Below are 56,311 nucleotides of genomic sequence, written 5' to 3' on the forward strand. Positions count from 1 at the left end.
TGCAGTCCTCGATGGCCTCGGCGGACGCCGACCGGGTGGAGGCGTCCAGCAGGGACACCTCGCCGAGTACGTCCGGCGGGCGGATGACGTTGAGCACCGCGCGCTCGCCGGTCGGGGCGGTGCGGAACACCGCGACCGCTCCCCGGCGCAGGACGATCAGGGACTCGCCGGGATCGTTCTCGACGAAGAGCAGCTGCCCCTTGCGGTAGGTGCGCGGCACCGCCGCGGCGATCACCCGTTGACGCACCTCTGGCTCAAGGCCGGCGAACATGTCGACGCCGGTGAGGGCGTCGCCCGGCTCAGGCAGGCGAACCTCCACGGCTCAACCCCTCCCCGGTAAATAACCCAGTTCTGCTCTCGGGCGACCCGCAACCGACCGAAGAAGCAAGGTGAAACTGATACCGGTAGGGTCCGGTAGCGGTACACATCAGATCATGACGGTCGTGTCGCTTGCTGTACACCCCTGAAATCACTTCTGTGACAGTTCTGCCGCTGACCAGGGGGCATTCTGACATCAGATCCGCCACTGGGTGGGGACCGTACGGGGGCGTGGCGGATACGTGGGGGCGCGGGGAGCCGCGACCGGCCGGAGGGTGAGCCAAGTCCCGCTGGCCGGCCGCGGCGGACCCGGGTACGACCGGCGTGGGGGCGCCGGCCGGACCGAGAGGGAAGGCGTGGTGATCCGGCGGTACTCGCCGATCACCACGCCGACCGCCCCGAGTCGTACCCCGAGCGGGTAGTCCGGCGCCGAATGGTGGAATTTCCACCCCCGATTCCCGTACGGCGGGATGGATGGGCGAGGATGGCGGCGATGGTCTACCGCTATTTCTACGACTGCGAGTTCATCGAGGACGGCCGGCTCGTCGACCTCGTCTCAATCGGTGTCGTCGACGAGTACGGTCGCGAGTTCTACGCGGTCTCCACCGAGTTCGACGACTCCCGGGCCGTGCCGTGGGTACGCCGGCACGTGCTGGACAAGCTGCCCTCGCCGGGCGACGGGGCGTGGCGCTCCCGCGAGCGGATCCGGGACGATCTCTACGAGTTCCTGATGGAGCCGGTCCGGGACCGCCCGGGGGAGAAGCTGGAGCTCTGGGCCTGGTACGCGGCGTACGACCACGTGGCGCTCGCCCAGCTCTGGGGGGCCATGCCGGCGCTGCCCCGGGAGATCCCCCGGTTCACCAAGGAGCTGCGCCAGCGCTGGGAGGACCGGGGCAGCCCGCCGCTGCCGGACGCCGCCTCGGACCGGCACGACGCCCTGGTCGACGCCCGGCACAATCTTGCCCGCTGGCAGGCGATGCACGCCCGGCCGGGGCGTTCCTGAGCGCGGCTCGTGACCGTTTCGACCCGTACCGCCCCGGGCCTGCCCCGGTGACCGGTTCGGCCTCTGGACGGTGTCCGGGGCGCGGTGGTCCGCCCCCGAGCGGGCGACTACAGTGCGCAATGACGGCCCGCCCCGGGCCGGCAACGACGCCGACGGTCTCACCCGACTTTCACCCTGGGGCTTGACGGGCTCATTCGAAGCTCCTGGAGGAGAAGCAGATCATGCGTATCGGCGTGCTCACCGGTGGTGGTGACTGCCCGGGTCTGAACGCGGTGATCCGAGCGGTGGTGCGTAAGGGCGTCGCCAGCTACGACCACGAATTCGTCGGGTTCCGGGACGGCTGGCGCGGCCCGCTGGAGGGGCTGACCAAGCCGCTCGGCATCGCGGAGGTGCGGGGCATCCTGCCGCGCGGTGGCACCATCCTCGGCTCCTCCCGGACCAACCCGTTCAAGATCGAGGGCGGGGTCGAGCAGATCAAGACCAACCTCGCGCAGCAGGGCGTGGACGCCCTGGTGGCGATCGGCGGCGAGGACACCCTCGGCGTCGCCACCAAGCTGCACGAGCTGGGCGTCCAGGTCGTCGGCGTGCCGAAGACGATCGACAACGACCTCGGCGCCACCGACTACACCTTCGGCTTCGACACCGCGGTCAACATCGCGATGGAGGCGATCGACCGGCTGCACACCACCGCCGAGAGCCACCACCGCACCCTGGTCGTCGAGGTGATGGGCCGGCACGCCGGCTGGATCGCCCTGCACGCCGGCCTGGCCGGCGGGGCGAACGTGATCCTGCTGCCCGAGCGGCAGTTCGACGTCGACCAGGTCGCGACCTACGTCGAGAAGCGCTTCCAGAAGCAGTACGCCCCGATCGTGGTGGTCGCCGAGGGCGCCCAGCCGCTCGACGGCCAGATGGTGCTGCACAACCAGGAACTGGACGCCTTCGGGCACGTCCGGCTGGGCGGCATCGGGCAGTGGCTCGCCGGGCAGTTGGAGGCGAAGACCGGCAAGGAGGCCCGGACCGTCGTACTCGGGCACATCCAGCGCGGCGGCACCCCGACCGCGTTCGACCGGGTGCTCGCCACCCGGCTCGGCCTGCAGGCGATCGACGCGGTCCACGAGGGCGACTGGGGCAAGATGGTCGCCATGCAGGGCACGGACATCGTCCGGGTACCGCTGGCCGAGGCGACCCGCGAGCTGAAGACGGTGCCGCTGGACCGCTACACCGAGGCCGAGGTCTTCTTCGGCAGCTGACGACCTGCGGTGCCGGGTGTGACCCGCCGCACCGGCTCGGAGAGGTCGGAACCGACCCTCCGCCGGCTGCGGCGGCCACCCGGGACCCGGGCGGTCACCCCGTCAGCGACGGCTTGACGGCTTCCACCCGAGGAGGAGCGATGGCGCCGGGAGCGCACACCGTTGCCGTGATCGGCACCGGCAAGATCGGTGAACTGATGCTCTCCGGGCTGCTCCGCGCGGGCTGGCCGGTGGACCGGCTGCTGGCGACCACCCGGCGGCAGGGGCGCGCCGAGGAGATCGCCACCCGGTACGGCGTACGGGTGGTGGACAACCTGACCGCGGTCGCCGAGGCGGACGTCCTCGCGGTGTCGGTCAAGCCGCAGGACGCCGACGCGCTGCTCGACGAGATCGGCCCGAAGGTACCCGCCGACAAGCTGGTGATCTCGCTCTGCGCGGGGTTGCCGACGAACTTCTTCGCCCGGCGGCTGTCGGAGGGCACCCCGGTGATCCGGGTGATGACCAACACACCGGCCCTGGTCGACCAGGCGATGACCGCGATCTCCGCCGGGGTGCACGCCACCGCCGGGCACCTGGAACTCGCCGAGGAGATGTTCCGGCCGCTGGGGGCGACCATCCGGGTGCCGGAGTCGCAGCAGGACGCGGTGACCGCGCTCTCCGGTTCCGGCCCCGCCTACTTCTACCTGCTGGTCGAGGCGATGGTCGACGCCGGCATCCTGCTCGGGCTGCCCCGCCAGGTGGCGCACGAGCTGATCGTGCAGACCGCCATCGGCTCGGCGGTGATGCTGCGCGACTCCGGCGAACACCCGGTGAAGCTGCGCGAGGCGGTCACCTCGCCCGCCGGTACCACCATCTCGGCCATCCGCGAGCTGGAGAACCACGGCGTACGCGCGGCGCTGCTGGCCGCGCTGGAGGCGGCCCGGGACCGGGCGCGGGAGATCGCCGCGCAGAACGACTGACCGGGGCGTCCGGTCCGGTCGGGCCCCGGGTGGCCCATACTGTGCCCGTGTTCACCCTTGCCCAGGCACGTCACCTGATCGTGACGCTGCGCCCCCGGATCGACGAGTTGATCGTGCTCCGCGCCGACCTGGCCGAGCTGCGGGCCGACCTGACCGACCGGGGAGCGAGCCCGCTCGGTGGGCTGGCCGAGGTGAAGGGCCTGGAGGCGCGGATCTTCGGCATCCTGGAGGAGCTGACCGGGCACGACATCCAGGTCAAGGGCTTCGCTCCGGTGTTGCTCGACTTCCCCGGCGAGCGGGACGGCCGGCCGGTGCTCTGGTGCTGGCTGGAGGGGGACAGCGACCTGCGGTGGTACCACCGGGTGGAGTGCGGCTTCTCAGGCCGGCGCCCCGTCTGAGCCGACCGGCCCGGCCCGGACGCCGGGGTTCCGGCCGGCGGCGGGGACCGGGATCACCGCCGGCCGGTCGGCGACGGCGTAGACGACCAGGTTGTCCCGGTAGTGCCGGGTGGACCGGTCGAAGGCCCCGGCACAGGTGATCAGCCGCAGTTCCGGGCCGGGGGTGGGACGGTAGACGGCGTCGGTCGGAAAGGCGTCCTTGGCGTGCCGGCCGGCCCCGCTCACCCGGAACCCGAGCCACCGGCCGCCGCGACGTACCTCGATCCGGTCGCCCGGGCGCAGTTCCGACAGCCGGGCGAAGACCGCCGGGCCGGTGGCCGAGTCGACGTGCCCGGCGAGTACCGCCGGCCCGACGTCCCCGGGCGCGGTGCCGCCGGCGTACCAGCCGGCCTCGGCGAAGTCGCGGGGGGCGCCGAGCCGGCCGGACCGGTCCAGCCGGAGCCGGGTCAGGGCCGCGTCGACCCGGATCCGCGGGATGCGTACCCGGGTCGGCGCGCCGCCGGTGGCCCGGTCGGTGGCGCCGGCCGGGTTGTCGGGGCAGCCTTCCGGGCACGTTGTCGATGCGACGGGCGGCGGCGCGACCGGTCCCGGCGGCGGGACGAGGACCGGTGCCGGGACCGGGTTTGCGACCGGGACCGGTGCCGGTGCCGGTGCCGCGTCGCCGGCCGCCGCGATGCCGAGGCTCACCCCGAGGATCCCGCAGAGCAGCAGGTCGACGGCGCCCGGCGCGTTCCGGCCGGCCGTCACGGGTGCCGGCGGCGCCGGGCGGCGGACCTCGCAACCGCCACCACGACGACCGCACCGAGCGCGCCGACCGAAGCCAGCCCCAGCCGGTACGCCGGCCCGCCCGGCCCGGCCGTCCCACCGGCCCCGGCGTCCACCCCGCCGTCCGGCACCACCACCCCGCCCCGCGCGTCGACGCGCAGCTCGGTGGTCAACCCGCCCGCCTCCGCGTCGAGCACCAGCAGCGAGTAGACCGTCCCGTTCCGCAGCGACACGTCGGCCGTGGTCGCCTTCGCCCCGGTCGCCGACACCCGCAGCTTCGACCGCCCCGGCTCGACCTGGTGGTACGGCGTGGTGGTGGCGAAGGGTACGGCGTCGGCGATGCTCGGCCCGGCGGCCACCGTGACGTCGACCACCGGTGCCCGTACCGACGCCTGCACCACGCGAACCTTCGCCCGGCCGTCGGCGGGTGCGCTCAGGTCGTCGTCGAGCACCTTCAGCCCCAGCTCGGCGTAGCGGCCGACACCGGCGACCGTGTACGCCCCGCCGGGCTTCACCGACACGCCCGTGGTGAGTACCGGCGGGTCGCCACTCGGCGCGCCGGCCCGACGCATCGCCACGGCGTACGGGCCGGTCGGCAGCGGCAGGTACGGCGACAGCACGCCGTACCCGACCGCCTTGAAAACCTGCGGTTCGGTCGTGCCGTCGGCCGGTCCGAGGTAGACGTCGACGGCCGGGGTGTCCGGCGACAGGTGGGCCAGCCGGACGTATCCGACCGGTGCCGTGGCACCGGCCGGGCCGGCGACCACAGTGGACACGCCGAGGCCGAGGCCGAGGGCGGCGGCCGCGGCGGCGATGCGCCATCCGGGCCGGACAGGACGTTCGAGGTGCTCCATTTCTCGCCTCCCTGGGATGTGCCGGCACGGTATCGGCGCCACCACCCGGAATGTCGCACCCACGGTCCGTCACACGCGGTCCGTCGCCCACGGTCCGTCCCACCCCCGGTCCGTTCGATCGGGAGGGTGGGTCGCGGGCGGGCGTCTCAGCTCAACCCGTCACCCGCCAGGCGCGGACGATGGTCTGTTCGACCCGGTTGCCGTCCCGGTCGACGGCGCTCACCCGGACGGTGCCGAACCGCGCCCCGGCGGGGGCGGCCGGCAGCGTCGCCACCACCTCCCGGCCGCCCCGGGCGGGCGCGTCCCGCCAGTGCGCCCCGTCGTCGTAGGAGACCGCGACCCGGACCGTGAACCGGCCCGGTCCGGTCGCACCGGGCTGGTAGCCGGGGCGCAGCACCAGCCGGTACGGCCGGTGGGCCCGGACGGTGTTGGTCAGGTCGGTCCCGATGTCGTAGCCGAGCTGCGGCAGCGGCAGCACCGCCGGCCGGGAGCCGCGCGGCCGCCCGGAACGGAACGTCCAGGTCGTCGACGTGGCGGTGGAGGTGGTCCACCAGGGACGTTCCGGGAACGAGTCCCGGGCGACGTCGAGGCGGAGCTGGTACCGCCCGGTGCCGGCCGGCACGGTGAACTGGGCGGAGGAGGTACTGCTGCGGCCGACGACCTTGCCGTCCCGGGTCAGGGTCAGCTCGCTGCGGTCGGAGCGGCCGTCGACCCAGCCGTACGCGGTTGCCGTGCCGTCCGCGTACTGCGGGACCGCGACCCGGATGGCGTCGTACGCCCGGTTCACCGGCAGCCCGTACGCGTGGTCCGGGGTCACCGTCGCCGGCACGGCGGGCCGGGTCAGGGCCGGGAACCACACCTGCTGGACCCGTTCGCCGGCCCGGTACGTCCGCAGCGGCCCCCAGAGCTGCCCCTGCGGGTTGCCGACCTGGTACGCCTCCAGGATTCCGCTGCTCCGCCACGCGACGCCCCGGGTGCTGACGTGGTCGGTACGCCGGTGTGCGGCGGTGACGGTCCGGCTGAATCCGAAGCCGGTCGACACCCCGTCCGGATAGCCGGCCCGGGTCTCCCGGGCCAGCATCTCGGGTGCGTGCTGGTGGAACTCGGACTCCACCGTGGCCAGTGCGAGATCGCCGGCCCGGTAGTGCAGGTCCGCCGGCACCCGCCCCCGTTCCGGCAGCAGCAGGTCGTAGCGGTACGGCGACCGGGCGACGGCGTCCAGCGCGAGCGTCGCCGGCCCGGAGGCCAGCCGTGCCCGGAGCCGCTGCGCCACGTCCGCGTCCACCCGGTACGCCGGCACCGGCGAGCCGTACCCGTTGGCCTCGTGGTAGCCCGGCGTCGGCCCGGCCAGCAGGACGGCCCGTGCACCGGCCGCGCCGGCCGCCCGCAGTTGTGCGACGCCGGGATCCTCCGCGTCGCCCCGGTCGAGCCGGACGAGTACCACCGCGTCCCGGGCTCCGGCCCGAGCCAGCTCGGCGGGGGTGCCGTCGCCGCCGTCGACCAGCCGGGCGCTGCTGCGGCCGTCCAGCAGGGGTGCGCCGTCGACCGGCCGGGGTTCCGGCACCGGGAAGCCGTCCGGGCCGCTCACCGTGGCGGTGAGCGCCGGTGCGGCCAGGTCCCACCGGCTGAAGAACTGGAAGGTACCGGTGGAGACCGGCCGGGTCGGTGCCGCGTACATCCGGCGGATGGTGTTCAGGTTGAACGACTCGCCGGAGAGGAGCGAGGCGGCGGACGTACCGCGCTGCCAGACCAGCGCGGCCTGTGCGGCGGTGGTCCGGTCCGGGGTGTCGACGCGGATCTCCCGGCCGCTGCGGGCGTCCTGGCGCAGGGTCCGGTCCGCCTCGACGGTCAGTTCCGGCTCGGCGAGCAGCGTGGCGTCCTTCGGGAAGCCGGACGCCGCCATGGTGAAGACCCAGGTCGCCACGGCGTAGCGGCCGGCCGGCAGCTCGACGGTGGCGGGTTGCCCGCCGCCGAAGTGGGCCCAGTGTTCCTCGCCGGTGTCCAGATCGAACAGTTGGGAGCGGGTGAAGAAGTCGGTGGGGGCCCGGCCGTCCCGGTCCACCGCGTGGATCGTCAGCCGGCGGGTCGGCGGGACGACGTGGAACCCGACCGGGGTACGCAGTTCGCTGCCGCCGCCCCGGGCGGTCAGCACTCCGGCGTACCGGTTCGGGGCGGTACGGGTCGGGTCGAGCCGGACGACCGCGCTGGCCCGCCCGCCGGCCGGCACGGTGAGCCGGGCCGGCGAGATGCCGAGTACCGCCCGCCGCTGGTCGGCTCCGAGGTCGTGGGCCTCGACGTCCAGGGTGAGGGTCACCGGCCGGCGACCGGAGTTCGTGAAGCCGACGGTGGCGCTCCGGGCCGGCGTACCGGCCGGGACCCGGCCGAGGGCGAGCGTCGCGGCGTCGACGGTGACCGGCTGTGCCAGGGCTTCGGCGACGTCGACCCGGCCGGCGCCCTGGGCCCAGACCGGGGTGTCCCGGGTCTCGGTGGCGCTGCCGACCAGGGCCGCCTTGAGCCGGTCGGCCCGCCAGTCCGGGTGCCGCTGGGCGAGCAGCGCCGCCGCACCGGCGACGTGCGGGGCGGCCATCGAGGTGCCGGACATCGAGGTGTGGCCGGCGTCGACCACCTCGCCGAGGCTGGTGCCGGCGGCGCGGGCCGCGACGATACCGACCCCGGGGGCGGTGATCTCCGGCTTGATCGCGCCGTCGCCGAGTCGTGGGCCCCGGCTGGAGAAGTCCGCGATCCGGTCCCGGTCGTCGACCGCGCCGACCGTCAGCGCCCGGTCGGCGGTGCCCGGGGTGGTGACCGTCTGCCGGCCGGGTCCGGCGTTGCCGGCGCTGACCACGAAGAGCGCGCCGGAGCTGGCCGAGAGCGCGTCGAGCGCCTCGGTGACCGGGTCCGGCCCCTCGCCGGCCGGGCCGCCGAGGCTGAGGTTGACCACCCGGGCGCCCTGGCGGACCGCCCACTCCATGCCGGCGATCACCCAGGAGAGGTCCCCGGACCCGTGGTCGTCGAGCACCTTGCCGATCAGCAGTCGGGCGCCGGGTGCGACTCCCTTGCCGCCCGGCCCGGTGTCGTCGCGACCCGGGCCGCCGGGGCGCCGGTCGCCGGTACGACCGGTGGTGGTGCCGGCGCCGGCGATGGTGGCGGCGACGTGGGTGCCGTGCCCGACCCGGTCGGTGGGGTCGGGGGTACCGGTGAAGCTGGCCGCCGCGCTGACCCGGCCGGCGAGGTCGGGATGGGTCGGGTCGTAGCCGCTGTCCAGGACGGCGACCTTCACGCCCCGGCCGTCGTACCCGGACTGCCAGGCCCGGGGCGCACCGATCTGCGGCACGCTCTCGGCCAGGTCGGCCCGGACCCGTCGGTCGAGCCAGAGCTTGCCGAACCCGCTCGCCAGCGCGCTGGCCGTCGCCGGGCCGGCCTTCGCCCGGTCGCCGGGCCGGGTGTGCTGGCCGGTGACGGCCGACCAGAAGTCGGCGGCCCGGGACTTCTCCGCGCCCACCGCGATCGCCCCGATGCTGGGCAGTTCGCGGTGCCGGGTCGCGCCGGCCGGGGTCGCCGGGGCGGCGGCCCGCAGCCCCGGGGCGGCGGGTGCACCGGTGAGCAGCAGCGGCAGGCGGGACCGGGCCGCGTCGGAGTAGCCCTCGGCCACCAGGTCGGTGACGTTGAACAGGGCCGGGTCGACCCGTCCGGCGGTGACCAGCGGGAGCGCCTCGTACGGCGTGACGTGCAGGTCTCCGTCCCGTTCGGAGAGTTGGAAGCCGAGCCCCGGTGGGCTGCCCCGGTCGTCGACCTCGGCGAACTGGCGACCGTCCGCGAAGGTGTGCAGCCGGACGACGTCCCCGGTGACCAGCGTGACGGTGTGCACCGCCGCCGGTCCGGAGGGGACCGCTGGCGCGACTGCGCCACCGTGCGGCGCGGCGGCGGCCGGCGGGGCCACGGCGGCCAGGATGGCGACGGTGACCGCGAGCGCGACAACCGTACGTGCTGGCTTGACCACGAAAGCTCCCTTGACGTGCTGCTAGATCATCGGGCAGCGTCACACTTCGTCACCATGCCGGTAAAGGATCCGCAGCGAGCGCAACTGCGCCATGACCTAGATGCGCCAGGAGGTTCGGCCGTGCTGAGGTTCGCCGGGCTGACCGCGGTGGAGGAGTCGGCCTATCTGGCGCTGATCCGGCAGGGCGGCGCCCGGCTGGTCGACCTCGCGGACCGGCTCGGCCTGTCGGAGACGCGGGTACGCCGGGCGGTCGGCGTACTCGAACGGGAGGGTTTCGTGCACCGCACCCCGCCGCCCGCCGAACGGGTCGTACCGGTGCCGCCCGATCTCGCCGTCGAGCAGCTGATCCGGCGCCGGTACGCGGAACTGGAACTCACCCGGGAGGCGGCGCACCGGCTCGCCGCCGAGGCGCGGGGGCGGGCGAGCAACCGGCGTACCGAGGAGCTGATCGAGATCGTCTCGGGGCGGGCCGCGGTCGGTCGGGCCTTCGAGCGGGTGCAGCGCAGTGCGCGGCAGGAGATGCGGGTGCTGGTGGCACCCCCGTACGCGATTCCGACCTCGGTGAACACCACCCAGCTCGACCGGGAGGCCGCCGGGGTGAGCTACCGGGCGGTGTACGACAGCAGCGCCCTGGACGACCCCGAGTTCGCGGCCAGCGTCGCCGCGCACATCCGCGCGGGTGAGCTGGCCCGGCTCGCCGTCGGGCTCCCCACCAAGCTGGCGGTCGCGGACCGCACCCTGGCGCTGCTGCCGTTGGCCTGGACCGCGTCGGCGCACGACGCGGCGCTGCTGGTGCACCCGTGCGGCCTGCTGGACGCCCTGGTGGCGCTCTTCGAGACGCTCTGGACCCAGGCGACACCGCTGTCGGCGGCCGGCCCTGAGCAGGTGCCGACGGCGGTCGGCATCTCCGCCGAGGACCGGCACCTGCTCTCGCTGCTGGTGGCGGGGCTGACCGACGAGGCGGCCGGCGCCCGGCTCGGGCTCAGTCGCCGGACCGTGGTACGCCGGGTGCAGGTGCTGATGCGGCGCACCAACTCCCGCTCCCGGCTACAGCTCGGCTGGCAGGCCCACGAGCACGGCTGGCTCTGACGCCCGGCGCCGCGACTGTTACCTCGGCAGGATCCGCTCGATGGCGGCGATGATCTCCGGCGACTCCGGTTCGACCTGGGGCGCGAACCGGGCGACCACGCTGCCGTCCGGGCCGACCAGGAACTTCTCGAAGTTCCACCGGATGTCGCCGGAGTGTCCCTCCGGGTCTGCGGCGTCGACCAGTGCGGCGTAGAGCGGGTGCCGGCCGGGTCCGTTCACGTCGATCTTCTCGGTCATCGGGAAGGTGGCCCCGAAGGTCGACCGGGCGAACTCCGCGATCTCGGCGGGGGTGCCCGGCTCCTGGTCGGCGAACTGGTTGCTGGGTACGCCGAGCACGGTGAGGCCACGGTCGGCGTACCTCCGGTGCAGGGTCTGGAGCCCGGCGTACTGCGGGGTCAGCCCGCACTTGGAGGCAAGGTTGACCACCAGCACGGCGTTGCCCCGGAACTGCTCCAGGCCGACGAACCCGTCGCCGGTCAGCGCTCCGATCTGGACGTCGAAGACGCTCACCGGATGCCTCCGCCACCGTGCGCCGTCCGACCAGTTCGCCGGTGGTCGCCGGGTTCCGGCCGCCGTGTCCGACTGACATCCACTTTCCGCTCGGTCATGGCCCAGAGGCTACCGGGCGGCGCTCTCGTCAGGATCGGCTTCCCCGCCACCGACCCGGCACCGCCCGCCGGGGCGGCGGGTAGATGGCGGCGCCGGTCGTGGCGCCGGTCGTGGCGGTGAAATCGAAACATGGACATCTTGACGAAGCGGTGAACTGCTGAGTAGCGTCGCCTCACTATCTGGAAAGTTTCCTATCAATAAGGGAGACGCCACCATGAGGAGATCCATCCGCCGGGCGTTGTGGGCCGGCGTCGCGGCTGCGGTGGCCGTCGCCGTGGTCCCGATCACCGCGGCCCTCGGCGCCGGCAGCCTGACCACCACCTTCGCCTCCACCTCCGACTGGGGCTCCGGCCACGAGGTCAGGGTCACCGTCACCAACGGCACCGACGCACCGGTCGCCGCCTGGCGGATCGAGTTCGACCTGCCGGCCGGGACCACCATCGGCAGCTTCTGGGACGCCGACGTCACCCGCAGCGGCAACCGCTACGTCGCGGTGCAGAAGAGCTGGGCCGGCGCGCTCGCCCCGGGCGCCTCGGCGACCTGGGGCTACGTCGGCACCGGCGGCTACCGGGCCCCGGCGAACTGCACCGTCAACGGCGGTGCCTGCGGCGGTGGACCGACCCCCACCGCCACGCCGACGACGGTACGACCGACGACCCCGCCGCCGACCATGCCGCCGCCGACGACCCCGCCGCCGACCGACCCGGGCGCGCAGAAGGTGGTCGGCTACTTCGCCCAGTGGGGCGTCTACCAGCGGGCGTACCACGTCAAGAACATCCACACCAGCGGCTCGGCCGCCAAGCTGACCCACATCCTGTACGCCTTCGGCAACACCACCGGCGGCCGGTGCACCATCGGCGACAGTTACGCCGACTACGACCGGGCGTACTCGGCGGCGGAGAGTGTGGACGGGGTCGCCGACACCTGGGACGCCGGTGCGCTGCGCGGCAGCTTCAACCAGCTCCGCAAGCTCAAGCGGATGTACCCGCACCTGAAGGTGATCTGGTCGTTCGGCGGCTGGACCTGGTCCGGCGGCTTCACCCAGGCCGCGCAGAACCCGGCCGCGTTCGCCGAGTCCTGCTACAACCTGGTCGAGGACCCCCGCTGGGCGGACGTCTTCGACGGCATCGACATCGACTGGGAGTACCCGAACGCCTGCGGGCTGACCTGCGACGCCAGCGGCCCGAACGCGTTCAAGAACCTGATCTCCGCGCTGCGTGGCCGGTTCGGCTCGTCGAACCTGGTCACCGCCGCGATCACCGCGGACGGCAGCAACGGCGGCAAGATCGACGCGGCCGACTACGCCGGTGCGATCAACAACCTCAACTGGCTGATGCCGATGACGTACGACTACTTCGGCGCCTTTGCCGCGCAGGGTCCCACGGCCCCGCACTCGCCGCTGACCTCGTACGCCGGGATTCCGCAGCAGGGCTTCTGGTCCGACGCGGCGATCCAGAAGCTGCAGAGCAAGGGCATCCCGGCCAGCAAGCTGCTGCTCGGCATCGGCTTCTACGGCCGGGGCTGGACCGGGGTCACCCAGGCCACCCCGGGCGGTACGGCCACCGGGGCGGCGCCGGGCACCTACGAGGCGGGCATCGAGGACTACAAGGTGCTCAAGAACACCTGCCCGGCCACCGGCACCATCGCCGGCACGGCGTACGCGAAGTGCGGCAGCAACTGGTGGAGCTACGACACCCCGGCCACCATCGGCGGCAAGATGTCGTACGCCAAGAGCCAGGGGCTGGGTGGCGCGTTCTTCTGGGAACTCTCCGGCGACACCGGCAACGGCGAGCTGATCACGGCGGTCGCCAACGGGCTGCGATAGCCGGGAACCCGCCGGAGGACGTTTCCGGGGGCGGGTAGCGGGGGCCGACTCCGGCGGGACGCGGAGCCGGCCCCCGCTCGCTTCGAGGACGACCCGCGGCCGGAACGGCTCGTTCGCGGGAACGGCGGTGCCGTCAGGGCCGAATCCTTTTCACATGCTGCCAAGGGGGTCGGGCGGCCGGTTCCCCCGGGGTCCCGCCGGGCACGGTGGTCCCGCGCGACACCGCGCGAGGGGCGGAGGGGCGATGCCGACCGGGCCGAGCAGCGGCGAGTGGGGAAAGTCGGGGCCCACGGGTTGGGTGACCCGCTGGGTGCTGGGGACCGCGGTCGGGCAGGTCGTCTTCACCGGGACCGTGCGCCTCGTGCTGGCGGTGCTGATGGGTGCCGCGCTCGGCGGCCTGGTGGTCTGGCTCGTCCTGCGCCGTCGGCCGGCACCGCGGCCGGGCGTCGAACGCGTACGGCCGCGTTTCTCGCCCCGGGCCGACCGGTCCGGAAACAGGTACGGGCGGGCCCGGCCCCACCCCTAGGGTGGTCGGGTGGTCGCCGCCCTGGAGTTGTATCTCGACACCGACGCCACCCGACGGATCCGGGTGCTCTGGGACGCCCTGGAGTCCGAGGGTGTGCAGAGTCTCCGTTCGTTGCTCGGCCAGCGGCACCGGCCGCACATCTCCCTCGCGGTCGCTCCCCGGCTCGATCCGGAGCAGGTCGCCGAGGCCCTGGCCGGTACGGTGGTGGCCGCTCCGCTGCGACTGACCTTCCAGTACGCCGGCCAGTTCGTCGGCCGGGTGCTCTGGCTCGGCCCGACCCCGACTCCGGAACTGCTGGCCCACCAGGCGATGGTGCACGAGCGGCTGACCTGGGCCGACGTGCCGGTCAGCGAGCTGTACCGCCCCGGCCGCTGGGTGCCGCACTGCACCCTGTCGATGCGGGTGCCGAACACCCTGATGGCGGCGGCGGTGCGGCGCTGCCTGGAGATGCTGCCGCTCGAGGCGACCGTGGTCGGCGCGGCGGTGGTCGACCACGCCCGGGATCTCGTCCACCCGCTCGGCCCGTAGACAATGTCTACGGAGTACTGGTAGACACTGTCTATGACTCAGCCGGAGGGTGGTGCCCTGCGGGCTCGGCTGGTCCGGGCCGGGCTCGACCTGCTGGCGGACGAGGGCGTCGAGGCACTGTCGTTGCGGGAGATCGCCCGGCGGGCCGGTGTCTCGCACGGCGCGCCGCGCCGCTACTTCCCGACCCACCGGGCACTGCTCGCCGCGATCGCCGCCGAGGGTTATCGGGACCTTGGCCGGCGGGTCGCCGAGGTGGCCGGGGACGCCGCCGATCCGGACCCGTCGGTCCGGCTGCTCGGGCTGGGTCGGCTCTATCTGGAGTTCGCCCGCGCCAACCGCGGGATGTTCGAGCTGATGTTCCGGCACGACCTGCTGCGCGGCAACGACATCGGCCTGCGCGGGGCCAGCCGCCCACTCTTCGAGGTGCTGGTCGACCTGGTCGCGCGGGCCCGTCCGGAGCGGGACGGTGCCCCGCCGCCGGCCGTCTCCGCCGGTGCCCTCTGGGCGAACCTGCACGGCATCGCACAGCTCTGGCGGTGGGGGAGCCTTCAGATGACGGTCGGGACCGAGGAGGTCGAGCCGCTGCTGCGGGCGGCGATCGACGCCCACCTCGGCCGGCCGGTGCCGCCCACGCCCGCACCCGACCGGTACTGACCCGCGGAGGATCACGTGCTGCTCCAGGCAACCACCCGACTGCTGCTGGCCCCGTTGGCCCGGCTCGTGTTCCGACCGGTGATCGAGGGACGCGGCAACGTACCCCGGCAGGGCGCGGTGATTCTGGCCGCCAACCATCTGTCCTTTCTGGACAGCGTGGTGATCCCGCTGGTGGCACCCCGACCGGTCGCCTTCCTCGCCAAGGCCGAGTACTTCCGGCGGCCGGGGCCGCGGGGAGCACTGGTCCGCGCCTGTCTGACCGGCGTCGACGCGATCCCCGTGCCGCGCGGCGGTCACCGGGCGGCCCGGACCGCCCTGGACCTGGCGCTGGGCGTCCTTGCCGAGGGAGGCGCCTTCGGCATCCACCCCGAGGGCAGCCGGTCACGCGACGGCCGGATCTACCGTGGCCGCACCGGGGTCGCCTGGCTGGCCCTCGCCTCCGGAGCCCCGGTGGTGCCGGTCGCGGTGCTCGGCACCGAACGGATCCAACCCGTCGGGGCGCGCCTGCCCCGCCCTGGCCGGGTGACGGTGCGTTTCGGCACGCCGCTGCGGTTCACCCAGTCACCGGGCACCAGCAGCGGCCAGCTCCGGCGTGCCGTCACCGACGAGATCATGGCGGCGATCCGGGAACTCTCCGGCCAGGAGCCGGCCGACGACTACAACGAACTCTCGACCGCCGCCTGATCCCGCTATCCACCGGTCGGGTCGCCGGGAGCGACCAGCCCGGTCTCGTAGGCCAGTACGACGGCCTGGGCACGGTCCCGAAGGCCGAGCTTGGCGAAGATCCGGGCGACGTGCGTCTTCACGGTCGCCTCGCTGAGCACCAGCCGAGCGGCCAGTTCGGTGTTGGACAGGCCCCGGCCGAGCAGGGTCAGCACCTCCAGTTCCCGGGGCGTCAGCCCGGCGAGCCGCCGGTGCACCCGGCCCCGCCCACCGGTACGCCCGGCGCCGTCACCAGCCGACCGCTGCACCCCGCCCTGCGGCCCGCCGCCGGTTCCCCGGCCCGGCGCACCGCTGGCGCTGCCCGCCGGGTCCGGCCCGGCGACGGTGCCGGCGAAGCGTTCCACCAGGCGTCGGGTGATCGAGGGCGCCAGCAGGGCGTCCCCGGTGTTGACCAGCCGGACGGCGGCGGCCAGGTGTTCCGGGGTGACGTCCTTGAGCAGGAAGCCGCTGGCCCCGGCGGCGAGCGCGGCGTAGACGTACCGGTCCAGGTCGAAGGTGGTCAACATGATCACCCGACAGTCCGGGGACTGCGCCAGGATCCGCCGGGCCGCCTGGAGGCCGTCCATGTTCGGCATCCGGATGTCCAGCAGTACGACGTCGGGCCGCAGCTCGTGCGCTGCCGCCACCGCCTCGGCCCCGTCGCCGGCCTCGCCCACCACGTGCAGGCCACGTGCGGTCAGGATCATCCGGAATCCGGTCCGGACCAGCGCCTGGTCGTCGACGATCAGCACCCGGGGCGTCGGCTCGGCGGGATCCGTCACGGCCGGTCCAGTGGGATGCGGGCCCGGACCCGGTAACCGCCGCCGAGCCGGCGCCGGGCGTCCAGGTCGCCGCCGTAGACCGCGACCCGCTGGCGCAGCCCCACCAGACCCCGCCCCGCACCGGCCGCCCCGCCCGGTGCGGCACCCGCCGACCCGGCGCCGTCCACATCAGACGACCGGCTGGTGGAGCCCTTCGCGGGCCGCCCGCCGGAGAGCACGCTCGGGCCGGTGTTGAGCACCTCCACCCGCAGGTAGTTGTGCGCGTACCTGATGGTCACCTCGGCCTTCTCGCCGTCGCCGTGCCGCAGTGCGTTGGTCAGCGCCTCCTGGACGATCCGGTACGCGGTCAGGTCGATCCCGGCCGGCAGCGGGCGCGGCGCTCCGGAGATGCGTACCTCGACGGGCAGCCCGGCGAAGGCGATCCGGTCGACCAGCGGGCCGAGCCGGGCCAACCCCGGTTGCGGGTCCAGGCCCGACCGGTCGGCGACCGTGTCGTCCCCGTCCTGGGCCGGCGCGAGCAGGCCGAGCAGGTGCCGCAGCTCGGTCATCGCGTCCCGGCCGGCGGTCTCCACGGCGCGCAGCGCGGCGGCGGCCTCCGCCGGCATGCTGGCCAGCACCTCCCCGGCCGCCCCGGCCTGCACCACCATCAGGCTGACGTTGTGGCTGACGATGTCGTGCAGCTCCCGGGCGATCCGGGCCCGCTCCGCCTCGACCGCGACCCGGGCGGCGCTCTCCCGTTCCCGCTCCAGCAGCCAGCTCCGCTCGCCGAGCGTCCGGTGGTGCCGCCGCCGCGCCCGCAACAGCGCCACCGCCAGCCACGCCACGGCCACCACGGCCGCCGCGAGCGCGCCGGCCAGCCAGGCCGTTCCGGTTCCCGCCACGCGACCACCTTCGCAGTACCCGGGCCGATCCGCGTCATCCCCGGGCAGCAATGCCGTACATCCCCAGGATGACCTGGCCGGACGTTACCTCCCGGGGCTGATGCCGACCCGGCCCGCGCTGCCTAGGTTGATCGCCATGACCAGCGCAGAGAGCAGACCAGAGGTCGTGCGGCTGACCGGGGTGCGTAAGGAGTACGGCGACACCACCGCCCTGGCCGGGGTGTCGTTGCAGATCCGGGCCGGCGAGGCGGTGGCCGTGATGGGGCCCTCCGGGTGCGGCAAGTCGACCATGCTGAACATGGTCGCCGGGCTCGACCGGCCCACCTCCGGGGAGGTCGTCGTGCACGGCGAGGACCTCGGGCGGCTCGACGAGACCGGCCGGGCGCTGTTCCGACGCCGCCGGGTCGGCATGATCTTCCAGTTCTTCAACCTGCTCGACGACCTGCCGGCGCTGGACAACGTCGCGCTGGCCGCCCAGCTCGTCGGGGTACCGGCCCGGCAGGCGCGCCGGCGGGCGCTCGAACTCCTCGACGAACTCGGCATCGCCGACCGGCGCAACACCTACCCGGCGGCGCTCAGCGGCGGGGAGCGGCAGCGGGTGGCGGTGGCCCGGGCGCTGATGAACCGCCCCGCCCTGCTGCTGGCCGACGAGCCGACCGGCGCGCTGGACAGCTCGGCCGGCGAGCAGGTGATGGACCTGCTGCTCGACCTCAACCAGATCGGCCAGACGCTGCTGCTGGTCACCCACGACGAGCGGCTGGCCACCCGGTGCGCCAGCCGGCTGGTCGAGCTGGCCGACGGCCGGGTGGTCGGCGAACGCAGCCTGGAGCGGGCGGCATGACCGGGCCGGGGCAGCCGGTACCGTCCCGGGGGCGCGGTACCGGCGCGGTGTGGCGGGCCGCCCGGGCCGCCGTACGGCGCCGCAAACTCCAGACCGTGGTGATCGGGCTGGTACTCCTCTTCTCCTCCGCCACCACCGTGATGGCGCTGGGCCTGCTGGTCGCCTCCACCGCACCGTTCGACGACGCCTTCGCCCGGCAGCGCGGCGCGCACGCCGTGGCGACGTACGACTCCGCACGGGTCACCGGGGCGCAGCTCCAGCAGGCCGCTCGGCGGCCGGGTGTGGAGGCGGTCGCCGGACCGTTCGCGCAGGCCGTGCTGGAGGTGCCGCTGACCGCCCCCGGCGTGCTGGGCGGGCCGCTCAACGTGGTGGGCCGGGCGGACCCGGCCGGTCCGGTGGACCGGGTGGAACTCTGGGCGGGGCGCTGGCCCAGCGCGCCGGGGGAGATCGTGCTGAACGACACGCCGCCACCGGCGGACCTGGCCGGCTTCGGGTCGGAGCGCGGGCAGTCGCCGATCCTCGGCAGCACCGCCAAGGTTCCCGGCGGGCCGACGCTGACCGTCGTCGGGATGGCGTACAGCCTGGGCCGGACCGCCGACGCCTGGGTCACCCCGGAACAGGTGCAGGCGTTCCGGCCGTCCTCGATCCAGATGCTCTACCGGTTCGCCTCGGCCGGCACCGACGACGAGGTCGAGGCCGGGATGGCGACGGTCACCGAGGGGTTGCCGGCGGAGGCCCTGCTCGCCGCCCAGTCGTACCTGCTGATCAAGCAGTCGGTCGCGGCCGAGCCCGGGGTGTTCGTGCCGTTCCTGGTGGTCTTCGGGATCCTCGGACTGTTCGCGGCGGTGCTGATCGTCGGGAACGTGGTCAGCGGGGCGGTGGTCTCCGGCTTCCGGCACATCGGAATCCTCAAGGCGCTCGGCTTCACTCCGGGGCAGGTGCTCGCGGTCTATCTGGTGATGGTCAGCGTGCCGGCGGTGGTCGGGTGCGCCCTCGGCACCGTGCTCGGCAACGTCGGGGCGCAGCCGTTGCTGGACATGTCGTTCCAGGGGATGGGCTTCGGACCGGTCGGGATCAGTCCACTGGTGAGCGTGGCGACGCTGCTCGGGATGCCCGCCGTGGTGGTGCTCGCCGCGCTCGTCCCGGCGTCGCGGGCCCGCCGGCTCTCCGCCGTCGAGGCGATCAGTGCCGGCAGCGCGCCCCGGGTCGGCCGTGCGCTGCGGGTGCAACGGTGGCTCGGCGGTACCCGGTTGCCCCGCGCCGTCAGCCTCGGCCTCGGCCTGCCGTTCGCCCGGCCGGGCCGGACCGCGCTGACCATGTCGGCGGTGCTGCTCGGGGTGACCACGGTGACCTTCGCGACCGGACTGACCAGCACGGTCACCCGGTACGCGGACGCCACCGACGGCAACGACCACGTCGGGGTACGCGCCACCGACCCCGAACGGAGCAGCCTGCGTCCGCCGTCGGCGTTGACCGACCCGCAGATCGAGGCGCTGTTGCGAACGCTGCCCGGCACCAGGCGGGTGACCGTCAACCTGACCCTCGACTTCGCGCTGGTCGGCTCCGCCCAGCCGGTCGGGGTCAACTTCCTGCGCGGTGACGTCGAGACCCAGGGGTACCGGGAACAGGTGGTCGAGGGTCGCTGGCTCGCCGGCCCGGACGAGGTGGTCGCCCCGTCGGAGTGGCTGGGGGAGCGCGGCCTCTCCGTCGGCGACCGGATCGCGTTGGAGGCCGACGGCCGGCGGAGCACGGCGACGATCGTCGGCGAGACGATGGGCGGTGCGCCCGGACCACCCGGACTGCTCGCCGACTGGTCGGCGGTCGCCCGGCTCGCCCCGACGCACCAGCCCGGCAACCACGAGCTGCTCTACCAGGTCCAGCTCGCGCCCGGCACCGACGTGCCGGCGTACACCGCGGCGGTGCAGGCGGCTGATCCGGGGCTGGACGCCTGGGACAACGGCGGCACCAACAGCTTCACCGTGGCGGCGGTCAGCCTGGCGGCGGCGGTCACCCTGATGCTGGGGATCGTCACGGCACTCGCCGTGGTCAACACCGTGGTGCTGAACACCCGGGAACGCCGTCGTGACCTCGGGATGCTCAAGTCGATCGGGATGACCCCGGGGCAGGTGACGGTGATGATGGTGACCTCGATGACGGTGCTGGGGGCGATCGGCGGGCTGCTCGGCATCCCGGTCGGGATCGTCGCGCACCGCCTGGTCGTGCCGATCGCCTCCGGCGCGGCGCAGATCCGGGTACCGGACTCGGTGATCAACGTCTGGGAGGTGCCGCTGCTCGGCGTACTCGCCGTGGCGGGGGCGGTGATCGCGATGCTCGGCGCGCTGCCGCCGGCCCGCTCGGCGGCGCGACTGCCGATCGCCGAGGTGCTGCACAACGAGTGAACCCAGCGGTGGAGGGTGCCGGTGGCCCTGTCCACCGAACGGGGGCGGGTGGGGCAGCCGGGTTCCGGTTGCCCCACCCTCGGCGCCGCTCGGCCGACCGCCGGGACCGCCCCCGTCACCGGTCGGCCGCAGCCGTGCTAGCCGATGATCACCGGAGTGGGGTCGTAGATCTTCCACATCTGGTTGAAGGCGTTCCAGTCGGTGGTGGCCGAGATGCATTGCCACTGCTGCAACACCGCCTGTTGGGCGGGCTGGCCGGACGGCGCCGCCGCATCCAGACACATGCCGGTCTCGCGGTTCTTGATCAACACGAACCAGGAGCCGAAGCACTGACCCGTACAGGGCTTGTGGAAGACCTCCTGGGTGAACCACTCGCCCGGGGTGTAGCCGGCGGAGCAGTGCGGGTACTGGATGATCGGCGTGCCGTTGTCGTAGAACCCGGCACGCCAGTCCAGCATCAGGCACTGACCGGAGTGCCGGGCCCTGATCCGGAAGAAACCGCCCCCGCTGTCGAGCAGGTCGAACTCCTGCGAGGCGCTGGCGTTGTCCGGCCAGAGGAAGACACCCTGATGTGTCGCCGTCGAGGCCCACATCACGTCGGCGCGAAGGTTGCCGTAGCCGCTCACCAACTCGCGGCGGATGGTGTCCGCCTGCGCGGGTGAGGGCACGACCAGTACGAAGGAGGCGACCAGCAGGGCGACCGCCACGGCGAGGATCCGGCCGGGCCGGGTGACCGGTCGGGCGGGGCGTAGCCGGAGGGCGCCACCTCCGGCCGAGTCGGATGTGCGGAATCTGGCGCTGTGCATTCTTCCTCCAACGGGAATGCGGAAACTGACGGACGGCCCCTGCGCCGGCCTGGCCGGCCTGACCGCCTGTCCTCGACTCTCCGGCGTGGACGGACCGGTCGGAGGAATCCCGACCGAATCCGAACGCCGCCGGAGGAGGGCGAGCGGTATCCGAACGCGGCCGGGCGCGGCCGAGCGGCCGTGCGTTCGCCGGGTCGCCGGGTCGCCGGGTCGCCGGGCGAGACGGATACCGGGCACTGTCTCGCGGCCGACAGCCGGCGTGCCCCGGATCGATAACGTGAACGGTCCGGACGATGTCACCCGGCTTGGGAAGTGACGGATGCGACCAGCCCAGGAACTGGTGGAGACCTTCACGGTGCTGCCCGATCCCGGGCAGGCCGGCACCATCGACGGTCTCGTCGAGCGGCTGCGGTCGCTGAAGACCTGGGCGGGTGAACCGTCGTACGAATCGATCAAGGACCGGGTCAACGCGGCCTGGACAGCGGCCGGGCGACCCGCCGCCGAGCTGGTCGGCAAGACCACCGTGGTGGACTGCTTCCGGCTCGGCCGGCGGCGGTTGAACGTGGACCTGGTCGTCGCGGTGGTGCAGGCGCTGCATCCGGATCCGGGGTACGTGACGCAGTGGCGGCAGGCGCTCCAGGTGATCGGCGGGGAGATCCGCGCGGCGGGGCAGGTACGGGTGCAGGACGGGCTGCCGAAGGACCTCACCGGGTTCACCGGCCGTACCGCCGAGCTGGACCGCATCCGTCGTACCCTCAGCGGCGGCGACCGGGACGGCGGCGCGGCGGTGGTCTGCGCGATCGCCGGAATGGCCGGCGTCGGGAAGACCCAGCTCGCCATCCACGCCGGTCACCTGCTCGCCCGGGACGTGCCGCTGGACCGGGTGCTCTTCGTCGACCTGCGCGGCTTCCACCCCGATCCGGTCCAGCCGCCGGCCGACCCGGCCGCCGTGCTGGACGGGTTCCTACGCCTGCTCGGGATGCCGGGCCAGCAGATTCCGCACGACCTGCCGGCGCGGGTCGCCGCGTACCGGGAACGCCTGGCCGGCACCCGCACCCTGGTCCTGCTCGACAACGCGGCCGACGCCGGCCAGGTCCGGCCGCTGCTGCCGGAGACTCCGGGCTGCCCCGCGCTGGTCACCAGCCGGCGCCGTCTCACCGGCCTGCCGTCGGCGACACGGCTGACGGTCGACCTGTTCACCCCCGACGAGGCGTTGGCGTTCCTGACCCGGGCCGCACCGCGGACACCGGTCGGTCAGGATCCCGGCGCGGCGGCCCGGGTCGCCCAACGCTGCGGCCACCTGCCCCTCGCCCTCGGACTGGTCGCCGGACACATCCGTGGCACGCCCGGCTGGACGTTGACCGACCACGCCGAGCGGCTCGACGAACGCCACCACGACGGGCGGCTGGACGTCGGCATCGAGTTGGCGTTCGACCTCTCCTATCGGCACCTACCGGGGCAGGAGCAGCGGCTGCTGCGGTTGGCCGCACTGCATCCGGGTCAGGATTTCGACCTCCACGCCGCCACGGCGCTGGCCGACACCGACCTGGCGACCGCGCGGCGTCAACTGGACCGCCTCTGTGCCGACCACCTGTTGCAGCAGGCCACGGCCGGCCGGTACAGCTTCCACGACCTGGTACGCGGCTACGCGATGGGCCGGGCCAGGGACGAGGACCCGCCATCCGGTCGGCGCGCCGCGCTGACCCGCCTCTTCGACTTCTATCTGGCGGCAACCGCTGCCGCGATGGACATCCTGCTACCGGCCGGGGCAGGGGACCGACCCGAGGTCGCGCCGCCGGTCACGCCCCTGCCGGAGCTGGCCGGCCCGGAGAGCGCCCGTGGGTGGCTGGACACCGCACGCCCCACCCTGGTCGCCGTGGCCGCGCACACCGCCGGGCACGGCTGGCCCGCCCATACCACCCGACTCTCGGTCTGCCTGTTCCGCTATCTCGACGGTGGACACCACGCCGACGCGCTCGCCGTGCACGGTCACGCCCGGGACGCCGCGCGGCGTGCCGGTGACCCGGTCGGCGAGGCCCGGGCACTGACCAACCTCGGCACCGCGTACGTGCGGCTCGGCAGGTACGGGCCGGGGGCGACGCACTTCCGGCAGGCGTTGCAGCTGTTCCGGGAGGCCGGAGACCGGGTCGGCCAGGCCCGCGCCCTGACCAGCCTCGGCGTCGTGGAGCAGCGGTTGGGCAACTACCGGATGGCCATCGAGCACTACGAGCGGGCCCTGGTCGTCTGCCGGCAGGTCGGCGACCGGACCGGCGAGGCCCGGGCGTTGACCAGCCTCGGTGTCGTCGAGGAGCGGCTCGGTCGCTACGAGTCGGCGGCCGGCCATCTCGAACAGGCGTTGGCCCTGTGCCGGCAGGCGGGCAACCAGGCGGGCGAGGCCGCCACGCTGAACAACCTCGGCGACGTCGAACGGCGACTCGGCCGGTACGCCTCGGCGGCGGACCACCTTCAGCAGTCGCTGCGGCTGTTCCGGCAGGTCGGTGACCGCAACGGCGAGGCATGGACGCTGGACGGCCTCGGCACTCTCCACCTCCGCCTCGGCCGACCCGGTCAGGCCACCGACTACCACCAGCGCGCGCTGGAGATCTTCCGTGGGATCGGCGACCGGCACGGCCGGGCGTGGGCACTCAACGGCCTCGGCGAGGCCGCCCGCACCGCCGGCCGACCGGACGCCGCCGTCACCCACCACACCGCCGCCGTCGACCTCGGTGACCCTTGCCAGCAGGCCCGCGCGCACGCCGGGCTGGGGCACGCGTACCGCAGCCTCGGCCGGCCGGCCCTGGCCCGCCGGCACTACGAGCGGGCCGTGTCCCTCTACACCGAACTCGGCATGCCCGACGCCGACCAGCTCCGCCACCACCTCGACGCCCACCCCGACGCACCGGAGGAACGGGCACAGGAGGAGCGGGCGGCGGGGGACACCGCCCTCCGCTGACGTGACATGATCGGTCGGTGACGGACCGGTTCACCACGCACCTGCCGGTAGGGCAGCGCATGCCGTTCCCCGGCGCCGGGATGAAGAACGCGATCTGGAGCGACGAGCACTGGCGGGTGGTGCACAGCGGCGGCCCGACGTCGATCCCCGTCACGGTGCTGCTGATGGGTCGACCCGCCGGGATGATGCAGCTGCGCGGTACCTGCCTACCGATCTGGGAGGACGTACTCCCCAAGCAGGACGAGACGCAGTGGCGCGCGGTCATGCGTGAGTTGGGCGCCGCGCTCGCCGCTGACGGTGGCACCGCGCACTGACGTCAGGCGCGGTGCCGACCCGGGCGCGCGACCTGCGGGTCGGTTGGCGCCGGAGCCGGTACCGCCTCCGGGGAATCCGTGGCGTCGCCGGCCGAGTCGCGCCGGCCGTTCTGGTCGGGTCCGCCGTCGGGCGGCGGCGGCGAGAACGGCTCGACGGCCGCTGGCATCGTCACCTCGTCCAGCGCCGGATCGTCGGCCGGCACCGGCTGTCGGGGCGCCGGAGCACGCGGACGCGAGGGTGGCGGCAGGACGCCGACCGGGACGTACACCTGGGTCTCCACCGCTTCGGCCAGCAGCAGCGCCATGGCGACACTCGTCGGCCGGTCGGTCGGATCGGCACTCAGGCACTGCAGACACAGCTCGGCCAGGTCGGCGGGGAGACCGGCGACCGGCGGCAGCGGATCCGGTGGTCGGTAGACGTGGGCGAACGGCCGGTCCGGTTCCGCGCGTACCGGCCACGGCAGCCGTCCGACCAGGCTGAGATAGAGCAGTACGCCGACGGCGTACACGTCGGTGGCCGGGCTGACGCCGACCCCGTTGAGCCGCTCCGGGGCGACGAACGCCGGTGTACCCACCAGCTCGCCCCCGGTCAGCAGGTCACGCTCGCCGATCAGTGCCGCGATGCCGAAGTCGAGGACCTTCACCCCGGCCGGGGTCAGCACGATGTTGGCCGGCTTGACGTCCCGGTGCACGATGCCGCCCAGATGGGCCGTGGCCAGTGCGGCGCCCACCTCCGCGCAGACCCGCACCGCGATCCGCCAGTCGAGCGCCCCGGACCGCAGGTGCACGGCCAGCGTCTTGCCCTCCACCAGTTCCATCACGATGTACGGCGCCGGCCGGCCGTCCGGCAGGGGTGCCAGACCGAAGTCGTGCACGCTGGCGATGTTCGGATGAGCCAGCCGGGCCGCCGCGCGGGCCTCCGTCCGGGCCTGGTCCGCGATCGCCTGACCGGCCGCCGGATCGGCGTACGGCAAGGTGATGATCTTGACTGCGACCGGCCGGTCGAGCACCTCGTCGTGGGCACGCCAGACCTCCGACATGCCCCCTGCCCCGACCCGCTGATCGAGGCGGTACCGCCCGTCCAGTGTTGACATCCCGGTCCCCGACACCTCTTCCCCGCCGCCGGTCCGGATCGACGGCGGTCGGGGAGATCGGTACCCCGGGCACGCCCGGCACAAACCGCGATCTTCGGCATAACGGCCGGTCAGTAGCCCGATGCCGACGGTCCGACGGTCCCGTTTCGGCGTCGTCCGGTAACGGGCGACCACGGGCGACCCCCGGTTACCGGCAACCGCACCTGGGTAGGGGAAGGCGCATGGCGGAACTGGGTCACCTGTGGGTCGTCCGGCACGGGGAGAGCATCGGCAACGTCGCCGCCTCCCGGGCCGAGGCGTCCGGCGTCGAGCAGATCGACCTCACCGACCGGGACGCGGACGTACCCCTGTCGCCACTCGGCCGGGAACAGGCCGAGGCGACCGGACGGTGGCTGGCCGGGCTGCCGGAGCCGGCCCGGCCCGAGGTGGCGATCGTCTCGCCGTACCGGCGGACCAGGCAGACCGCGGAACTGGCGCTGGCCGACACCGATGTGCCGATCAGTTACGACGAGCGGTTGCGGGACCGGGAACTGGGCATCCTGGACCTGTTGACCAGCCACGGCGCGCAGGCCCGCTACCCGGACGAGATAGTCCGGCGGCGCCGGTTGGGCAAGTTCTACTACCGGCCGCCGGGCGGCGAGTCGTGGGCCGACGTGACCCTGCGCCTGCGCGCCCTGCTGGGCGACCTGCGCCGCGACCACGCCGGCCGGCGGGTCATCCTGTTCGGGCACGAGGCGGTGGTCCTGCTGCTGCGCTATCTCGTGGAAGGGCTGGACGAGGCCGGCCTGATGGAGGTGACCCGGTCCGCCACGGTGGCGAACTGCTCGGTCACCGGATGGGCCGACGACGGCCACGGATCGCTGCGGCTCGACACCTTCAACGACGTCGCCCACCTGGAGCGCCAGAGCACCCCGCCGACCGAGGAGGACGACATCAGTGCCGAACCGGTCTGAACCCAAGGTGATCACCCCGGGGCTGTTGCGCGACTGGGCGCTACCGGTCCCGCAGGGCGGCAAGGACTCCCGCGGCACGGTGCTGGTGGTCGGCGGCTCCCGGTTCACCCCCGGCGCGGTACTGCTCGCCGGGATCGCCGCGCTGCGCGCCGGTGCCGGGGTACTGCAACTGGCCGTTGCCGAGTCCACCGCGGCGGTGCTCAGCATCGAGGTGCCGGAGGCGCTGGTCATCGGTCTCGCCGAGACCGGCGACGGGGCAGTCGCCGGCCGGGTGGACAACCGGCTGGCCGAACTGGCCGGCGAGGCGCAGGCGATCGTCGTGGGACCGGGACTCAACGACATCGACGAAACCCGCGCCCTGCTGCGTGCGCTGCTCGAGGTCACCAACCCGGAGACCGCGCTGGTGATCGACGCCTACGCCCTCGGGGCGCTGAGCCACGAACCGGAGCTGCTCGCCGGACGGAACCGCCCGGCGGTGCTCACCCCCAACCTGACCGAGGCCGCACACCTGCTCGGCCGGACACCCGGCCGGGACGTGGACGCGGAGGCGGTGGCGGTGGCCCGCCGGTACGACTGCGTGGTGTCGCTGCACGGGCACATCGCCACCCCGGACGGCCAGGTGTGGCGGGAGGAGAGTGGCGACACCGGTCTCGGCACCTCGGGCAGCGGCGACGTGCTGGCCGGTGTCCTGGCCGGTCTGCTGTCCCGGGGCGCCGAGCCGGCGCAGGCGGCCTGCTGGTCCGCGTGGGTCCACGCGGTGAGCGGGCAGCGGTTGGCCCCCCGGTACGGGCGGCTCGGCTATCTGGCCCGGGAACTGCTCGACGAGGTGCCGCACACCCTCGCCCAGATCTGACGGGTGGCCGGGACGGTGGGTCGTCATCATCTCGATGACAGGCCGGTTCCCCGGCCGAGGCTGGGGATCCTGGGCCGCGGTCCCGCCCGATGGCGAACCGCTGGCGAACCGATCCGGGCTCCGGCGTGGGTACGCCGGAGCCCGGATCGGCTATCGGTGGATCAGGCGGTGAAGGAGATGCGTCCCCGGCGGCGGATCAGCACCAGTGCGATGGCACCGACTCCGATCAGCGCCAGCGCGATGGCGAACAGGGTGCTCGTCGGGGCCCCGGTGACCGGCAGGCCGTTGGCGAGGTAGCGGAAGGTCAGGCCGTTGGAGGTGCCTTCGTCGGTGGTGACCGTGACCGTGCTGTTCCCAGTGGCGCACGGCGGGGTGACGAAGGTCAGTGACAGGCCGTCCGGGCTGACCGTGACGGAGGCGGCCGCGATCGACTGCCCGCAGATGTTGACGGTGGTTCCGCCGGGGACGAAGCCGCTGCCGTTGACCGTGACGGTGGTGCCGCCGCCGGTGGGACCCTGGTCCGGGTCGATGTCGCTGATGGTCGGCGCGGCCAGCAGATAGGCGAAACCGTCCGGTGCGGTGGCGTCCGGACCGGCCAGGAGCACGACCACGTCGACCGGTCCGGCTGCTCCGGCCGGGGTGGTGACGGTGAGCGAGGTACCGGCCGGGTTCACCACCAGGTTGGTGCCGAGGTTGCCACCGAAGGTCACGCCGGTGGCCCCGGTGAGGCCGGTGCCGGTGATCGTCACCGTCGTGCCACCTGATGTCGGGCCCTGATCAGGTTCGACATCGGTGATCGTCGGCGCGACGAAAGTGAATACCGGTGCGGCGGCGGTGCCGGCCGGGAAGACCAGGTTGACCGTGGCCGGTCCGGCGTCGTTGCTCGGGGTCACCACCGTGATCTCGGTGGCGGCCGGGTTCACGGTGAAGTCGGTGCCCGGAATCCCGTCGAAGGTCACCCCGGTGACGCCCTCGAACCCGCTGCCGGTGATGGTGACCAGCGTGCCGCCGGCGGTGGGGCCGGAGGTCGGGGTCAGATCGGTGATCACCGCGTCGCTACCGTCGGCGATGTAGGTGTACGCCAGCGAGTCGGAGTCCCCGCTGGCGGTGCTGACCACGACCGATGCTGGTCCGACCTCGCCGGCCGGCGTGGTCGCGGTCAGCGAGGTGCCGTCGGGGGCGACGGCCACGTTGGTGGCCGGTACGCCGTCGAAGGTGACTGTGGTGGCGCCGGGAACGAAGTTCGTGCCGGTGATGGTCACCTGCTGCCCACCGGACTGCGGGCCGGAGTTCGGGTTGATCGTGGCGGCGGTCGGTGCCGCGGCCACCGGCAACGCCCGCTCACAGGTGGCCTCGGCCAGGATCAGGCTACCCACGTTGATGTTGACGGGCACCACCCCCACCGTGCCGGTGAGGGTGACGGTGGCGAGGATGCCGGTCGCGGTCGCCCCGCCTGCGGTGGGGCTCTCGATCCTGGTCAGCGTGATGTTGAGGGCCGCGTCGGTGACGCCCGGGGCGACGACCGGGGAGCTGACGACCACTCCCGCCTCGTTGGGGTCCACGACGGTCGGCACGCCGAAGACCTCCAGGCCGGTCACCACGGTGTCTGCGGTCTGCGCGCCGACGGCCGGGCAGGCGACGTCCGCGGAGATCTCCTCCGCGGTGATCGCCTCGATCCCGAGGATGCCGACCGAGAGGCCGTTGATCGTGGACGAGGCGGTGGAGACGCCCGGCGCACGGGTGGCGCTGACGTCCACCGTGCCGCCGAACACCACGCCGACCGGACCCGGCACCGCGATCGGCACGGCGGTTTCGCTGTCCGTACCGAAACCGGCCGGAGCGGTCGCCGTGCCGGCCGTGCCGTTCGCGCTGATCACCGGCACGCCGAGTACCGCGGCGTCGAGGTCGGACACGACCCCGCGCGCGCTGGCGTCGCCGGCCGCCGCGAGGGCAGGCGACGCCGGTCCCAGCGTCACGGCACCGGCGACTGCCAGGGTCAGGACCGCTGTTGATGTGTTTCGCCAGATAGGACGCACCGTCGTTGCCTCGTCTCAGATCCCGTAGAAGCCTTCTCGACGACCGAGAAGAACCGCTCGAACCGATCTCTGTAACGAAGAAACAAAGAGTCAAGTTACGACTAAAAGGGATAAATTAGGACAGCAGGGCAATGGGTTGGCGAAATCAGAGCCGTCCTTGTCATCCGAGGGATGGTCGGCATTCCGGGGAGCCGCGCCTCGATCTCGACGAGACGGTCCGCGACCGGCCGGTCGCGGTCGTCGGTCGGAGGCAGGTCTGACATCGGGTACTCCCCTCGCTGCCGGGCGGCCGGAGGATAGCCCGTGGTGGCGACAGAACCCGACGGATCAGGCCCCGGCGTGGTCGCCGGGGCCTGAGGCCGTTCGGAGTGGAAAATTGCCGCTCAGGCGCCCGGCCGGTGCTGCCTGGCGAGGCCCACGAAGGCCCGCCAGTGCGCCGGTCCGAAGGCGAGCGTGCCGCCGTCGCGGTCCTTGGTGTCGCGTACGAGCACGATGCCGGGCAGGTTGTCCGCCACTTCCACGCAAGCCCCGCCGTTGGTGCCGGAGCGGGTCGACTTGCGCCAGTTGGCACTTGTCATGTCCATTCCTTCGCCGCTTCCCTGATCAGGTCGAGTGATTGCAGGCTCGGGAGCGCTTCGCTGCGGATCGCCTCCCAGGTGTCCTGGAGGGCTGCGAGATCTTCCGCCCGGTCGACGATCTGGGCTCGCACCTGATGGTCGAGGTATGCCACCGCGGACTGGTCCGACAGCGTCGCCAGGATGAAGCCTCCCTGGAGGCCAGCGTAGACCCCGGTCTCCTGTGGAACCACGAGGATCTGCACGTTCGGCAGCTCCGCACACGTCAGCAGGTGCGCGAGCTGCTCGGCCATCACGCTCGGGTTCCCACGCAACGGCCGTCGCAGGACCATCGCATCGAGAACAAAGACGAACCGGGCAGGGTTCTCGGCGGTGAGCACGGCTTGCCGATCCAGTCGAGCCTGAATGCGTTGCTCGATCTGCTCAGGCAGAAGATGGGCGGTCGTCAGCAGCGCTCGGGCGTACGACTCGGTCTGGAGCAGGCCGGGTACGAAGGCCGGCTCGTACCAGCGGAGGAGGCGGGCCAGGCGTTCGAACTCGATCCAGTCGCGCAGCCAGGCCGGTGTGCTGTCCAGCTTGGCTAGCTTCTTGAGCATCCGGCTGAACGTACCGCCGGTCTGGAAAGCCTGATCGATCTTTTCCACGTATTCGTCGGTCGGCGGACGTTGGCCGGTTTCCACCGAACTCACGTGTGATCCGGAATAGCCGATCTTGCGGCCGAACTCCTCCTGACTGAGTCGTTGCTCAGCCCGAAACAGCCTAAGCTCGGCGAGGACGTATTCCGTGACGAGTCCCATCGATAATCCCACCTCTGCTCACTGCCGGATGCGCACTCCACAAAATCGCTCGCCTGCCGCTCTGACCTGCACGGATGCCGCGAGCGCGTATCGACCGTAGTGCACTCCACAGCAGAGTGTCACTAGCGGAACCGCTCGGAATTCAAATGGTATGGTGACCGGCCGGGCGGAACCTGCGGGGGCCATCTCTCTTCCCCCCGTACAGAGATGGCCCCCTTCCACTCGGAAGGAGACACGATGCGGAAAGTACGTCGGCGCCGACCCGTCCCACTCGTATTCCGGCACCGCGTCGACTGGCGCCGGCCGTGGCTCTGGCTGTGGTGCCGGTGCGGGCGACGGTGGGCGACGTGCCCGTACCGGGGACTTGCGATTCTGCTGCCGCAGACGGTCCCGACCCCCGACCTGCCGCCCCAACTCGCGATGCCGGCCGCCCCGCCGACACCCGACCCGGCGCCGTCGCGCCCGTCGACGCCGCCGCGCGGGCGCAACCAGCACCCTCGCGCCGACGCCGGGTACCCGACCCATCGCGTTCCGCCGGCGCGGGTCGACGGCGGTCGTCGCGTCGACGCCGGGGTGTCGAGATGACCGGTCCGGCACAACCGGTCGGCCCGCACACACCGCTGCGACCACTGTGGCTGTGCCGCACCGACGGGCAACCGTGGCCGTGCGCCGCTGCCCGGCTCAGCCTGGTCAGGGGGTACCCGGACAGCCGGCTCGCGCTCTGCGTCCGGCTCGGCTCCTCGCTCGCCGAGGCGTACCGCGATCTGCACGCGCTCAACCCGGCCGGGGCCCCGGCGGCGACGGTGCTCAGCGAGCGCTTCCTCGGCTGGGTGCCCGGCCACCGCTGACGCCGTCGCCCGCGACGGCGGTCGGCGCGGTCGTCATGACCGGTCCTCCCTTACCTCAGTTGACCAGGGCGGACATCCGAAAACAAGACTGGAATTCGGCCCGGATCGGGCACACCATTCTGGGCATGCGATGGGACCCTTTCAGCACCCTGCGGCGGGCACTCTGGATCGGCGGTGGCCAGTGGGCCGGCAAGTCGACGGTGGCCGGAATCCTCGCCGAGCGCTACGGCCTGACGCACTACCACTACGACTACCACGACGCGCGCGGACACGACGACCGCCGGACGGTGAGCCGGATCCGGCGCGGCGAGCCGGCGGAACCCGACTGGGAGGCGGTCTGGGTCCGCACGACGCCGGAGGAGATGGCCCGGCAGGTGCTGGTGGAGTTCGCCGAGCGGTTCGAGTGGGTGCAGGACGACCTGCGCGCCCTCGTCTCACCCCGGCCGCTGCTCGCCGAGGGCTGGGGGCTGCGTCCCGACCTGGTCGCGCCGGTCGCCGGGTCGACCCGGCAGATGGTGGTGATGGTGCCGACCGAGGAGTTCCGGCAGCGGCAACTCGACCGGCTACCCCGGGCCGGCCGCCTCGGCCACCAGGTCAGCGACCCGGAACTCGGGCAGCGGAACCGGGTCCAGCGGGACCGCCTGCTCGCCGAGGACGCCGTGCGCGGCGCCCGACGGCTGGGCATCCGGGTGATCGAGGTCGACGGCAGCCGGGACGCCGAAGGGATCGCCGAACTGGTGGCCGAGCACTTCGCGCCGTTCCTGCCCTAGCCCCACCGTCAGAGGGTCGCGGCGCCGGGTGGCGCGGAGCAGGATGGGACGATGACCGGGGACTGCTACTCCTGCCGGCAAGAGGAGAACCTCGCCGCCGCGCCGCCCGCCGAACGGCTGCACCTCACCGAGCACTGGCGTACCGCACACGCGTTCAACTCCAGCCTGCCCGGCTGGCTGATCGTGCTGCCCCGGCGGCACCTCACGTCGATCGCCGAGCTGACCCCCGCCGAGGCCGCCGAGCTGGGGCCGCTGATCCACCGGCTCAGCACCGCCCTGCACGAGGCCGTACGCTGCGAGAAGACCTATGTCATGCAGTTCGCCGAGGCGGAGGGCTTCGGGCACGTGCACTTCCACCTCGTACCCCGGATGCCGGACATTCCGCCGGAACACCGCGGGCCGCGGGTCTTCCACTACCTCACCCGGCCGGAGAGCGAGTGGCTGACGCCCGAGCGGCGCGACGAGATCGCCACCGCCGTCGCCGAGCGCCTGCCGGCGGAATGACCGGGCGCGACGGCGGCGGCGCCCGGGGCGGTCAGCACCCCGGACCGGGCGACGCGTCGACGAGCAGCCGGCGGGCGGCGGCCCGGGACCTGATCCGGACGAAGGTCAGGTGACGCCAGGCCGGATCGGTCGAGGCCGCGAGATAGCGCGTCCGGTAGATCGAGTGCCGCTGCCAGGCCCAGACGATCACCGACTCGTCCGGATCGGTGGCGAAGAAGTTGCGCCAGCGTTCCCGGTTGCCGTTCCACAGCTCGACCCGGAGCGCCGCCCGGCGGAACGTGCGCCAGACGACCTGCCGCATCACCGTGTGCCGGCCGGGATCGACCCAGAGAACGGTGTCGGCGCGCCGCCACACCAGATCCCGGACCGCCGAGTAGTTGCCGTCCACCACCCAGCCGCCGGTCGCGGTGAGCGTGTCGACCCGGGCCCGGAACTCGGCGGCGGGCAGCGGCTGCCAGCCCGGCTGGTGGTGGATGGCGTCGAGTTCGACGTACGGCACACCGAGCCGGGCGGCCAACGCCCGGGCCAGGGTGCTCTTGCCCGAGCCCGAGTTACCGACCACCGACACCCGCCGCACAACCTCCGACCGTAGCCCGGCGGTGCCACCCGGGTAGCCCGGGACGGGGTGGCGGGCGGCGTCCACAATGGGAGCGATCATCGGAGGCACCGTGGAGATCGAACCGGACCTGCCGGTCGTACCGGATCTGGGGCCGGTCTGGCTGCTGGACGTCGACGGCGTGATCAACGCCCGCAGCCCGCGGTGGGGCCGGCCGCCCCGTCGGGCCGACGTCTGGTCCCAGGCCGACCGGTGCGAGTACCCGCTGCGCTGGTCCGGCGCGCTCGTCGACCGGATCCGCCGGCTGCACGAGTCCGGGGTGGTGGAGGTGCGCTGGTGCAGCACCTGGTGCCCGGAGGCGGACGTGTTGGAGCGGCTGTGGCGGCTGCCGGTGCTGGAACGGGCCCTCGTCTGCGATCCCGTGCCGGCCGGCGAGCTGGGCTGGCCGGTCAAGCTGGCCGCCGCGCACGCGGTGCTGGCGGCCGGTCGTACCCTCGTCTGGACCGACGACGAGGCGATCCCCGCCGGGGACAGGTTGCTGGACCGGGCGGTGGCCCGGGGTCACGCCCTGCTGATCGCGCCCGACCCGGGGCGCGGACTCCGCCCGGCCGACCTGGACGCGATCGAGGCGTTCGCCTGGCGGCGCGCCGTTACCTGAGGCTGCTGGACCGTCGTCCCTGGTTTACCGGGTGCCGGGTATGGGGACATTTGCCACTGCCGGCCGCGCGCGAGAATTCGCCGCTCGCCGTCCCAGCACCCGAGGAGCACCCGAGGAGCAACCCGATGCCCGACCAGAAGGCCGAACCGCAGCAGCAGCCACCCGGCACCCTCGACAACATGCGTTCCAAGCCCGACCACGGCGAGGACTCCTACCGGGGCGCCGGCCGGCTGACCGGCAAGAAGGCGGTCATCACCGGTGGGGACAGCGGCATCGGCCGGGCGGTCGCCATCGCGTACGCCCGGGAGGGCGCCGACGTGCTGATCTCGTATCTGAACGAGCACGACGACGCCCGGGAAACCGCGAAGTTCGTCGAGGACGAGGGCCGCAAGGCCGTACTCGTCGCCGGGGACGTGGGCGATCCGGCGGTGTGCCGCGCGGTGGTGGACCGGGCGGTCGAGGAGTTCGGCCGGATCGACGTACTGGTCAACAACGCCGCCTACCAGATGACGCACGAGACCATCGAAGAGGTCACCGACGAGGAGTGGCAACACACCTTCGACGTCAACATCACGGCGATGTTCCGGCTGGTCCAGGCGGCACTGCCGCACCTCGGCGAGAAGGCGTCGATCATCAACACCAGCTCGATCAACTACGACACGCCGCGCCCGACGCTGCTGCCGTACGCGACCACCAAGGGCGCGATCGCGAACTTCACCGCCGGGCTGGCCCAGATGCTCGGCGAGCGGGGGATCCGGGTGAACGGTGTCGCGCCCGGCCCGATCTGGACCCCGCTCATCCCGTCGACCATGCCACCGGACCACGTCGAGAAGTTCGGCAAGAACACCCCGCTCGGCCGCCCCGGCCAGCCGAAGGAGGTCGCCCCGGCGTACGTGCTGCTCGCCTCGGACGAGGCCAGCTACATCTCCGGCGCGATCATCCCGGTCACCGGCGGCAAACCCATCCTCTGACGGTCCCCAACCGCTGACCGTCGTCCTCCCGGAAGGAGTTCCGTCATGCCCGCAGGATCGAGTCCGAAGCGGGAACGCCAGTACAAGCACATCAAGGCCAGCGCCAAGAAGCGCGGCGAGTCGACCGAGCGCGCCGAGGAGATCGCCGCCCGTACGGTCAACAAGGAACGCGCCCGGGCCGGCGAGTCGAAGACGGCCAGCCGCTCGTCGATCAAGGATGTCTCCTCCGGGCACCGGGGCGGCAAGCGGTCGCACACCGGCGCGCAGGGGCGTACCAAGGAACAGCTCTACAACGAGGCGAAGAAGCGCAACATCAAGGGCCGGTCGAGCATGTCCAAGGCCCAGTTGGAGAAGGCGCTCGCCCGCTGAGCAGACCGGTTCGACGGCGGCGGTCCGGCTCTGCCCGGGCCCGCCGCCGACCTCGCGACCGTCGCCGAGATCAACGCCGAGATCAGCGACGGCACGAGTGCCGAGGCCAGCGCCGGAGTCGCACCGGAGTCAGCGCCGAGCGGGATCGCTGAGCACGACCGGGGAGGCGGCGAGCCGAGCCACCCGGCGCTCCCGGGCCGGGCCGGCGAGCAGGTGGCCGGCGACCGCGAGCAGGCCGAGCCCGCCGACCGCCAGCCAGTGCCCGTCGCCGAGATACTGCAAGCTCACCCCGCCGGCCGCCGGGGCGACGAAGGCCGCGGCCGGAAAGGTGAGGAAGAAGACCGCCTGGTAGCGGCCACGCAGCCGGGGCGGGGCCAACTCCGCGTTGATCTCCGCGTTCGGCGGTGCCGCGAGCATCGCGCCGACCGTCCAGACCAGCGCCGCCAGCAGGTACCCGGGCAGCCCGTCGGCGACGGCCAGTCCGGCGTACCCGAAGGCGGCCAGGCCCAGCGCGGTGGCCAGCACCCGGTGCTTGCGGCGACCGTCGATCAGCCGGGGCACGAAGAGCTGACCGATCACGATGAAGAGCCCGCCCAGCGCCACCACCAGCCCGTACGCCGACGAGCTGAGGCCGTCGGCGCGCATCGCCAGCGGCATCACCGTCGAGTTCTGTGCCGTGATCACGGCGTGCGCGAAGGTCAGCGCGACGAAGGCCAGGAAGATCCGGTCGGTCAGCGGGGTACGCAGCCCGACCCGGCGGACCGGCGGGCTTTCCCGGTCACCGGCGCTCGCCCCGGGCGCCGCCCGGACCAGGGTCTCCGGCACCTTCCAGGCGATGATGACCGTGGTGGTGAGGGTGGCCGCCGCGTCGACCAGGAACAGCGCCAGATAACTCGCCTCGGCGAGCAGTCCGGCCAGCGCCGACGCGCCCGCCATGCCGAGGTTGAACGCCCAGAACTGGAGGTTGAACGCGCGGGAGCGGCGGGCCACCGGCACCACGTCGACGATCGCGGCGACGAAGGCGGGGCCCGGCATCGAGTGGGCGATCCCGACGAGCGCGGCGAGCAGGGCGATCGCCGGCAGGCTCGTCACCACCGCCATGCTCGCCATCAGCACCGACGCCGCCAGGTGTGACCAGACCAGGGTGCGGCGCCGTCCCCACCGGTCGGCGAGTACGCCGCCGAGCAGGACCCCGGCCACGCCGCCGAGCCCGTACGCCCCGACCACCAGGCCGGCGAGCGCGTCGCTGGCCCCGCGTGCGTCGGTGAGATAGAGCGGCAGGAAGAGCATGGCGAAGGCGCCGACCCGGTTGATCAGCAAGCCCGACCAGAGGTACCAGAAGACGGCCGGCAGCCCGCCGGCCGTGTCACGCAACCACACCCCTACGGCCCGCACCCCGTCCTCCGGTAAGGATTGTTTCCAATAACCCGACCGTCGACGTTAGAGACCCGCCCACCCCTCCGCCAGGGTGTCCCTGCTCACCGTCCGGCGGCCGGTAATGCCCGCGCCAAAACGGAGAAGTTGTGCTCACCGGGCGGGCGGAGGCCACTGCTTCACCGAAGCTGCCCCCGCGACGACGCCCCGGAATATCGGTCGCGTGCGGTGGCGTTGGGGGTTAACGTGATCGTCATGTTCGGCACGGCGGGGTTTGCGCGGCCCGCAGGATTTGTCCTGCTGGGGCCCGCCGCCGTGTGCGTGGCGTCGACCCTCCTGACCGTGCCGTCGGTCCAGCCGAACCGGCTGGATAGCGGCGCGCGAGGCTGACCCTCCTCCCGCACCAGCAGAACCCACGGAGGAGGGTGGCCCGGATTCCCGGTGCCGCCCTTTCTGGGCGTACCGGATGCGCGGTTCTGGCGCGGTCTCCCTCTCGCGGTCTGGCACCCGCCCGCGTTCGTCGCCCGCCGACCCCGTCTCTCCAAAGAGGACACTCCCATGGCCAAGAGCCAGTTCGTACGCACCAAGCCGCACCTCAACATCGGCACGATGGGACACGTCGACCACGGCAAGACCACGCTGACCGCCGCGATCACCAAGGTGCTCGCCGACCGGGACCCGGCGGTCAACCGGTTCGTCGCCTTCGACGGCATCGACCGGGCGCCGGAGGAGGTCGCCCGGGGCATCACCATCACCATCGCGCACGTCGAGTACGAGACCGCGACCCGGCACTACGCGCACGTCGACATGCCCGGCCACGCCGACTACGTGAAGAACATGATCACGGGGGCGGCGCAGGTGGACGGGGCGATCCTGGTCGTCTCGGCCCTCGACGGCGCGATGCCGCAGACCCGGGAGCACGTGCTGCTCGCCCAGCGGGTCGGCGTGCCGTACCTGGTGGTGGCCTTGAACAAGGCGGACGCGGTCACCGACCCCGAACTGCTCGACCTGGTCGAGCTGGAGGTACGGGAGCTGGTCAGCGAGTACGGCTTCCCCGGTGACGAGGTACCGGTGGTGCGGGTCTCCGCGCTGCGGGCCCTGGAGGGCGACCCGGCCTGGGTCGGGTCCATCGCGGAACTGCTCGACGCGGTCGACCGGTACGTCCCGGTGCCGCCGCGCGAACTCGACCGGCCGTTCCTGATGCCGATCGAGAACGTGCTGACCATCTCCGGCCGGGGGACCGTGGTCACCGGGGCGGTCGAGCGCGGCTCGCTGCGTGCCGGTGACCCGGTCGAGGTGGTCGGGCTCGCCCCGACCCTGTCGACCGTGGCGATCGGGCTGGAGACCTTCGGCAGGTCGCTGGACTCGGCGCAGGCCGGTGACAACGCGGCCGTACTGCTGCGCGGGGTCAAGCGCGACCAGGTGCAGCGGGGACAGGTGGTGGCCATGCCGGGCAGTGTCACCCCGCACCGCCGGTTCACCGCCCAGCTCCACGCGCTGACCACCGCCGAGGGCGGTCGGCGTACCCCGTTCCACGCCAACTACCGGCCGCAGTTCTACTTCCGGACCACCGACGTGGTCGGCGCGGTGGACCTGGGCGAACTGCCCCAGGTCGCCCCCGGTGACACCGTGACGATCACGGTCGAGCTGGGCAAGCCGATCGCGATGGACGTCGGGCTCGGCTTCGCCGTCCGGGAGGGCGGCCGGACGGTCGCCGCCGGCACGGTGACCGCGCTGCTCGACTAGGTTCTCCGGCCCGGCGACACTCGGTCTCCGACCGGGGCAACTCAGCCGGCGGTCCGCTCCTCGGACCGCCGGCTGAGCCGGACCAGCCGGTCGCCGTCGGCGGTGCGGAAGTAGAGCACGTACCGCCCGGAGCGGCGTCGGCGCACGAGCTGGGCGTCGAGCAGTACCCGCAGATGCCCGCCGACCGAGCCCAGCCCGTGCCCGGTCGCGGCGACCAGCCCGGTGGTGCTGGTCGGCGAGTCCAGCCGGGCCAGGATCTCCGCCCGGACCGGGCCGAGCAGTCGGCGGAGCGCCGCCGGTGGGGCGGCCCGGGCCGGATCGGCCAGGAGCCCCTGGCACGGATAGACCACGGTGTGCCGGTGCGGGGTGCCGGAACCGCCGCCACCCCGGATCTCGGAGCCGACCCAGCCCCGCGGCGAGGTACTCGGCACGAAGAGCAGCCCACCGTCGCCGAGATCCTGCGGCGGCAGGTCGTACGTGTTGATCTGGAGCTGTCCCTGCCCCAGCCAGCGCATCCCCGGCCGCATCCCGTCCAGCGCGGCGGCCCAGCCGCCCGAGCTGAGCAGGTGGGTCCGGGACACGATGTCGGCCTCGAAGAGCCGCTGCCGGCGTGGCCAGTCCGGGCGCAGGGCGCGGCGCCAGACCCAGTCCAGCAGCTCGGCGGCCCGTTCCGGCAGGTCGGCGCCGCGCAGCTCGGCGGGGACCGGCCCGCGCAGCCCGGTCGCCAGGTCGGCGCGGGCCGCCTCGGCCGGCAGGGCGCGGATCCGGCGCAGCTCGGCGGCGAAGATCTCCTCGGCGTCACCGGCCGGGGTCCCGGCGGCGTCGGTGCGGCTGCCGAGGAAGCCGGTCGGCGTGCCGAGGAAGTCGGGCAGCCACCGGGGCGGGAAGGCGCTCCGGACGAAGGCGACGGCGAACGGGTCCTCCGCCAACCGGGCCCGGTACGCGGCCGAGTGCGCGTCGACCCAGGCCCGCTGACCGGGCAGCGTCGGATGACCGTCCAGCATCTTGAGCACCGCGACCGTCTCGACCAGCGGGGAGAGGGCGAACCGGCTGCGGGCCAGCACGTCCGCGTCGAGCAGCCAGAGCCCCACGACCAACCACCTCCGGTTTCGTCTGCACGTGAAAAGGTAACGGCTTGCCGGGCGGCGCACCCAGACTGCCGTCCGTGCGTACCTATCGGGAGTTGTTCCGGGTCCCCGAATTCCGTCCCCTCTTCCTGGCCACCGCCGCCCAGGTGGCGGCGGGCACCGTCAACGGGCTCGCCCTCGGCACCCTGGTGTACTCCGCCACCGGGTCTCCGCTGCTCGCCGCGCTCAGCCTCTTCGGCCCCTCCTTCGCCCAGATGCTCGGCGCCACCACCCTGCTCTCGATGGCCGACCGGGTGCCGCCGCGCGCCGCGCTGGTGAGCGTCAAGCTCTTCCTCTGCGCCGGTACCGTCACGATGGCCCTGCCCGGCATGCCGATCTGGGCCATGTTCGTGGTGATCGGGCTGATGGGGCTGGCCGGCTCGATGGGCGGCGGGGTCCGCTGGGGGCTGCTCGGCGAGATCCTGCCCGACGGCGGCTACCTGCTCGGCCGGTCGGTGATGAACATGTCGGTCGGGGCGATGCAGATCAGCGGCTTCGCGCTCGGCGGCGCCCTGCTCGCCGTCGCCGCACCGCGCCAGGTGCTGCTGATCGGCGCCGGCCTGCACCTGGGCGCCGCGCTGGTCGCCCGGTTCGGCCTGCCCCGCCGCCCGCCGAGGGCGTCCGGCCGACCGTCGGTCCGGCGGACCTGGCAGGTCAACGCCACGCTCTGGGCGACACCCGCCCGCCGGTACGTCTACCTCGCGCTGTGGCTGCCGAACGGCCTCGTCGTCGGCTGCGAGGCGCTGTTCATCCCGTACGCCCCGGAATCCGCCGGGGTGCTCTTCGTCGCCGGTGCCCTCGGGATGCTCGCCGGGGACACCGTCGTCGGCCGGTTCGTCCCGGCCCGGTGGCGGCAGCGGCTCGTCACACCGCTGCAACTGTCGCTCGGGGTGCCGTACCTGCTCTTCGCCCTGCCGATCCCGCTGCCGGTGGCCGCGCTCGCCGTCGCGGTGGCCTCGGCCGGGTTCGGCGCCGGGGTGCTGCTGCAACAGCGCCTCGTCGACCTCACCCCGGTGCAGATGCGCGGTCAGGCACTCGGGCTGCACTCCTCGGGGATGTTGACCATGCAGGCGGTGTCGGCGGCGCTGGCCGGCACCGTCGCCGAACATCTGCCGGTCGGTGCCGCCATGGCCGTGATGGCGGTGCTCTCCCTGCTGGTCACGCTCCTGCTCCGCCCGAAGCTGGGCATCCCGGCCGACGCCCGCACCCGTACCCCGGAGCCGGCGCAGCTCTGAGCGCGGCGGCCGGTTGCCCCGCGCCGCCGGGGCGTCGGGGCGGGGCGGCCGACGGTGGCTCGACTAGGGTGGGAACCCCCTCGGTGGAAGGAGCGCGATGGTCGGCGTACGGCGACGGGTGGTCGGCGTGGTCGCGGTGCTGGCGACGGTGCCGCTGGGCCTGGCCGGCTGCGGCGCGTTCGACGGGCTCGTCGGACAGGGCGCCGAGCCCACCCCCACCCCGGACGAGGGGCCGCAGCGGGCCCGGGAGCGGGTGCAGGCATATCTGGACGCGATGCGGGCGAAGAGCGTCGCGGACGGCCGGGACCAGCTCTGCGAGCCGTTGCGGGAGTCCTTCGACCAGGCCGCCACCGGCCCGAACGGCGACTTCGCCAAGCACTTCTCGGTGCCGGCGGCGACGATCACCGACGTCCGGGCCAACGGCGCCGACCAGGACGTCAGTACGTCGATCACGGTCAAGGTCGGTGGCAAGTCCACCCCGACCAAGGTCCTCTTCACGGTCGCCCGGGCGGACGGGCAGTGGTGCATCGCCAAGGAGACGATCGGCGGTCACACCCCGGCCCCGTCCGGCTCGCCGACCGAGCCGACCTGAGCACTTCCCCCGGTGGCGCGGGCTGCCGCTCGCGGGCTCCCACGAAGCGGACGGGCGCCCCTCGCCCCCGGCACCGTGCGGGTCCCGCCGTACGCTTTCTGACATGCGCCATGAGTGGCACCAGTTGAGCTACCCCGCCGTGGGCAACACCGCGTTGCAGACCAGCCGGCCGACCGAGGACTCCGCCGAGGACGAGGCGCTCGGCCTGGACCGCTGGCGAGGACTGCCCCGGGCCCAGACCCCGCCGTGGCCGGACCAGGCGGTGGTGGACGGGGTCTGCAAGATCCTGCAGAACGTGCCCTCGATCGTCGCGCCCTACGAGGTCGACCAGCTCCGGGCGCGGTTGGCGCTGGTCTGCGAGGGGCGCGCGTTCCTGCTCCAGGGCGGCGACTGCGCCGAGACCTTCACCGACAACACCGAGAGCCACCTGCTGGCCAACGCCCGGACCCTGCTCCAGATGGCGGTGGTGCTGACCTACGGTGCGTCGCTGCCGGTGGTGAAGGTGGCCCGGGTGGCCGGGCAGTACACCAAGCCGCGCTCGCTGCCGACCGACGCCCGGGGGCTGCCGGCGTACCGGGGCGACATGATCAACTCGCTGGAGGCGGTACCGGAGGCGCGGATCGCCGACCCGCAGCGCATGATCCGGGCGTACGCGAACTCGGCCGCCGCGATGAACATGCTCCGGGCGTACCTCGCCGGTGGGCTGGCCGACCTGCACGCCGTGCACGACTGGAACAAGGGCTTCGTCAAGAACTCCCCGGCCGGTGAGCGCTACGAGGCGATCGCCCGGGAGATCGACCGGGCGCTCGCCTTCATCCGGGCCTGCGGGCTGACCGAGGACGAGGCGCTGCGCACCGTCACCCTCTACTGCTCGCACGAGGCGCTGGCCCTGGAGTACGACCGCGCGCTGACCCGGGTCTCCGACGGCCGGGCGTACGGCCTCTCCGGGCACTTCCTCTGGGTCGGCGAGCGCACCCGGCAGATCGACGGGGCGCACCTCGACTTCATCTCCCGGATCGCCAACCCGATCGGGGTCAAGCTCGGCCCCACCACCACCCCGGACGAGGCGATCGAGCTGTGCGAGAAGCTGAACCCGGAGAACATCCCGGGCCGGCTCACCCTGATCAGCCGGATGGGCAACGGCCGGGTCCGGGAGGTGCTGCCGCCGATCGTGGCGAAGGTCACCGCCGCCGGCGCCAAGGTCGTCTGGCAGTGCGACCCGATGCACGGCAACACCCACGAGTCGTCCAACGGCTACAAGACCCGGCATTTCGACCGGATCGTCGACGAGGTGCTCGGCTACTTCGAGGTGCACCGGTCGCTGGAGACCCACCCCGGCGGCCTGCACGTCGAGCTGACCGGCGAGGACGTCACCGAGTGCCTCGGCGGCGCGCAGGCGATCGAGGACATCCACCTGCCGGACCGCTACGAGACCGCCTGCGACCCCCGGCTCAACACCCAGCAGTCGCTGGAACTCGCCTTCCTGGTAGCGGAGATGCTTCGTGGCTGACGACCCGATCACCCGGCTCGTCCCGTTCGGTGCCCGGAACGCGTCGCCGACCCCGGATCCGGACCGCCCGGTCGACCTCCGGTCGGACACCGTCACCCGGCCCACCCCTGGGATGCGCGCCGAGATGGCCGCGGCCGAGGTCGGTGACGACGTGTACGGCGAGGACCCGACAGTCAACGCCCTCGAGGCGGAGGTCGCCGTGCTCTTCGGGCACGAGGCGGCGCTCTTCGCCCCGACCGGCTCGATGGCCAACCAGATCGCCATCCAACTGCTGGTGCCGCCGGGCGAGGAACTGCTCTGCGACGCCGACGCGCACGTGGTGACGTACGAGATCGGTGCCGCCGCCGCGATCGGTGGCGTCTCGACCCGGACCTGGTCGCCGGTCGGCGCCGACGTCGACCCGGAGGTGGTCGCGGCGATGATCCGGCCGGACGGGTACCACGCGGTGCCGACCCGGGCGATAGCGGTCGAGCAGACCCACAACCGGGGCGGTGGCGGGGTGATCCCGCTGGCCACCCTCGCCGAGCTGCGTCGGGTCGCCGACGACGCCGGGGTCGGGCTGCACTGCGACGGCGCCCGGATCTGGCACGCGCACGTCGCCGACGGGGTGCCGCTGGCCAGCTACGGCGCGCTCTTCGACACGCTGTCGGTCTGCCTCTCCAAGGGGCTGGGCGCGCCGGTCGGCTCGCTGGTGGTCGGCAGCGCGGAACGGATCGCCCGGGCCCGGGTGATCCGCAAGCGGATGGGTGGCGGGATGCGCCAGGCGGGCATCCTCGCCGCCGCCGGCCGGTACGCGCTGCGGCACCACGTCGAGCGACTCGCCTCCGACCACGCCCGGGCGGCCCGGCTCGCCGCCGCGCTCGCCCCGTTCGGGGTACTCGCCGGCCCGGTACGCACCAACATCGTTCCGCTGGACCTGACCAAGTGCGGGTTCGACGCCCCCGAGCTGGGTGCGGCGGCCCGGGACCGGGGCGTACTCGTCTCGGTGCTCGGCCCGCGCATCGCCCGACTGGTGACCCATCACGACCTGGACGACGCCGGAGTGGACCGGGCCGTCGAGGTGCTCACCGAGCTGTTCCGCCGCTGACCGGGACCGGCCTTCCAGGATCTCGGCCGGACGGGTCGGCGGTCAGCCGCCGGTACGGGTGAAGTGCTGGTAGTCGGGGGAGCGCCATCCGCCGCCCCACTCCCAGCCGGCGGCCGCGAACGCCTCGACCAGTACGCCACCGGGGACGGCCATCCCGGGGCGGTCGTCGGAGCGGTCCCGGTACGCCGCCCCGGCGGGTGGCAGGACCCGGCCGTCGATCAGGTACGGGTTCTCCACCGGGTTGACGTCGATCGCCTTCCCGTACGCGTGCGCGGACCACTTCGCCGCGCCCGTGGAGACCGCCCGGCGGCAGTTGAAGCCGGAGGTGTTGTCGTCGGCCATCGACCGGTCGTCGCTGCCGGCGTACGCGTCGACGGGTCGTAGCCGCCGGATCGGGAAGCGTTCCCGGTAGAGGGTGGCGAAGATCTCGACCACCTCGGCGGTGACCGACCGGTGTACGACGATCGTGCCGACCTGGGGCCGGCCGTCGAAGTCCCAGTAGCCGAGCCGGATCCGCCGGAGCTGGTCCGGACCGACCGGGCAGCCGGGTCGCCAGCTCTGGCCGAGGTCGGCGGCGGTGACCGTGGAGACGTCGTGCGCGAACGCCGGGGCGGTGCTCGGCGGGTCGCCCGGCCGGCTCGTCGTCGGCCCGGAGGGGGTGCTCGACGCCCCCGCCCCGCCGGTACCCGCGCTGCCGGCCGGGCCGGTCGCGCTGCCGGCCGGGTTGCTCGCCGGGCCCCCGCAACCGGCCGCCGTCACGAGCGCGGTCAGCAGCCCGACCAGCAGCAGCACACCCGGCACACCCCGTCTCACCGCCGCCACGCTACGCCGCGCCGACCCGCCACCCAAACGGGAGAAGAGCCGAGGTCAGGGGCGGAGGCGCTTGAGGGTGGCGATGTCGTCGGCGTGCCCGTGGTTCTCGCTCGGCGTCTCGACGACCACCGGGATGCCGGCGGTCGCCGGGTGGGTCATCAGCTCGGCGAAGGCGGACTCGCCGATGCTGCCCTTGCCGATCGTCTCGTGCCGGTCCCGGGTCGAGCCGCAGAGGTCCCGCGAGTCGTTGGCGTGGACCAGCCACAGCCGGTCCGTCCCGATCACCTCGACCAGCGTGTCCAGGGTCTCGCGCATGCCGCCCTCCCGGGCCAGGTCGTGCCCGGCCGCCCAGGCGTGGCAGGTGTCGAAGCAGGCACCGAGCCACGGGTGCCAGTCGACGGCGGCGAGGTAGGGCGCCAGGTGCTCGACCCGGGAGGCCAGCGAACGCCCGCCACCGGCGCTCGGCTCCACCAGCAGCTTCGGCCCGCCGCTGGCCGCCGCCGAGTCGAGCAGCGGGAGCAGCGCCTCGCGTACCTGTCGCATCGCCACCTCGGCGTGCCCGGCGTCGACGGCGCTGCCGGCGTGGAAGACCACCCCGGCGGCACCGATCGCGGCGCCCCGGTCCAGCGCGTGTGCCAGGGTCGCCACCGACCTCTCGACGGTTGCCGGAGTGGGCGAGCCGAGGTTCACCAGCAGCGACGCGTGGATGTACGTCAGCAGCCCGCGTTCGGCGCAGCCGGCCCGGAACGCCGCGTCCTGTCCGGGGTCGCCCGGCGGCAGCGCCCAGCCCCGCGAGTTGCCGACGTAGACCTGCACCACCTCCGAGCCGATCGCGTCGGCGTACGGCAGGGCCGCCTTGGCCAGCCCGCCCGAGGTGGGCGTGTGCGAGCCGACGGGCCGGTTCGGCGCGGGCCCGCCGCCCGCCCCGGGCCCAGGGCCGGAGCCGGTGGCGGGGTCAGAGGCAGGTGATGACAACCTGGGTCCCTGGCGGTACCGGAGTGTTCTCGTTCGGGTTCTGGAACCGGACCGTCCCGTTCGGGTTGAACTGCACCCCGACGGGCAGGCCCTGGCTCTCTAGGAGCTGCTTCGCCTGCTGGCAGGGCATGTCGATCACCCTGGGCATGGCGATGGCCGGCGGGCCGTTGCTGACCTCGACCTTGATCTGCGCGTTCTTCTCCACCCCGGCGCCGTCCTGCGGGGTCTGCGCGATGACCTCGTCCTTGGGCTTGTCGGAGTCCTTGTATTCCTCGCTGAGCTTGAGGTCGAGCTCCTTGATGATGTTGCGTACCTCGTTGATGTTCTTGCCGACCAGGACCGGGACGCTGATCGGCGCCTTGCCCTTGCTGACGATGACAGTGATCTTGTCGCCGGGCTTGACCTCGGCGCCGACCTTCGGAGTGGTGGCCATCACCACGCCCTTGGGCAGGTTGTCGTCGTAGCGGTCGGTGCCGCGGACCAGGACCAGGTTGGCGTTCTCCAGGTCGAGCTGGGCCAGGTCGAGCGTCTTGCCGACCACGTCCGGCAGCGGGAAGCGCTCCGGACCGAGGGACAGGGTGAGGGTGATGGTGCCGCCCCGCAGGATCCGGCTCGTCGACTCCGGGTCCTGGGCGAGCACCTTGTCCTTGGCGACGCTCTCGCTGTATCGGGGGTCCGCGTACTTGACCACGAAACCCGAGCGTTCGGCCTGCGCCTGCGCCTGCGTCCCGGCCAGCCCGGCCAGGCTCGGCGTCTCGGTGTAGCGGCCGAACCCGAACCACCAGCCGGTCATCGCGACGACCAGGGCGAGCGCGACCACGGTCACCACGACCGAGGCCCGGCCGGCGAAGAGCTGCCCGCCGACCTGGCGGACCCGGTCGAGGAAATCGGAACCCGGGCCGGTCGCCGCGCGGCGGCGGTGCGGGGTGGTGCGTTCCCCGGGCTGGTCGGGCAGGCGGGCCCAGGACGGTCGGTTGGTGGGTTGTACCGAGGAGACCACCATGGTCGGCTGCTGCACCACCATGGTCGGGTGGTCGGCGGCGGGGATCTGCCGCAGTACCGCCGTGTTGGCGTTGGCGACGGTGCCGAGGTCGTCCCGGACCACCTGGACCGCGCTCTGGAACGCCCCCGCGTCCGTCGGCCGGGCCCCGGGGTCGCGCCGGGTCGCCCGGCGGACCAGCTCGTCGAGGACCGGCGGCAGGCCGGGGACCAGCCCGGAGGGCGCGGGTACGTCCCGGTCGACGTGCTGCCAGGCGACGTCCACGGCCCGGGCACCGTCGTACGGGACCCGGCCGGTGAGCATCTCGAAGAGCACGATGCCGGCGGCGTAGACGTCGGTACGCGGATCGGCCCGGCCCTCGGTGACCAGCTCCGGCGCCACGTAGGCGACCGTCGCCATCAGCTGGTTGCCGCCCTCGGTGTCGGAACTCGCCTCGACCGCCCGGGCGAGCCCGAAGTCGGCGACCTTCACCACGCTGTCGACCAGGTTGCCCGCGCCACCGCTCGGCGCCTCGGCGACCAGTACGTTCTCGGGTTTCACGTCCCGGTGCACCAGCCCGGCCCGGTGGGCGGCGCCGATCGCGGCGAGCATCTGCTCCAGGATCGCGAGCGCCTCGCTCGGGTTGAGCCGCTTGCGTTCGGCCAGGATCTCGCGCAGGGTCCGGCCCCGGACGTACTCCATGACGAGGTAGGGCAGGCCGCCGTGGGTGCCCTGGTCGTAGACGGCCACCACGTTCGGGTGGGTCAACCGGGCGATGGTCTTGGCCTCGTCGGTGAACCGCTCGAGGAAGCCGGCGACCTGTACCTGCGCGGCCTGTGCCTGGTTCGGGTGAATGATCTTGATCGCGACCGTACGGTCGAGCCGCTCGTCGATGGCGGTGTAGACGGTCGCCATCCCACCACGGGCCACGCGACCGCGGATGCGGTAGCGTCCGTCGATCAGCGAGTTCAGCAGCGTGTCGGCGACCTGTATGTCCATCGGCAGGCAGTCTATGTCTCCAGGGGGCAGCGGCAGAACAGGATGCCACAGCCGACGCCGAAGCGAAAACTTCGTGTCGCCCGTTCCGCGCTCGGCGGAGATCATTTCGACGGGATTTGCCGCTGTCGTCCCGCCCGGCCGACCGGAGCTGCCCGACCGGCTCACGGGGGAGCCGTTCGTCCGGGTCAGCGGGGAGCCGTTCGTCGGGGTCGGCGACGGCGTGGCAAGGTGAGCGGGTGACCGAATCCTCACCCGTCGACCCGCAGCCGACCGAGCCGTCCGGCTGGCTGAGCCTCCCGGACGTCGCCGAACGCCTGGAGGTGTCGATCAGCAAGGTGCACCAGATGATCCGGGACCGGGAGCTGCTGGCGGTCCGTCGGGACGGTACCCGGGTGGTCCCGGCCGAGCTGGTGGCGAACCGGACCGTACGCAAGCACCTGCCCGGCATCCTCACCCTGCTGCACGACGCCGGATACGACGACGAGGCGACGCTGCGCTGGCTCTACCTGCCCGACGACACCCTGCCGGGCATCCCGGCGGAGGCGCTCGGCGACGACCGGGCCCGGGAGGTCAAGCGCCGGGCCCAGGCCACCGGCTTCTGAGGGCGGGATCCCGCCGATGGAGCGATTCGCCTACCTGACGGTGCTCGCCGGGTGCCTCGGTGCCGCGCTGTGGCTGGAGCCGGTCCTGCGGGTCAACGTGCTGCGGCGGTGGCGGCGGCTGCTGCTCACCCTGCTACCGGTGGTGGTGCTCTTCGCGCTCTGGGACCTGGCCGCGATAGCCGCCGGGCACTGGACCTTCGACCCGGAGCAGACCACCGGGGTACTGCTGCCCGGCGGTCTGCCGCTGGACGAGGTGCTCTTCTTCGTCGTCGTACCCTGCTGCGCCATCCTCGGCTTCGAGGCGGTGCGCGCGGTGCTGCGCTGGCCGGCCGGCGACGAGTCGGCGTGAGCGGCGACGGGTCGTCGTCGTGAGTTACACCGTGGCCGCCCTGCTGGGAGTGGTCGGCGCCGTGCTGGTCGACCTCTTCGTGCTGGGTACCCGGCTGGTCCGTCGGCCGGTGTTCTGGGCCACGTACCCGATCATCGTGTTCTTCCAGTTGATCTCCAACGGCATCCTGACCGGCCGGCGCATCGTCCGGTACGACCCGGACGCGATCATCGGCTGGCGGCTGGCGTACGCACCGGTGGAGGATCTGCTCTTCGGCTTCGCCATGGTGCTGTTGACCCTGAGCGTCTGGGTCCGGCTGGGCCGGGCCGGCGTGCAGCGGACCCCGGCCGCCGGGGAGGGCTCCCCGCTGCTCCGGCTGCTCCGCCGGCAGCGATCGGAACGTTGACCGACGGCGTCGACCGGCAGCCTCGGGGGCGGGACCGGCAGCCTCGGGGGCGGGACCGGCAGCCTCGGGACCGTCAGCCTCGGGGGCGGGACCGCCACCTCCGGTACGCCACACCGGCCAGCACCAGCACCAGCAGCACGTCGAAGAGGGCGCCGGGCAGCTTGGTGAGTACGGCCAGCCCGAACCCGCCGGGCAGGACCAGGAAGCCGAGTACGGTCACCGCGACGGCGACCCGGTGCACCTGGCGCGGCGCGGAGAGGCCCGCCGCGAGCACGGCGACGGCGACCAGCCCGTACCACGGGTAGAAGATCGGGGAGAGCAGGGCCAGGGCGGTGAAGGCCAGGCCGGTGAGGGTCACCAGTCGACGGCGGGCGTCGGTCCGGTCGGGCGCCGGGACGGCCCGAGCGGCGCGGAGCAGCAGTACCGCGATCGTCCCGGCCAGCGTGACGAGGCCGAGGAGCCGGGCCGCCGCCACCGCGCCGTCGACCCCCTCCGGGTGCCCGGCGAGCCGCAGCAGATATCCGGCCGCCATGCCCAGCCCGGTCGGGAGCGAGGTCCACTGCACCAGCCGGCCGGTGTCGGAGAGCGCGGAGATCCAGCCCAGGTCGAGCCCGGTGGCCAGGGTCACCCCGGCGAAGCTCAGGCCCGCGCCGGCCAACGTCGTGCCGGCCGGTGCCGCGACCGACCGGCGATCCGGGGGTACCCGCGCCGCGCCCGCCGCCCCGGCGTCGGTGGCGCCAGGGGTGCCCGGGATGTCAGCCGGCCCGGCGTCGCGGCGTCCGGCGGCGTCCGGCGCGGTGCGGCCGGGGCCGGGCCGGACGGCGGTGAGCAGGACGGCGAACGGCAGCGCCACGATCGCGGTGACCTTGATCGCGACCGCCAGCCCGAGCAGTGCGCCGACGACGAGCCCGGCCCGACCGGCGCCGAGCGCCGACGACCGGCCGGCAGCCAGGGACAACGCGGCGAGGACCAGACCCAGCACCAGGGCGTCGTTGTGCGCCCCGCCGAGCGCGTGGACCCCGACGAGCGGGGAGAGCAGGCCGAGCCAGGTCGCCCGGACCGGGTCGACGCCGGCCGCCCGGGCCAGCCGGGGCAGGCAGGCGACGGCGAGTACGACGCCGGCCAGCGCCTCGGCGCGGAGCAGCCCGATCGCGACCAGCAGTTGGCCGTCGGTGGCGCTGCCGACCAGCCGGGCCACCGCGACCGCCCCGCCGGCCAGGGCCAGCGCCAGCGGACCGTACGGGGTCGGGGTCTCCCGCCACAGCTCGGGTACGGCGCCCGACCAGACGCACCCGCCCGGCAGTACGCCGACCGAGTAGGGGTCGACACCGTCGAGCCAGAGCGCGCCCTGGCAGGCGTAGGCGTACGCGTCCCGACTGCCGACCGGGGGCGCGAGCAGCAGCGGAGCCGCCCAGAGCAGTCCGGTGCGCAGCAGCCATCCCAGCGGTACGCTCGCCGGCCGGCGCCCTACCCGTACGCCGAGCCGCCACCACGTGACCGTCAACGCCACCAGCCCGGCGGCCCAACCGGCCAGGCCGAGCCAGTCTCCCCAGGTCTCCGGCAGCGGCGCCGCCTCGGCGGCACCCGTCGGCAGTGCCCCCACCCGGTAGGCGCTGGCCGTCAGCGTGGCGCTGGCGGCGAGCCCGGCGATCCGCAGCCGGGTGGGCCGGTCCGGGGCGGGCAGCTCTCCGACGGGTCGCACGAGACCAGCATCCCCAGCCGTCGGTACCCCGGACGGGCGGTTCCACTCGGCCGACCTGGAAACCCGGCCGAGCCGGGAAACTCCGCCGACCGGAAACCTCGGCGGGCCGGGAGGCGGGAGGCGGCCGCGTACCCCTGTCCGGGTCAGTCCTTGCGGCGGGTGGCCACGACGGCGAGGTCCACCAGCACCTCGCGGGCCTCGGGCTCCAGTTCGGCGCCGACCAGCGCGGCCAGGGCGGTGTCGGTGAGCGTGGCTATCCGCCGCTCGGTGCGGTCCAGCGCGCCGCTGCTGGTGATGACCTCGCGGAGTACCTCGATGCCGGCCTGGTCGAGTCCGGGATCGCCGAGCCGGCGGTCCAGCAGTTCGCGTCCGGCCGGGGTGGTCGCCTCAAGCGCCGCCGCCACCAGGTAGGTCCGTTTGCCTTCCCGCAGGTCGTCCCCGGCCGGCTTGCCGGTCTGGCCGGGATCGCCGAAGACACCGAGTACGTCGTCCCGGAGTTGGAACGCCTCGCCCAGCGGCAGCCCGTACCCCGAATATGCGGCCCGCAGCTCGGCGGGGGCGTCGGCGAGCGCGGCGCCGAACAGCAGCGGTCGCTCGACGGTGTATTTGGCGGACTTGTACCGGGCGACCTTGCTGGCCCGGTCGACCGAGGCGTCCCGGGTCGCCTGCGCGAGCACATCGAGGTACTGCCCGATGGTGACCTCGGCCCGCATCTCGTCGAAGACCGGCCGGGCCCGGCTGACCACGATCGGGTCGATGCCGCTGCCGTGCAGCAGCTCGTCGGACCAGACCAGGCAGAGGTCGCCGAGCAGGATGGCGCTGGACTCGCCGAAGCCGTCGGGTTCACCGCCCCAGCCGGCGGCCCGGTGCTGGGCGGCGAACCGGCGGTGGATCGACGGTTCACCGCGCCGGGTGTCGGACCGGTCCATCAGGTCGTCGTGGATCAGGGCGCTGGCCTGCACGAACTCGAGCGCGGCCAGGCCGCTGACGATCTCGTCGGAGTCGCGCCCACCCGCACCCCGGAAGCCCCAGTAGCCGAACGCCGGCCGCAGCCGCTTGCCGCCGCCGAGCACGAACGCCTCCAGCGCTTCGGCGACCGTGCTGAGCCCGTCGTCGATGCTGGTCATCCAGGTGCGCTGTTTGACGAGGAACCGGGCCAACGAGTTGTCGACCCGCTGGCGTAGGCCAGCGCGGTCGACCGGTGGGACGGGGGCGGATGCGGTCACGCCATGACGCTAGTGGATCGACCATCCGAGCGCGCGGTACGGGCCACGCGATCGGGTTCGGGAGGCACCCCGTGTCGGACCGCTCCTTCGACCGTCTGCCCTGCTCACCCTCATGATCGATCCGCCTGTCCGGCCGTCCGGCCCGCTGCGCCGGCAGAGAGATTCGTCGATGGGAGCACGGTGTCGGTCATCCGGCGAGAGCTGTCGGTGGCGTCGCGGGCAGGTAGCGACGGGCCGCCGCCGCCAGTGCCGCGTGCCGTCGGCCGGCCGGGTCCGCCCGGTACGCCGCGAGCCGCCGGCCGACCCCGGCCAGCTCCGCCGCCGCCCGTGCCGACCCGGACCGTACGGTGTCGAGCAGCGCCGCGTCCGCGACCTCGGCGGCCTGCTCCCACTCGCCCAGGTCGAGGCAGGTGCGGGCCAGCCAGGCGCCGTAGACCGCCGCCGTCCTCGGCTGCCCGCGCCGGGTCAGCGCGGCGCGCAGCAGTGGCTCGGCGCGCAGCGGGCGGCGCAGCGCGGCGAGGCAGCGGCCGGTCATCGCGGCGAGTTCGTCCTCGTCCAGCCAGTAGAGCCAGGGTGGTTCCCGGGGCGGTTGGCGTTGTCCGGCCGCCCGGTCGGCGGCGCGCAGCGCGGCGTGGGCGGGTCGGCGGCGCCCGCACCGCGCCGCCGCGAACGCGATCCGGTGCAGCAGCAGCGCCCGCAGCCCGGCCGGGGCGGTGCGCCGGGCGCCGAGATATCCGGTACGGGCGAGCAGCAGGCCGCCCCGGGCGTCGCCGAAGGTGCCGAGCAGGTGGCTCGCCGACCCGAGTACGTGCGCGCCGAGGCTCCGGTCACCGGCTGCCGCGGCGGCGGTCAGCGCCAGCCGGTACGCCCGCAGCGCGGCGCCGACCTCTCCCGCGTCGGTGTGCAGCCAGCCGGTGAGCTGCGCCGCCTCGGCGACCAGCGGCAGCGCGCGCCGCCCGGGGCGGCCGGTCGCCCAGCGCGCCGTCGCCAGGGCGAGCCGGCCGGCCGGGGACGACAGCAGGTCCACCCCGCCGACCAGGTCGTCGAGCCGGCGCAGCCCGGCCACCCCGGCCGCGTCGAGCGGCAACTCCGGCGGCGGTTCGCCAGCCGTTCCCGATCGGTCCGAAGCCCTCCGCACCGGCCCGCGCGGCAGCGCTCGGGTCGACGCGAACCCGATGGTGACCGCCGGTCCGACCGGCCCGCCCGGATCGGTGAGCCAGGCATGTGCCGAGGCCAGCAACTCCTGCCGGGCCCGCGCCGCGCCGGAATCGTCGCCGATCCCGTCCTCGCCGCCGCCGGCAGTCCCGGGTCGGCTCGCGGCGGCGGCGACCGTCAGCTCCTCGACGGACACCTCGAACACGGCGGCCAGCCAGCTCAGCCAGAACTCGCCGGGTTTCCGTTGCTGCCGCTCCCACCGGGACACCTCGTGCCGGCTGACCGTCGGTACGCCGGACGCGGCGCAGAGCTGCTCGGCCACCCGGAGCTGGCTCCAGCCCCGGGTGAGACGCAACTCGGTCAGCAGCGCGCCGAGCGAGCCCGGTGCGGCCGGGTGGTGGGGAGCGGGGTCGTGCGGGTGGTGCTCGGGTCGGGGCATGGACGGGTCCTTCGACGCGTGACGATCTGACGAGGCTGCTGCTGACCCCCGCGCACGACCCCGGGGACCGGCGACGCCGCCCTCCCTGCGCGGCTCAATTCCTACCGCCCGGGTACGACGTTCTAGCGTCAACGGGCTTAGGAGAGAGGTTCTCGGGCGGTCCAGGCGACGAACCGCTGGAATAGGATCTTGGGCTCCGGCGCCGGGTTCGGGCTGAGTCGGTGCAGGTCGGTCAATGCCTCCATGAGCTGCGCCGACATGTACAGGGCAAGTCCGACCGGGGCGTTGGAGAACTCGGCCCGCAACAGCAGTCGTGCCATCCCGCACGGCCAGGGTTGGCCGGGGCAGCCCGAACAGTGCCACAACGGGCGCCTGGGCGAGTGCGGCCGGAGTCGGAACGGCATCGGGCGCTCGGATGTCGGTAGCTCGTCCGGGAAAACCATAGCTCCTAGTGTTGACGTCGTAGTTGTCGACGTCAACAGCATTCGCAGTTGCTTAGCGTCGGCCGTGTGGAGGAACTGGTCGGGGTGGCGGAGATCCGCGACATGTTGGGCGGCAACCTGTCCCGACAGCGGGTCCACGTCATCACCAGCCACCGAGATTTCCCGGCCCCGATCCAGAAGCTGAGGATGGGGAACGTGTGGTTGAGACGGGACGTCGAGGAGTGGATCAAGGCGCGGCGATCTGCCGGATAGCACGACCCCTTGGCAGCCCCGGGCGGGGGATTCAGGGAGGAATGGGGATCATCCCCGATCACGTCGCGGCGCCCCCGGCCTAGCGTCGGAGGTCATGTCCAGCTTCGTACCGCAGACCGTTGACCATCGGGACGACCGGATCCCGACCCGGTGGACCCGACCGGTGCAGAACCTGACCCTCGTCTGCTCGCTCCTCTTCGTGGCCGGCACGGCGCTACAGAACTTCGTGGTCATCGACCTCCGGGCGATGGAGGAGATGATGCGGCTGGCCGGCTCCACGCAGGCACAGGCGCAGGCCGAGGCGCCCGGCTTCCTGACCGGGTTCCGGATCGTCGGCTGCGTCTACCTGGTCGGCAACGCGGTCGGCCTGCTCGCCAGGACCGGACGGGCCTGGGTCTTCTGGACCGCGCTGGCGGTGAACGTGACCCAGGCGGCCGGTCTGGTGATGATCCCGCCGGAGGTCTTCGACGCCACCCGGGAGCGGTTCGGCGTGCCGGGACTGCTGCCGTCGTACGTCACGGACGGCGGGGCGGCGCTGCTCGCCGTCGTACTGCTGGCGGTCCTGGTGCGGTACCGGCGGCCGTGGGCGTACCGGAGGATTCCGGCACCGTAGCGCGGCGGCTGGCCCCGACGCTGGCCCCGGGGCCAGCGGGCTGGCCCCGTCCCGCTGGCTCCTCCACGGCGGCCCGATCCGCAGTTCGATCGACGCCCGACGGCACCACCGACCGGCGGTGTCCGATCGAGGAGTCGAGGAGTGCCGCCGTGCCCAGCGAGTTGCCGTTCGACCCGGAGAACCCGCCCGACGAGCCGCCGCCCGAGGTGGTGCAGCCGATGGCCTGGCGGCTCGCCGTACGCCTGCACCGGGAGCACAGTCCGCTCCCCGCCGAGCCGGACAACAGGCTCTCCGGCCCGGCCGGACCGAACGTCTGCCGCGCCTGCGCCGACCCCTGGCCCTGCCACGGCCGACAGATCGCCGTACGCGGACTGCTGGCGGCCTGCCGGGGCCCGCGCCACCAGGGTGACCGCTAGATGGGACCGAAAAGCGGACTTCCCGCCCTCAACAGGGCCCGATGGTGCGGGACCAGGCCCGCCCGACCGGTAGAGTCGCGGCGTGGCGCTCGGTCTTCCCTCCGTCCTCCCCGACTCGCGGCCGGCGATCGGGGACCTGGTCCGTGGTCCCTCGCCGACCTTCTCCTTCGAGTTCTTCCCGCCGAAGACGGAGAAGGGCGAGCGGCTGCTCTGGCAGGCGATCCGCGAGCTGGAGTCGCTGCGTCCCTCGTTCGTCTCGGTCACCTACGGTGCCGGCGGGTCGAGCCGGGACACCACCGTCGCGGTGACCGAGCGGGTCGCGACCGAGACGACCCTGCTGCCGATGGCGCATCTGACCGCGGTCAACCACTCGGTCGCCGAGCTGCGCAACGTGATCGGCCGGCTGGCCGGCGCCGGAGTGCGCAACGTGCTCGCGGTCCGCGGCGACCCCCCGGGCGACCCGATGGGCGAGTGGGTGCAACATCCGACCGGCGTGCTCTACGCCGAGGAACTGGTCCGGCTGGTCCGCGAGGCGGGCGACTTCAGCGTCGGGGTGGCGGCGTTCCCGTACAAGCACCCCCGCTCGCCGGACATCGCCACCGACACGCGGTATTTCATCCAGAAGTGCCGGGCCGGGGCGGACTTCGCGATCACCCAGATGTTCTTCGACGCCGACGACTACCTCAGGTTGCGCGACCGGGTCGCGGCGGCCGGCTGCGACACCCCGATCCTGCCCGGCGTCATGCCGGTGACCCAGCTCAGCACGATCGAACGCTCCCAGCAGCTCTCCGGGGCACCGTTCCCGCCCGCGCTGGCCGCGCAGTTCGACCGGGTCGCCGACGACCCGGAGGC

General features: G+C 73.3%; 56 protein-coding genes (2 of these 56 only partly in view). 34 read left to right on the forward strand and 22 right to left on the reverse strand.

Annotation, left to right across the window (positions count from 1 at the left end; all coding sequences use genetic code 11):
- Window positions 1-319, reverse strand: partial view of a Crp/Fnr family transcriptional regulator gene (locus tag V1634_RS10435; protein WP_101367233.1) — the start only. It extends 374 nt beyond the left edge of the window; the window shows 319 of its 693 coding nt (coding positions 1-319); it begins with the start codon at window positions 317-319; its stop codon lies beyond the left edge, outside the window.
- A gap of 492 nt (window positions 320-811) precedes the next feature.
- On the opposite strand from V1634_RS10435, the gene V1634_RS10440 reads away from it, so the two are divergent.
- From V1634_RS10440 to V1634_RS10455, 4 genes are all read left to right on the forward strand, one after another.
- Window positions 812-1,321: a polyadenylate-specific 3'-exoribonuclease AS gene (locus V1634_RS10440; protein WP_331207621.1), complete on the forward strand. Its 510-nt coding sequence runs from the start codon at window positions 812-814 to the stop codon at window positions 1,319-1,321.
- A 221-nt stretch (window positions 1,322-1,542) separates the two neighbouring features.
- Window positions 1,543-2,571 (forward strand): 6-phosphofructokinase, encoded by a 1,029-nt coding sequence (locus V1634_RS10445; protein ID WP_107261528.1) that lies wholly within the window; start codon window positions 1,543-1,545, stop codon window positions 2,569-2,571.
- A gap of 140 nt (window positions 2,572-2,711) precedes the next feature.
- Window positions 2,712-3,530 carry a pyrroline-5-carboxylate reductase gene (proC, locus tag V1634_RS10450; protein ID WP_331207553.1) on the forward strand — a complete coding sequence of 273 codons (819 nt, stop codon included), beginning with the start codon at window positions 2,712-2,714 and terminating at the stop codon, window positions 3,528-3,530.
- Between the two features lie 47 nt (window positions 3,531-3,577).
- Entirely contained in the window at window positions 3,578-3,928 is a 351-nt protein-coding gene (locus V1634_RS10455; protein ID WP_107261524.1) for a DUF2203 domain-containing protein, read from the forward strand.
- Here the strand turns inward: V1634_RS10455 and V1634_RS10460 are convergent.
- From V1634_RS10460 to V1634_RS10470, 3 genes are all read right to left on the reverse strand, one after another.
- Entirely contained in the window at window positions 3,908-4,675 is a 768-nt protein-coding gene (locus V1634_RS10460; protein ID WP_331207554.1) for a class F sortase, read from the reverse strand. The genes V1634_RS10455 and V1634_RS10460 overlap by 21 nt on opposite strands.
- Window positions 4,672-5,547, reverse strand: coding sequence for a DUF4397 domain-containing protein (locus tag V1634_RS10465; RefSeq protein ID WP_331207555.1), 876 nt, complete (start codon window positions 5,545-5,547; stop codon window positions 4,672-4,674). Before V1634_RS10465 ends, V1634_RS10460 begins: the two co-directional genes overlap by 4 nt.
- 151 nt (window positions 5,548-5,698) lie before the next feature.
- Window positions 5,699-9,547, reverse strand: a complete 3,849-nt coding sequence (locus V1634_RS10470; protein WP_331207556.1) for a S8 family serine peptidase — start codon at window positions 9,545-9,547, stop codon at window positions 5,699-5,701.
- A 120-nt stretch (window positions 9,548-9,667) separates the two neighbouring features.
- Between V1634_RS10470 and V1634_RS10475 the strand changes: the two genes are divergently transcribed.
- Window positions 9,668-10,636 carry a TrmB family transcriptional regulator gene (locus tag V1634_RS10475; protein WP_331207557.1) on the forward strand — a complete coding sequence of 323 codons (969 nt, stop codon included), beginning with the start codon at window positions 9,668-9,670 and terminating at the stop codon, window positions 10,634-10,636.
- 18 nt (window positions 10,637-10,654) lie between these two features.
- Here V1634_RS10475 and V1634_RS10480 read toward each other — a convergent pair whose 3' ends face one another.
- Window positions 10,655-11,146: a glutathione peroxidase gene (locus V1634_RS10480; RefSeq protein ID WP_331207558.1), complete on the reverse strand. Its 492-nt coding sequence runs from the start codon at window positions 11,144-11,146 to the stop codon at window positions 10,655-10,657.
- A gap of 313 nt (window positions 11,147-11,459) precedes the next feature.
- Here V1634_RS10480 and V1634_RS10485 point away from each other — a divergent pair, with 313 nt between their 5' ends.
- The 5 genes from V1634_RS10485 to V1634_RS10505 all read left to right on the forward strand — a co-directional run bounded on the left by V1634_RS10485 (window position 11,460) and on the right by V1634_RS10505 (window position 15,462).
- Window positions 11,460-13,070: a glycosyl hydrolase family 18 protein gene (locus V1634_RS10485; protein WP_331207559.1), complete on the forward strand. Its 1,611-nt coding sequence runs from the start codon at window positions 11,460-11,462 to the stop codon at window positions 13,068-13,070.
- A 244-nt stretch (window positions 13,071-13,314) separates the two neighbouring features.
- Window positions 13,315-13,596: a hypothetical protein gene (locus V1634_RS10490; RefSeq protein ID WP_331207560.1), complete on the forward strand. Its 282-nt coding sequence runs from the start codon at window positions 13,315-13,317 to the stop codon at window positions 13,594-13,596.
- A gap of 9 nt (window positions 13,597-13,605) precedes the next feature.
- Complete coding sequence (locus tag V1634_RS10495) at window positions 13,606-14,124, forward strand: 2'-5' RNA ligase family protein (RefSeq protein WP_331207561.1); 519 nt, start codon at window positions 13,606-13,608, stop codon at window positions 14,122-14,124.
- A 33-nt stretch (window positions 14,125-14,157) separates the two neighbouring features.
- Entirely contained in the window at window positions 14,158-14,778 is a 621-nt protein-coding gene (locus tag V1634_RS10500) for a TetR/AcrR family transcriptional regulator (protein ID WP_331207562.1), read from the forward strand.
- 15 nt (window positions 14,779-14,793) lie between these two features.
- The gene (locus V1634_RS10505; RefSeq protein ID WP_331207563.1) at window positions 14,794-15,462 is read left to right on the forward strand and encodes a lysophospholipid acyltransferase family protein; all 669 of its coding nucleotides are present in this window, start codon (window positions 14,794-14,796) and stop codon (window positions 15,460-15,462) included.
- A gap of 5 nt (window positions 15,463-15,467) precedes the next feature.
- Here the strand turns inward: V1634_RS10505 and V1634_RS10510 are convergent, their stop codons facing one another.
- Complete coding sequence (locus V1634_RS10510) at window positions 15,468-16,187, reverse strand: response regulator (protein WP_407951751.1); 720 nt, start codon at window positions 16,185-16,187, stop codon at window positions 15,468-15,470.
- Window positions 16,188-16,258: 71 nt separating this feature from the next.
- Window positions 16,259-17,119 (reverse strand): sensor histidine kinase, encoded by an 861-nt coding sequence (locus tag V1634_RS10515; protein ID WP_331207622.1) that lies wholly within the window; start codon window positions 17,117-17,119, stop codon window positions 16,259-16,261.
- 160 nt (window positions 17,120-17,279) lie between these two features.
- Here V1634_RS10515 and V1634_RS10520 point away from each other — a divergent pair, with 160 nt between their 5' ends.
- Together V1634_RS10520 and V1634_RS10525 are read left to right on the forward strand one after the other, a co-directional pair.
- Entirely contained in the window at window positions 17,280-17,984 is a 705-nt protein-coding gene (locus tag V1634_RS10520) for an ABC transporter ATP-binding protein (RefSeq protein ID WP_331207565.1), read from the forward strand.
- Window positions 17,981-20,383, forward strand: a complete 2,403-nt coding sequence (locus V1634_RS10525) for an ABC transporter permease (RefSeq protein WP_331207566.1) — start codon at window positions 17,981-17,983, stop codon at window positions 20,381-20,383. Before V1634_RS10520 ends, V1634_RS10525 begins: the two co-directional genes overlap by 4 nt.
- A 137-nt stretch (window positions 20,384-20,520) precedes the next feature.
- On the opposite strand, the gene V1634_RS10530 is transcribed toward V1634_RS10525, so the two are convergent.
- Window positions 20,521-21,189 carry an RICIN domain-containing protein gene (locus tag V1634_RS10530; protein WP_331207567.1) on the reverse strand — a complete coding sequence of 223 codons (669 nt, stop codon included), beginning with the start codon at window positions 21,187-21,189 and terminating at the stop codon, window positions 20,521-20,523.
- A 319-nt stretch (window positions 21,190-21,508) separates the two neighbouring features.
- Here V1634_RS10530 and V1634_RS10535 point away from each other — a divergent pair, with 319 nt between their 5' ends.
- Together V1634_RS10535 and V1634_RS10540 are read left to right on the forward strand one after the other, a co-directional pair.
- Window positions 21,509-24,142 carry a tetratricopeptide repeat protein gene (locus V1634_RS10535; protein ID WP_331207568.1) on the forward strand — a complete coding sequence of 878 codons (2,634 nt, stop codon included), beginning with the start codon at window positions 21,509-21,511 and terminating at the stop codon, window positions 24,140-24,142.
- 17 nt (window positions 24,143-24,159) lie between these two features.
- The gene (locus V1634_RS10540) at window positions 24,160-24,456 is read left to right on the forward strand and encodes a hypothetical protein (protein WP_331207569.1); all 297 of its coding nucleotides are present in this window, start codon (window positions 24,160-24,162) and stop codon (window positions 24,454-24,456) included.
- Between the two features lie 2 nt (window positions 24,457-24,458).
- Here V1634_RS10540 and V1634_RS10545 read toward each other — a convergent pair whose 3' ends face one another.
- Entirely contained in the window at window positions 24,459-25,550 is a 1,092-nt protein-coding gene (locus tag V1634_RS10545) for a serine/threonine-protein kinase (RefSeq protein WP_331207570.1), read from the reverse strand.
- A 221-nt stretch (window positions 25,551-25,771) separates the two neighbouring features.
- Here V1634_RS10545 and V1634_RS10550 point away from each other — a divergent pair, with 221 nt between their 5' ends.
- Window positions 25,772-26,503 carry a histidine phosphatase family protein gene (locus tag V1634_RS10550; protein ID WP_331207571.1) on the forward strand — a complete coding sequence of 244 codons (732 nt, stop codon included), beginning with the start codon at window positions 25,772-25,774 and terminating at the stop codon, window positions 26,501-26,503.
- A complete protein-coding gene (locus V1634_RS10555; RefSeq protein ID WP_331207572.1) occupies window positions 26,487-27,356 on the forward strand; it encodes an NAD(P)H-hydrate dehydratase in 870 nt (289 codons plus the stop codon). Before V1634_RS10550 ends, V1634_RS10555 begins: the two co-directional genes overlap by 17 nt.
- Window positions 27,357-27,517: 161 nt before the next feature.
- On the opposite strand, the gene V1634_RS10560 is transcribed toward V1634_RS10555, so the two are convergent.
- From V1634_RS10560 to V1634_RS10570, 3 genes are all read right to left on the reverse strand, one after another.
- The gene (locus V1634_RS10560; RefSeq protein WP_331207573.1) at window positions 27,518-29,332 is read right to left on the reverse strand and encodes an IPT/TIG domain-containing protein; all 1,815 of its coding nucleotides are present in this window, start codon (window positions 29,330-29,332) and stop codon (window positions 27,518-27,520) included.
- A gap of 443 nt (window positions 29,333-29,775) precedes the next feature.
- Window positions 29,776-29,970, reverse strand: a complete 195-nt coding sequence (locus tag V1634_RS10565) for a DUF397 domain-containing protein (RefSeq protein ID WP_331207574.1) — start codon at window positions 29,968-29,970, stop codon at window positions 29,776-29,778.
- Complete coding sequence (locus V1634_RS10570; RefSeq protein WP_331207575.1) at window positions 29,967-30,764, reverse strand: helix-turn-helix domain-containing protein; 798 nt, start codon at window positions 30,762-30,764, stop codon at window positions 29,967-29,969. The genes V1634_RS10565 and V1634_RS10570 overlap by 4 nt, the downstream gene beginning before the upstream one ends.
- A 581-nt stretch (window positions 30,765-31,345) precedes the next feature.
- On the opposite strand from V1634_RS10570, the gene V1634_RS10575 reads away from it, so the two are divergent.
- The 3 genes from V1634_RS10575 (at window position 31,346) to V1634_RS10585 (ending at window position 32,886) form a co-directional block, all read left to right on the forward strand.
- Complete coding sequence (locus V1634_RS10575) at window positions 31,346-31,612, forward strand: hypothetical protein (protein WP_331207576.1); 267 nt, start codon at window positions 31,346-31,348, stop codon at window positions 31,610-31,612.
- A 125-nt stretch (window positions 31,613-31,737) separates the two neighbouring features.
- A complete protein-coding gene (locus tag V1634_RS10580) occupies window positions 31,738-32,382 on the forward strand; it encodes a hypothetical protein (RefSeq protein WP_331207577.1) in 645 nt (214 codons plus the stop codon).
- Between the two features lie 51 nt (window positions 32,383-32,433).
- A complete protein-coding gene (locus V1634_RS10585) occupies window positions 32,434-32,886 on the forward strand; it encodes an HIT family protein (protein ID WP_331207578.1) in 453 nt (150 codons plus the stop codon).
- A gap of 31 nt (window positions 32,887-32,917) precedes the next feature.
- On the opposite strand, the gene V1634_RS10590 is transcribed toward V1634_RS10585, so the two are convergent.
- Window positions 32,918-33,454 carry an AAA family ATPase gene (locus V1634_RS10590; RefSeq protein WP_331207579.1) on the reverse strand — a complete coding sequence of 179 codons (537 nt, stop codon included), beginning with the start codon at window positions 33,452-33,454 and terminating at the stop codon, window positions 32,918-32,920.
- Window positions 33,455-33,554: 100 nt separating this feature from the next.
- Between V1634_RS10590 and V1634_RS10595 the strand changes: the two genes are divergently transcribed.
- The 3 genes from V1634_RS10595 (at window position 33,555) to V1634_RS10605 (ending at window position 35,440) form a co-directional block, all read left to right on the forward strand.
- Window positions 33,555-34,100, forward strand: coding sequence for a hypothetical protein (locus V1634_RS10595; RefSeq protein WP_331207580.1), 546 nt, complete (start codon window positions 33,555-33,557; stop codon window positions 34,098-34,100).
- A 125-nt stretch (window positions 34,101-34,225) separates the two neighbouring features.
- Complete coding sequence (locus V1634_RS10600; RefSeq protein WP_331207581.1) at window positions 34,226-35,071, forward strand: SDR family oxidoreductase; 846 nt, start codon at window positions 34,226-34,228, stop codon at window positions 35,069-35,071.
- Window positions 35,072-35,116: 45 nt separating this feature from the next.
- On the forward strand, window positions 35,117-35,440 hold the full coding sequence (locus tag V1634_RS10605) for a plasmid stabilization protein (protein ID WP_101367209.1): 324 nt from the start codon (window positions 35,117-35,119) through the stop codon (window positions 35,438-35,440).
- A 129-nt stretch (window positions 35,441-35,569) separates the two neighbouring features.
- On the opposite strand, the gene V1634_RS10610 is transcribed toward V1634_RS10605, so the two are convergent.
- Window positions 35,570-36,835, reverse strand: coding sequence for an MFS transporter (locus tag V1634_RS10610; protein WP_407951749.1), 1,266 nt, complete (start codon window positions 36,833-36,835; stop codon window positions 35,570-35,572).
- 537 nt (window positions 36,836-37,372) lie between these two features.
- On the opposite strand from V1634_RS10610, the gene tuf reads away from it, so the two are divergent.
- A complete protein-coding gene (gene tuf, locus V1634_RS10615; protein WP_331207583.1) occupies window positions 37,373-38,560 on the forward strand; it encodes an elongation factor Tu in 1,188 nt (395 codons plus the stop codon).
- 41 nt (window positions 38,561-38,601) lie between these two features.
- On the opposite strand, the gene V1634_RS10620 is transcribed toward tuf, so the two are convergent.
- Window positions 38,602-39,651: a winged helix-turn-helix domain-containing protein gene (locus V1634_RS10620; protein ID WP_331207584.1), complete on the reverse strand. Its 1,050-nt coding sequence runs from the start codon at window positions 39,649-39,651 to the stop codon at window positions 38,602-38,604.
- Between the two features lie 74 nt (window positions 39,652-39,725).
- Between V1634_RS10620 and V1634_RS10625 the strand changes: the two genes are divergently transcribed.
- The 4 genes from V1634_RS10625 to V1634_RS10640 all read left to right on the forward strand — a co-directional run bounded on the left by V1634_RS10625 (window position 39,726) and on the right by V1634_RS10640 (window position 44,111).
- Window positions 39,726-40,922 carry an MFS transporter gene (locus V1634_RS10625; protein WP_331207585.1) on the forward strand — a complete coding sequence of 399 codons (1,197 nt, stop codon included), beginning with the start codon at window positions 39,726-39,728 and terminating at the stop codon, window positions 40,920-40,922.
- Between the two features lie 97 nt (window positions 40,923-41,019).
- Window positions 41,020-41,514, forward strand: a complete 495-nt coding sequence (locus V1634_RS10630; RefSeq protein WP_331207586.1) for an Rv0361 family membrane protein — start codon at window positions 41,020-41,022, stop codon at window positions 41,512-41,514.
- Window positions 41,515-41,617: 103 nt separating this feature from the next.
- Complete coding sequence (locus V1634_RS10635; RefSeq protein WP_331207587.1) at window positions 41,618-43,024, forward strand: class II 3-deoxy-7-phosphoheptulonate synthase; 1,407 nt, start codon at window positions 41,618-41,620, stop codon at window positions 43,022-43,024.
- A gap of 7 nt (window positions 43,025-43,031) precedes the next feature.
- Entirely contained in the window at window positions 43,032-44,111 is a 1,080-nt protein-coding gene (locus tag V1634_RS10640; protein WP_407951752.1) for a threonine aldolase family protein, read from the forward strand.
- A 42-nt stretch (window positions 44,112-44,153) separates the two neighbouring features.
- Here V1634_RS10640 and V1634_RS10645 read toward each other — a convergent pair whose 3' ends face one another.
- The 3 genes from V1634_RS10645 to pknB are packed head-to-tail and all read right to left on the reverse strand — an operon-like array spanning window position 44,154 to window position 47,877.
- Window positions 44,154-44,924, reverse strand: a complete 771-nt coding sequence (locus V1634_RS10645) for a M15 family metallopeptidase (protein WP_331207589.1) — start codon at window positions 44,922-44,924, stop codon at window positions 44,154-44,156.
- Window positions 44,925-44,978: 54 nt separating this feature from the next.
- Window positions 44,979-45,899, reverse strand: a complete 921-nt coding sequence (locus V1634_RS10650) for a deoxyribonuclease IV (RefSeq protein ID WP_331207590.1) — start codon at window positions 45,897-45,899, stop codon at window positions 44,979-44,981.
- Window positions 45,880-47,877, reverse strand: a complete 1,998-nt coding sequence (gene pknB, locus V1634_RS10655; protein ID WP_331207591.1) for a Stk1 family PASTA domain-containing Ser/Thr kinase — start codon at window positions 47,875-47,877, stop codon at window positions 45,880-45,882. Before pknB ends, V1634_RS10650 begins: the two co-directional genes overlap by 20 nt.
- 236 nt (window positions 47,878-48,113) lie before the next feature.
- On the opposite strand from pknB, the gene V1634_RS10660 reads away from it, so the two are divergent.
- Genes V1634_RS10660 through V1634_RS10670 form a run of 3 tightly spaced genes read left to right on the forward strand, consistent with a single transcriptional unit; the run spans window position 48,114 to window position 49,213 of the window.
- The gene (locus V1634_RS10660) at window positions 48,114-48,479 is read left to right on the forward strand and encodes an Rv2175c family DNA-binding protein (RefSeq protein WP_331207592.1); all 366 of its coding nucleotides are present in this window, start codon (window positions 48,114-48,116) and stop codon (window positions 48,477-48,479) included.
- Window positions 48,480-48,495: 16 nt separating this feature from the next.
- Window positions 48,496-48,828, forward strand: coding sequence for a lycopene cyclase domain-containing protein (locus V1634_RS10665; protein WP_331207593.1), 333 nt, complete (start codon window positions 48,496-48,498; stop codon window positions 48,826-48,828).
- Window positions 48,829-48,847: 19 nt separating this feature from the next.
- Complete coding sequence (locus tag V1634_RS10670; RefSeq protein WP_331207594.1) at window positions 48,848-49,213, forward strand: lycopene cyclase domain-containing protein; 366 nt, start codon at window positions 48,848-48,850, stop codon at window positions 49,211-49,213.
- A gap of 73 nt (window positions 49,214-49,286) precedes the next feature.
- On the opposite strand, the gene mptB is transcribed toward V1634_RS10670, so the two are convergent.
- From mptB to V1634_RS10690, 4 genes are all read right to left on the reverse strand, one after another.
- The gene (gene mptB, locus V1634_RS10675; protein WP_331207595.1) at window positions 49,287-50,915 is read right to left on the reverse strand and encodes a polyprenol phosphomannose-dependent alpha 1,6 mannosyltransferase MptB; all 1,629 of its coding nucleotides are present in this window, start codon (window positions 50,913-50,915) and stop codon (window positions 49,287-49,289) included.
- Between the two features lie 143 nt (window positions 50,916-51,058).
- Window positions 51,059-52,141 (reverse strand): polyprenyl synthetase family protein, encoded by a 1,083-nt coding sequence (locus tag V1634_RS10680; RefSeq protein ID WP_331207596.1) that lies wholly within the window; start codon window positions 52,139-52,141, stop codon window positions 51,059-51,061.
- Window positions 52,142-52,328: 187 nt separating this feature from the next.
- On the reverse strand, window positions 52,329-53,735 hold the full coding sequence (locus tag V1634_RS10685) for a helix-turn-helix transcriptional regulator (protein ID WP_331207597.1): 1,407 nt from the start codon (window positions 53,733-53,735) through the stop codon (window positions 52,329-52,331).
- A 137-nt stretch (window positions 53,736-53,872) separates the two neighbouring features.
- Entirely contained in the window at window positions 53,873-54,055 is a 183-nt protein-coding gene (locus V1634_RS10690) for a hypothetical protein (RefSeq protein WP_331207598.1), read from the reverse strand.
- 189 nt (window positions 54,056-54,244) lie between these two features.
- On the opposite strand from V1634_RS10690, the gene V1634_RS10695 reads away from it, so the two are divergent.
- The 4 genes from V1634_RS10695 to metF form a co-directional block, all read left to right on the forward strand.
- A complete protein-coding gene (locus V1634_RS10695) occupies window positions 54,245-54,430 on the forward strand; it encodes a helix-turn-helix transcriptional regulator (RefSeq protein WP_331207625.1) in 186 nt (61 codons plus the stop codon).
- 94 nt (window positions 54,431-54,524) lie between these two features.
- Complete coding sequence (locus V1634_RS10700; protein ID WP_331207599.1) at window positions 54,525-55,043, forward strand: hypothetical protein; 519 nt, start codon at window positions 54,525-54,527, stop codon at window positions 55,041-55,043.
- A gap of 149 nt (window positions 55,044-55,192) precedes the next feature.
- Complete coding sequence (locus V1634_RS10705; RefSeq protein ID WP_331207600.1) at window positions 55,193-55,459, forward strand: hypothetical protein; 267 nt, start codon at window positions 55,193-55,195, stop codon at window positions 55,457-55,459.
- A gap of 82 nt (window positions 55,460-55,541) precedes the next feature.
- A protein-coding gene (gene metF, locus V1634_RS10710; RefSeq protein WP_331207601.1) for a methylenetetrahydrofolate reductase [NAD(P)H] crosses the window boundary here: on the forward strand, window positions 55,542-56,311 show its 5' portion. The gene runs 148 nt beyond the window's last position; the window shows 770 of its 918 coding nt (coding positions 1-770); it begins with the start codon at window positions 55,542-55,544; its stop codon lies beyond the right edge, outside the window.

The organism is Plantactinospora veratri, from assembly GCF_036421995.1.
Taxonomy (GTDB): domain Bacteria; phylum Actinomycetota; class Actinomycetes; order Mycobacteriales; family Micromonosporaceae; genus Plantactinospora; species Plantactinospora veratri.

Bases quoted from the DNA above. Each gene is read 5' to 3' on its own strand.
- V1634_RS10440 (WP_331207621.1), top strand. From the start codon at position 812: ATGGTCTACCGCTATTTCTACGACTGCGAGTTCATCGAGGACGGCCGG.
- V1634_RS10445 (WP_107261528.1), top strand. From the start codon at position 1,543: ATGCGTATCGGCGTGCTCACCGGTGGTGGTGACTGCCCGGGTCTGAAC.
- proC (WP_331207553.1), top strand. From the start codon at position 2,712: ATGGCGCCGGGAGCGCACACCGTTGCCGTGATCGGCACCGGCAAGATC.
- V1634_RS10465 (WP_331207555.1), bottom strand. From the start codon at position 5,547: ATGGAGCACCTCGAACGTCCTGTCCGGCCCGGATGGCGCATCGCCGCC.
- V1634_RS10485 (WP_331207559.1), top strand. From the start codon at position 11,460: ATGAGGAGATCCATCCGCCGGGCGTTGTGGGCCGGCGTCGCGGCTGCG.
- V1634_RS10490 (WP_331207560.1), top strand. From the start codon at position 13,315: ATGCCGACCGGGCCGAGCAGCGGCGAGTGGGGAAAGTCGGGGCCCACG.
- V1634_RS10500 (WP_331207562.1), top strand. From the start codon at position 14,158: ATGACTCAGCCGGAGGGTGGTGCCCTGCGGGCTCGGCTGGTCCGGGCC.
- V1634_RS10510 (WP_407951751.1), bottom strand. From the start codon at position 16,187: ATGATCCTGACCGCACGTGGCCTGCACGTGGTGGGCGAGGCCGGCGAC.
- V1634_RS10520 (WP_331207565.1), top strand. From the start codon at position 17,280: ATGACCAGCGCAGAGAGCAGACCAGAGGTCGTGCGGCTGACCGGGGTG.
- V1634_RS10525 (WP_331207566.1), top strand. From the start codon at position 17,981: ATGACCGGGCCGGGGCAGCCGGTACCGTCCCGGGGGCGCGGTACCGGC.
- V1634_RS10530 (WP_331207567.1), bottom strand. From the start codon at position 21,189: ATGCACAGCGCCAGATTCCGCACATCCGACTCGGCCGGAGGTGGCGCC.
- V1634_RS10535 (WP_331207568.1), top strand. From the start codon at position 21,509: ATGCGACCAGCCCAGGAACTGGTGGAGACCTTCACGGTGCTGCCCGAT.
- V1634_RS10545 (WP_331207570.1), bottom strand. From the start codon at position 25,550: ATGTCAACACTGGACGGGCGGTACCGCCTCGATCAGCGGGTCGGGGCA.
- V1634_RS10550 (WP_331207571.1), top strand. From the start codon at position 25,772: ATGGCGGAACTGGGTCACCTGTGGGTCGTCCGGCACGGGGAGAGCATC.
- V1634_RS10565 (WP_331207574.1), bottom strand. From the start codon at position 29,970: ATGACAAGTGCCAACTGGCGCAAGTCGACCCGCTCCGGCACCAACGGC.
- V1634_RS10570 (WP_331207575.1), bottom strand. From the start codon at position 30,764: ATGGGACTCGTCACGGAATACGTCCTCGCCGAGCTTAGGCTGTTTCGG.
- V1634_RS10575 (WP_331207576.1), top strand. From the start codon at position 31,346: ATGACCGGTCCGGCACAACCGGTCGGCCCGCACACACCGCTGCGACCA.
- V1634_RS10580 (WP_331207577.1), top strand. From the start codon at position 31,738: ATGCGATGGGACCCTTTCAGCACCCTGCGGCGGGCACTCTGGATCGGC.
- V1634_RS10585 (WP_331207578.1), top strand. From the start codon at position 32,434: ATGACCGGGGACTGCTACTCCTGCCGGCAAGAGGAGAACCTCGCCGCC.
- V1634_RS10600 (WP_331207581.1), top strand. From the start codon at position 34,226: ATGCCCGACCAGAAGGCCGAACCGCAGCAGCAGCCACCCGGCACCCTC.
- V1634_RS10605 (WP_101367209.1), top strand. From the start codon at position 35,117: ATGCCCGCAGGATCGAGTCCGAAGCGGGAACGCCAGTACAAGCACATC.
- tuf (WP_331207583.1), top strand. From the start codon at position 37,373: ATGGCCAAGAGCCAGTTCGTACGCACCAAGCCGCACCTCAACATCGGC.
- V1634_RS10630 (WP_331207586.1), top strand. From the start codon at position 41,020: ATGGTCGGCGTACGGCGACGGGTGGTCGGCGTGGTCGCGGTGCTGGCG.
- V1634_RS10635 (WP_331207587.1), top strand. From the start codon at position 41,618: ATGCGCCATGAGTGGCACCAGTTGAGCTACCCCGCCGTGGGCAACACC.
- pknB (WP_331207591.1), bottom strand. From the start codon at position 47,877: ATGGACATACAGGTCGCCGACACGCTGCTGAACTCGCTGATCGACGGA.
- V1634_RS10665 (WP_331207593.1), top strand. From the start codon at position 48,496: ATGGAGCGATTCGCCTACCTGACGGTGCTCGCCGGGTGCCTCGGTGCC.
- V1634_RS10685 (WP_331207597.1), bottom strand. From the start codon at position 53,735: ATGCCCCGACCCGAGCACCACCCGCACGACCCCGCTCCCCACCACCCG.
- V1634_RS10690 (WP_331207598.1), bottom strand. From the start codon at position 54,055: ATGGCACGACTGCTGTTGCGGGCCGAGTTCTCCAACGCCCCGGTCGGA.
- V1634_RS10700 (WP_331207599.1), top strand. From the start codon at position 54,525: ATGTCCAGCTTCGTACCGCAGACCGTTGACCATCGGGACGACCGGATC.